The sequence below is a fragment of the Yoonia sp. SDW83-1 genome (genome assembly GCF_046762885.1).
Lineage (GTDB): Bacteria > Pseudomonadota > Alphaproteobacteria > Rhodobacterales > Rhodobacteraceae > Yoonia.
This window is the reverse complement of record NZ_JBKQXO010000004.1, coordinates 1-53,090: the sequence shown is the minus strand read 5'-3', so window position 1 is coordinate 53,090 and position 53,090 is coordinate 1. Positions and strand designations below refer to the sequence as shown.

The 53,090-nt window shown below is 59.6% G+C and carries 64 protein-coding genes and 2 pseudogenes (1 of these 66 running past the window's edge); 33 read left to right on the top strand and 33 right to left on the bottom strand.

Annotated elements, in window-relative coordinates; genetic code table 11:
- Positions 1–718, bottom strand: partial view of a DUF1013 domain-containing protein gene (locus ACFWW4_RS06250; protein WP_411890059.1) — the 5' portion only. Its footprint begins 38 nt before the window's first position; the window shows 718 of its 756 coding nt (coding positions 1–718); it begins with the start codon at positions 716–718; its stop codon lies beyond the left edge, outside the window.
- Between the two features lie 134 nt (positions 719–852).
- On the opposite strand from ACFWW4_RS06250, the gene ACFWW4_RS06245 reads away from it, so the two are divergent.
- Complete coding sequence (locus tag ACFWW4_RS06245; RefSeq protein ID WP_411890058.1) at positions 853–1,482, top strand: ribonuclease T2 family protein; 630 nt, start codon at positions 853–855, stop codon at positions 1,480–1,482.
- On the opposite strand, the gene ACFWW4_RS06240 is transcribed toward ACFWW4_RS06245, so the two are convergent.
- Complete coding sequence (locus ACFWW4_RS06240; RefSeq protein WP_411890057.1) at positions 1,479–2,243, bottom strand: NAD kinase; 765 nt, start codon at positions 2,241–2,243, stop codon at positions 1,479–1,481. The two genes, ACFWW4_RS06245 and ACFWW4_RS06240, sit on opposite strands and share 4 nt — an antisense overlap.
- Positions 2,244–2,420: 177 nt before the next feature.
- Between ACFWW4_RS06240 and glyA the strand changes: the two genes are divergently transcribed.
- Positions 2,421–3,716, top strand: a complete 1,296-nt coding sequence (glyA, locus tag ACFWW4_RS06235) for a serine hydroxymethyltransferase (RefSeq protein WP_411890056.1) — start codon at positions 2,421–2,423, stop codon at positions 3,714–3,716.
- A 54-nt stretch (positions 3,717–3,770) separates the two neighbouring features.
- Here glyA and ACFWW4_RS06230 read toward each other — a convergent pair whose 3' ends face one another.
- Positions 3,771–4,139, bottom strand: a complete 369-nt coding sequence (locus tag ACFWW4_RS06230; protein ID WP_411890055.1) for a hypothetical protein — start codon at positions 4,137–4,139, stop codon at positions 3,771–3,773.
- A 78-nt stretch (positions 4,140–4,217) separates the two neighbouring features.
- On the opposite strand from ACFWW4_RS06230, the gene ACFWW4_RS06225 reads away from it, so the two are divergent.
- Positions 4,218–4,961: an alpha/beta fold hydrolase gene (locus ACFWW4_RS06225; RefSeq protein ID WP_411890054.1), complete on the top strand. Its 744-nt coding sequence runs from the start codon at positions 4,218–4,220 to the stop codon at positions 4,959–4,961.
- 67 nt (positions 4,962–5,028) lie between these two features.
- Positions 5,029–5,142 (top strand): entericidin A/B family lipoprotein, encoded by a 114-nt coding sequence (locus ACFWW4_RS06220; protein WP_393930368.1) that lies wholly within the window; start codon positions 5,029–5,031, stop codon positions 5,140–5,142.
- An 87-nt stretch (positions 5,143–5,229) separates the two neighbouring features.
- Here the strand turns inward: ACFWW4_RS06220 and ACFWW4_RS06215 are convergent, their stop codons facing one another.
- Positions 5,230–5,544: a TraR/DksA family transcriptional regulator gene (locus ACFWW4_RS06215; RefSeq protein WP_411890053.1), complete on the bottom strand. Its 315-nt coding sequence runs from the start codon at positions 5,542–5,544 to the stop codon at positions 5,230–5,232.
- Positions 5,545–5,710: 166 nt separating this feature from the next.
- Between ACFWW4_RS06215 and ACFWW4_RS06210 the strand changes: the two genes are divergently transcribed.
- Both ACFWW4_RS06210 and ACFWW4_RS06205 read left to right on the top strand, forming a co-directional pair.
- Positions 5,711–5,845 (top strand): entericidin A/B family lipoprotein, encoded by a 135-nt coding sequence (locus ACFWW4_RS06210; protein ID WP_411890291.1) that lies wholly within the window; start codon positions 5,711–5,713, stop codon positions 5,843–5,845.
- Between the two features lie 283 nt (positions 5,846–6,128).
- Entirely contained in the window at positions 6,129–6,446 is a 318-nt protein-coding gene (locus ACFWW4_RS06205) for a hypothetical protein (protein WP_411890052.1), read from the top strand.
- Here the strand turns inward: ACFWW4_RS06205 and ACFWW4_RS06200 are convergent.
- Together ACFWW4_RS06200 and lepA are read right to left on the bottom strand one after the other, a co-directional pair.
- Complete coding sequence (locus tag ACFWW4_RS06200) at positions 6,425–7,012, bottom strand: hypothetical protein (RefSeq protein WP_411890051.1); 588 nt, start codon at positions 7,010–7,012, stop codon at positions 6,425–6,427. The genes ACFWW4_RS06205 and ACFWW4_RS06200 overlap by 22 nt on opposite strands.
- A gap of 171 nt (positions 7,013–7,183) precedes the next feature.
- The gene (gene lepA, locus ACFWW4_RS06195; RefSeq protein WP_411890050.1) at positions 7,184–8,983 is read right to left on the bottom strand and encodes a translation elongation factor 4; all 1,800 of its coding nucleotides are present in this window, start codon (positions 8,981–8,983) and stop codon (positions 7,184–7,186) included.
- Positions 8,984–9,017: 34 nt separating this feature from the next.
- Here lepA and ACFWW4_RS06190 point away from each other — a divergent pair, with 34 nt between their 5' ends.
- Together ACFWW4_RS06190 and ACFWW4_RS06185 are read left to right on the top strand one after the other, a co-directional pair.
- Positions 9,018–10,343, top strand: coding sequence for a hypothetical protein (locus ACFWW4_RS06190; protein ID WP_411890049.1), 1,326 nt, complete (start codon positions 9,018–9,020; stop codon positions 10,341–10,343).
- Positions 10,344–10,571: 228 nt separating this feature from the next.
- Positions 10,572–10,886: an arginine transporter gene (locus ACFWW4_RS06185; protein WP_393930354.1), complete on the top strand. Its 315-nt coding sequence runs from the start codon at positions 10,572–10,574 to the stop codon at positions 10,884–10,886.
- Here the strand turns inward: ACFWW4_RS06185 and ACFWW4_RS06180 are convergent.
- From ACFWW4_RS06180 to ACFWW4_RS06165, 4 genes are all read right to left on the bottom strand, one after another.
- The gene (locus ACFWW4_RS06180) at positions 10,846–11,274 is read right to left on the bottom strand and encodes a low molecular weight protein-tyrosine-phosphatase (RefSeq protein ID WP_411890048.1); all 429 of its coding nucleotides are present in this window, start codon (positions 11,272–11,274) and stop codon (positions 10,846–10,848) included. The two genes, ACFWW4_RS06185 and ACFWW4_RS06180, sit on opposite strands and share 41 nt — an antisense overlap.
- Positions 11,271–11,702, bottom strand: a complete 432-nt coding sequence (locus ACFWW4_RS06175) for a hypothetical protein (RefSeq protein ID WP_411890047.1) — start codon at positions 11,700–11,702, stop codon at positions 11,271–11,273. Before ACFWW4_RS06175 ends, ACFWW4_RS06180 begins: the two co-directional genes overlap by 4 nt.
- A gap of 46 nt (positions 11,703–11,748) precedes the next feature.
- The gene (locus ACFWW4_RS06170) at positions 11,749–12,429 is read right to left on the bottom strand and encodes a site-2 protease family protein (protein ID WP_393930348.1); all 681 of its coding nucleotides are present in this window, start codon (positions 12,427–12,429) and stop codon (positions 11,749–11,751) included.
- 85 nt (positions 12,430–12,514) lie between these two features.
- On the bottom strand, positions 12,515–12,766 hold the full coding sequence (locus ACFWW4_RS06165; protein ID WP_411890046.1) for a methionine synthase: 252 nt from the start codon (positions 12,764–12,766) through the stop codon (positions 12,515–12,517).
- Between the two features lie 103 nt (positions 12,767–12,869).
- On the opposite strand from ACFWW4_RS06165, the gene ACFWW4_RS06160 reads away from it, so the two are divergent.
- Positions 12,870–13,547 carry an NAD-dependent deacylase gene (locus tag ACFWW4_RS06160; RefSeq protein WP_411890045.1) on the top strand — a complete coding sequence of 226 codons (678 nt, stop codon included), beginning with the start codon at positions 12,870–12,872 and terminating at the stop codon, positions 13,545–13,547.
- Positions 13,548–13,819: 272 nt separating this feature from the next.
- On the opposite strand, the gene ACFWW4_RS06155 is transcribed toward ACFWW4_RS06160, so the two are convergent.
- Complete coding sequence (locus ACFWW4_RS06155) at positions 13,820–15,109, bottom strand: MFS transporter (protein WP_411890290.1); 1,290 nt, start codon at positions 15,107–15,109, stop codon at positions 13,820–13,822.
- Between the two features lie 230 nt (positions 15,110–15,339).
- On the opposite strand from ACFWW4_RS06155, the gene meaB reads away from it, so the two are divergent.
- The 8 genes from meaB to ACFWW4_RS06115 all read left to right on the top strand — a co-directional run bounded on the left by meaB (position 15,340) and on the right by ACFWW4_RS06115 (position 23,210).
- Complete coding sequence (gene meaB, locus ACFWW4_RS06150; RefSeq protein ID WP_411890044.1) at positions 15,340–16,332, top strand: methylmalonyl Co-A mutase-associated GTPase MeaB; 993 nt, start codon at positions 15,340–15,342, stop codon at positions 16,330–16,332.
- 177 nt (positions 16,333–16,509) lie between these two features.
- Entirely contained in the window at positions 16,510–16,863 is a 354-nt protein-coding gene (locus ACFWW4_RS06145; protein WP_411890043.1) for a hypothetical protein, read from the top strand.
- A gap of 12 nt (positions 16,864–16,875) precedes the next feature.
- The gene (locus tag ACFWW4_RS06140; RefSeq protein WP_411890042.1) at positions 16,876–17,565 is read left to right on the top strand and encodes a phytanoyl-CoA dioxygenase family protein; all 690 of its coding nucleotides are present in this window, start codon (positions 16,876–16,878) and stop codon (positions 17,563–17,565) included.
- 155 nt (positions 17,566–17,720) lie between these two features.
- Positions 17,721–18,005, top strand: coding sequence for a 50S ribosomal protein L28 (gene rpmB, locus ACFWW4_RS06135; protein WP_393930334.1), 285 nt, complete (start codon positions 17,721–17,723; stop codon positions 18,003–18,005).
- A 221-nt stretch (positions 18,006–18,226) separates the two neighbouring features.
- Complete coding sequence (locus ACFWW4_RS06130; RefSeq protein WP_393930332.1) at positions 18,227–18,622, top strand: hypothetical protein; 396 nt, start codon at positions 18,227–18,229, stop codon at positions 18,620–18,622.
- A gap of 101 nt (positions 18,623–18,723) precedes the next feature.
- Positions 18,724–21,129: an ATP-dependent helicase HrpB gene (gene hrpB, locus ACFWW4_RS06125; protein WP_411890041.1), complete on the top strand. Its 2,406-nt coding sequence runs from the start codon at positions 18,724–18,726 to the stop codon at positions 21,127–21,129.
- A gap of 70 nt (positions 21,130–21,199) precedes the next feature.
- Positions 21,200–21,664 (top strand): NUDIX hydrolase, encoded by a 465-nt coding sequence (locus ACFWW4_RS06120; protein WP_411890040.1) that lies wholly within the window; start codon positions 21,200–21,202, stop codon positions 21,662–21,664.
- Positions 21,665–21,725: 61 nt separating this feature from the next.
- Positions 21,726–23,210 carry an inorganic phosphate transporter gene (locus ACFWW4_RS06115; RefSeq protein ID WP_411890039.1) on the top strand — a complete coding sequence of 495 codons (1,485 nt, stop codon included), beginning with the start codon at positions 21,726–21,728 and terminating at the stop codon, positions 23,208–23,210.
- 66 nt (positions 23,211–23,276) lie between these two features.
- On the opposite strand, the gene ACFWW4_RS06110 is transcribed toward ACFWW4_RS06115, so the two are convergent.
- From ACFWW4_RS06110 to ACFWW4_RS06095, 4 genes are all read right to left on the bottom strand, one after another.
- Positions 23,277–23,573 (bottom strand): hypothetical protein, encoded by a 297-nt coding sequence (locus ACFWW4_RS06110; RefSeq protein ID WP_411890038.1) that lies wholly within the window; start codon positions 23,571–23,573, stop codon positions 23,277–23,279.
- A gap of 12 nt (positions 23,574–23,585) precedes the next feature.
- Positions 23,586–24,023, bottom strand: a complete 438-nt coding sequence (locus ACFWW4_RS06105; protein ID WP_411890037.1) for an SRPBCC family protein — start codon at positions 24,021–24,023, stop codon at positions 23,586–23,588.
- Positions 24,020–24,340: an ArsR/SmtB family transcription factor gene (locus tag ACFWW4_RS06100; protein ID WP_411890036.1), complete on the bottom strand. Its 321-nt coding sequence runs from the start codon at positions 24,338–24,340 to the stop codon at positions 24,020–24,022. The genes ACFWW4_RS06105 and ACFWW4_RS06100 overlap by 4 nt, the downstream gene beginning before the upstream one ends.
- A gap of 140 nt (positions 24,341–24,480) precedes the next feature.
- Positions 24,481–25,068, bottom strand: coding sequence for a GcrA family cell cycle regulator (locus ACFWW4_RS06095; RefSeq protein ID WP_411890035.1), 588 nt, complete (start codon positions 25,066–25,068; stop codon positions 24,481–24,483).
- 129 nt (positions 25,069–25,197) lie between these two features.
- On the opposite strand from ACFWW4_RS06095, the gene ACFWW4_RS06090 reads away from it, so the two are divergent.
- Positions 25,198–26,001, top strand: coding sequence for an ABC transporter permease (locus ACFWW4_RS06090; RefSeq protein ID WP_411890034.1), 804 nt, complete (start codon positions 25,198–25,200; stop codon positions 25,999–26,001).
- On the opposite strand, the gene ACFWW4_RS06085 is transcribed toward ACFWW4_RS06090, so the two are convergent.
- Both ACFWW4_RS06085 and ACFWW4_RS06080 read right to left on the bottom strand, forming a co-directional pair.
- Positions 25,998–26,411 carry a hypothetical protein gene (locus tag ACFWW4_RS06085; RefSeq protein WP_411890033.1) on the bottom strand — a complete coding sequence of 138 codons (414 nt, stop codon included), beginning with the start codon at positions 26,409–26,411 and terminating at the stop codon, positions 25,998–26,000. The genes ACFWW4_RS06090 and ACFWW4_RS06085 overlap by 4 nt on opposite strands.
- A 70-nt stretch (positions 26,412–26,481) precedes the next feature.
- Positions 26,482–27,360: a DMT family transporter gene (locus ACFWW4_RS06080; RefSeq protein ID WP_411890032.1), complete on the bottom strand. Its 879-nt coding sequence runs from the start codon at positions 27,358–27,360 to the stop codon at positions 26,482–26,484.
- Positions 27,361–27,503: 143 nt separating this feature from the next.
- On the opposite strand from ACFWW4_RS06080, the gene ACFWW4_RS06075 reads away from it, so the two are divergent.
- Positions 27,504–28,031, top strand: a complete 528-nt coding sequence (locus ACFWW4_RS06075) for a dihydrofolate reductase family protein (protein ID WP_411890031.1) — start codon at positions 27,504–27,506, stop codon at positions 28,029–28,031.
- Between the two features lie 301 nt (positions 28,032–28,332).
- On the opposite strand, the gene ACFWW4_RS06070 is transcribed toward ACFWW4_RS06075, so the two are convergent.
- A complete protein-coding gene (locus tag ACFWW4_RS06070; RefSeq protein ID WP_411890289.1) occupies positions 28,333–28,683 on the bottom strand; it encodes a YigZ family protein in 351 nt (116 codons plus the stop codon).
- 12 nt (positions 28,684–28,695) lie between these two features.
- Entirely contained in the window at positions 28,696–28,929 is a 234-nt protein-coding gene (locus tag ACFWW4_RS06065) for a hypothetical protein (protein WP_393930290.1), read from the bottom strand.
- A 150-nt stretch (positions 28,930–29,079) separates the two neighbouring features.
- Between ACFWW4_RS06065 and ppk2 the strand changes: the two genes are divergently transcribed.
- On the top strand, positions 29,080–29,952 hold the full coding sequence (gene ppk2, locus ACFWW4_RS06060; RefSeq protein ID WP_411890030.1) for a polyphosphate kinase 2: 873 nt from the start codon (positions 29,080–29,082) through the stop codon (positions 29,950–29,952).
- On the opposite strand, the gene ACFWW4_RS06055 is transcribed toward ppk2, so the two are convergent.
- Positions 29,946–30,476: a hypothetical protein gene (locus tag ACFWW4_RS06055; RefSeq protein WP_411890029.1), complete on the bottom strand. Its 531-nt coding sequence runs from the start codon at positions 30,474–30,476 to the stop codon at positions 29,946–29,948. The two genes, ppk2 and ACFWW4_RS06055, sit on opposite strands and share 7 nt — an antisense overlap.
- 94 nt (positions 30,477–30,570) lie before the next feature.
- Between ACFWW4_RS06055 and ACFWW4_RS06050 the strand changes: the two genes are divergently transcribed.
- Positions 30,571–31,410: a DUF1444 family protein gene (locus ACFWW4_RS06050; protein WP_411890028.1), complete on the top strand. Its 840-nt coding sequence runs from the start codon at positions 30,571–30,573 to the stop codon at positions 31,408–31,410.
- Here the strand turns inward: ACFWW4_RS06050 and ACFWW4_RS06045 are convergent.
- Positions 31,407–31,766: a diacylglycerol kinase gene (locus tag ACFWW4_RS06045; protein WP_411890027.1), complete on the bottom strand. Its 360-nt coding sequence runs from the start codon at positions 31,764–31,766 to the stop codon at positions 31,407–31,409. The genes ACFWW4_RS06050 and ACFWW4_RS06045 overlap by 4 nt on opposite strands.
- A gap of 146 nt (positions 31,767–31,912) precedes the next feature.
- Here ACFWW4_RS06045 and trhA point away from each other — a divergent pair, with 146 nt between their 5' ends.
- Positions 31,913–32,551: a PAQR family membrane homeostasis protein TrhA gene (trhA, locus tag ACFWW4_RS06040; protein WP_411890026.1), complete on the top strand. Its 639-nt coding sequence runs from the start codon at positions 31,913–31,915 to the stop codon at positions 32,549–32,551.
- Here trhA and ACFWW4_RS06035 read toward each other — a convergent pair.
- Entirely contained in the window at positions 32,548–32,904 is a 357-nt protein-coding gene (locus tag ACFWW4_RS06035) for a GFA family protein (RefSeq protein ID WP_411890025.1), read from the bottom strand. The two genes, trhA and ACFWW4_RS06035, sit on opposite strands and share 4 nt — an antisense overlap.
- A gap of 219 nt (positions 32,905–33,123) precedes the next feature.
- Here ACFWW4_RS06035 and ACFWW4_RS06030 point away from each other — a divergent pair.
- Positions 33,124–33,306: pseudogene (locus ACFWW4_RS06030) on the top strand (CBU_0592 family membrane protein); the annotation flags it as partial.
- 103 nt (positions 33,307–33,409) lie between these two features.
- Here the strand turns inward: ACFWW4_RS06030 and ACFWW4_RS06025 are convergent.
- Together ACFWW4_RS06025 and ACFWW4_RS06020 are read right to left on the bottom strand one after the other, a co-directional pair.
- Entirely contained in the window at positions 33,410–34,258 is an 849-nt protein-coding gene (locus ACFWW4_RS06025; protein WP_411890024.1) for a GyrI-like domain-containing protein, read from the bottom strand.
- Positions 34,259–34,316: 58 nt separating this feature from the next.
- Positions 34,317–35,024: a M48 family metallopeptidase gene (locus ACFWW4_RS06020; RefSeq protein WP_411890023.1), complete on the bottom strand. Its 708-nt coding sequence runs from the start codon at positions 35,022–35,024 to the stop codon at positions 34,317–34,319.
- A 107-nt stretch (positions 35,025–35,131) separates the two neighbouring features.
- On the opposite strand from ACFWW4_RS06020, the gene ACFWW4_RS06015 reads away from it, so the two are divergent.
- A complete protein-coding gene (locus ACFWW4_RS06015; RefSeq protein ID WP_411890022.1) occupies positions 35,132–35,365 on the top strand; it encodes a hypothetical protein in 234 nt (77 codons plus the stop codon).
- Positions 35,366–35,367: 2 nt separating this feature from the next.
- On the top strand, positions 35,368–36,210 hold the full coding sequence (locus ACFWW4_RS06010) for an alpha/beta fold hydrolase (RefSeq protein ID WP_411890021.1): 843 nt from the start codon (positions 35,368–35,370) through the stop codon (positions 36,208–36,210).
- On the opposite strand, the gene ACFWW4_RS06005 is transcribed toward ACFWW4_RS06010, so the two are convergent.
- A complete protein-coding gene (locus ACFWW4_RS06005; RefSeq protein ID WP_411890020.1) occupies positions 36,177–37,085 on the bottom strand; it encodes an endonuclease/exonuclease/phosphatase family protein in 909 nt (302 codons plus the stop codon). The two genes, ACFWW4_RS06010 and ACFWW4_RS06005, sit on opposite strands and share 34 nt — an antisense overlap.
- A gap of 144 nt (positions 37,086–37,229) precedes the next feature.
- Here ACFWW4_RS06005 and ACFWW4_RS06000 point away from each other — a divergent pair, with 144 nt between their 5' ends.
- The gene (locus ACFWW4_RS06000) at positions 37,230–38,327 is read left to right on the top strand and encodes a class II histone deacetylase (RefSeq protein WP_411890019.1); all 1,098 of its coding nucleotides are present in this window, start codon (positions 37,230–37,232) and stop codon (positions 38,325–38,327) included.
- Between the two features lie 6 nt (positions 38,328–38,333).
- Here ACFWW4_RS06000 and ACFWW4_RS05995 read toward each other — a convergent pair whose 3' ends face one another.
- On the bottom strand, positions 38,334–39,206 hold the full coding sequence (locus ACFWW4_RS05995; RefSeq protein ID WP_411890018.1) for a phosphotransferase enzyme family protein: 873 nt from the start codon (positions 39,204–39,206) through the stop codon (positions 38,334–38,336).
- A 292-nt stretch (positions 39,207–39,498) separates the two neighbouring features.
- Here ACFWW4_RS05995 and ACFWW4_RS05990 point away from each other — a divergent pair, with 292 nt between their 5' ends.
- Together ACFWW4_RS05990 and ACFWW4_RS05985 are read left to right on the top strand one after the other, a co-directional pair.
- Positions 39,499–40,077: a nitroreductase gene (locus ACFWW4_RS05990; RefSeq protein ID WP_411890017.1), complete on the top strand. Its 579-nt coding sequence runs from the start codon at positions 39,499–39,501 to the stop codon at positions 40,075–40,077.
- The gene (locus ACFWW4_RS05985; RefSeq protein WP_411890016.1) at positions 40,074–40,763 is read left to right on the top strand and encodes an EI24 domain-containing protein; all 690 of its coding nucleotides are present in this window, start codon (positions 40,074–40,076) and stop codon (positions 40,761–40,763) included. The genes ACFWW4_RS05990 and ACFWW4_RS05985 overlap by 4 nt, the downstream gene beginning before the upstream one ends.
- Here ACFWW4_RS05985 and ACFWW4_RS05980 read toward each other — a convergent pair.
- Entirely contained in the window at positions 40,750–41,037 is a 288-nt protein-coding gene (locus ACFWW4_RS05980; protein WP_393930252.1) for a DUF1467 family protein, read from the bottom strand. The genes ACFWW4_RS05985 and ACFWW4_RS05980 overlap by 14 nt on opposite strands.
- Positions 41,038–41,270: 233 nt before the next feature.
- On the opposite strand from ACFWW4_RS05980, the gene ACFWW4_RS05975 reads away from it, so the two are divergent.
- Entirely contained in the window at positions 41,271–42,149 is an 879-nt protein-coding gene (locus tag ACFWW4_RS05975; RefSeq protein ID WP_411890015.1) for a hypothetical protein, read from the top strand.
- A gap of 30 nt (positions 42,150–42,179) precedes the next feature.
- Here ACFWW4_RS05975 and mce read toward each other — a convergent pair whose 3' ends face one another.
- Entirely contained in the window at positions 42,180–42,584 is a 405-nt protein-coding gene (gene mce / locus ACFWW4_RS05970; RefSeq protein ID WP_393930248.1) for a methylmalonyl-CoA epimerase, read from the bottom strand.
- 126 nt (positions 42,585–42,710) lie between these two features.
- On the opposite strand from mce, the gene ACFWW4_RS05965 reads away from it, so the two are divergent.
- Entirely contained in the window at positions 42,711–43,427 is a 717-nt protein-coding gene (locus tag ACFWW4_RS05965; RefSeq protein ID WP_411890014.1) for a response regulator, read from the top strand.
- Here ACFWW4_RS05965 and ACFWW4_RS05960 read toward each other — a convergent pair.
- Positions 43,424–43,915 carry a DUF1993 family protein gene (locus ACFWW4_RS05960; RefSeq protein WP_411890013.1) on the bottom strand — a complete coding sequence of 164 codons (492 nt, stop codon included), beginning with the start codon at positions 43,913–43,915 and terminating at the stop codon, positions 43,424–43,426. The two genes, ACFWW4_RS05965 and ACFWW4_RS05960, sit on opposite strands and share 4 nt — an antisense overlap.
- Positions 43,915–45,708: an aspartate--tRNA ligase gene (aspS, locus tag ACFWW4_RS05955; protein WP_411890012.1), complete on the bottom strand. Its 1,794-nt coding sequence runs from the start codon at positions 45,706–45,708 to the stop codon at positions 43,915–43,917. Before aspS ends, ACFWW4_RS05960 begins: the two co-directional genes overlap by 1 nt.
- Before the next feature lie 192 nt (positions 45,709–45,900).
- Between aspS and carB the strand changes: the two genes are divergently transcribed.
- On the top strand, positions 45,901–49,230 hold the full coding sequence (carB, locus tag ACFWW4_RS05950; RefSeq protein ID WP_411890011.1) for a carbamoyl-phosphate synthase large subunit: 3,330 nt from the start codon (positions 45,901–45,903) through the stop codon (positions 49,228–49,230).
- 232 nt (positions 49,231–49,462) lie between these two features.
- Complete coding sequence (locus ACFWW4_RS05945; RefSeq protein WP_411890010.1) at positions 49,463–50,581, top strand: beta-ketoacyl-ACP synthase III; 1,119 nt, start codon at positions 49,463–49,465, stop codon at positions 50,579–50,581.
- A gap of 74 nt (positions 50,582–50,655) precedes the next feature.
- Here ACFWW4_RS05945 and arsH read toward each other — a convergent pair whose 3' ends face one another.
- Entirely contained in the window at positions 50,656–51,348 is a 693-nt protein-coding gene (gene arsH, locus ACFWW4_RS05940; protein ID WP_411890288.1) for an arsenical resistance protein ArsH, read from the bottom strand.
- A 22-nt stretch (positions 51,349–51,370) separates the two neighbouring features.
- Entirely contained in the window at positions 51,371–51,820 is a 450-nt protein-coding gene (locus tag ACFWW4_RS05935) for a hypothetical protein (RefSeq protein WP_411890287.1), read from the bottom strand.
- Positions 51,821–52,049: 229 nt separating this feature from the next.
- On the opposite strand from ACFWW4_RS05935, the gene ACFWW4_RS05930 reads away from it, so the two are divergent.
- Positions 52,050–52,652 carry a thymidine kinase gene (locus ACFWW4_RS05930; protein ID WP_393930232.1) on the top strand — a complete coding sequence of 201 codons (603 nt, stop codon included), beginning with the start codon at positions 52,050–52,052 and terminating at the stop codon, positions 52,650–52,652.
- Positions 52,653–52,844: 192 nt separating this feature from the next.
- On the opposite strand, the pseudogene ACFWW4_RS05925 reads toward ACFWW4_RS05930, so the two are convergent.
- Positions 52,845–53,090, bottom strand: a pseudogene (locus tag ACFWW4_RS05925) (DUF2235 domain-containing protein); the annotation flags it as partial.

Sequence of the window (53,090 nt, the reverse complement as noted above, 5' to 3'; positions counted from 1 at the left end):
AGAAGCTGTCGGCGTCAGACACGTCGCGGTTATCCTCTTCCTCGTCCTCATCGCCACGCGGATCAGACAGGCTGAAGGTTTCCAGCCCCTCGATGGCGCTTGGCATCTTGGGCTCTGGCGCCATACCCAGCGACTGTTCGGTGCTGACCAGCTTGCGCCGTTCATCATCCGACATCACAGTGCCTTCCTTGGCCTTCTTGGCATTGGCTTTTTGCACAGCGGCGTCCAGTTCGGACTGCTTGCAAAGCCCAAGGGCCACCGGATCAATAGGGTCGATATTGTTGATGTTCCAATGGGTCCGGTCGCGGATCGCCTGAATGGTCGGCTTGGTGGTACCCACCAGCTTTGAAATCTGACCGTCGGACAATTCAGGGTGGAATTTGACGAGCCAATAGATCGACGCGGGGCGATCCTGACGCTTGGACAGGGGTGTATAGCGCGGGCCGCGGCGCTTTTCCTCGCCCACAGCGGCGGGGTTATGCAGCAGCTTCAGCTTGTGCGTGGGGTTCGCTTCGGCCTTGTCGATCTCTTCCTGGGTCAACTGCTTGTTGGCAATCGGGTCGAAGCCCTTGACGCCCATGGCCACATCGCCATCAGCAATGCCCTGCACTTCCAGTTCGTGCAGGCCGCAGAAATCGGCAATCTGCTTGAAGGTGATCGTTGTATTGTCGCAAAGCCAGACGGCGGTTGCCTTGGCCATAATCGGTTTGTCAGACATCTGTCTTCTCCTCATCATCGGACAAAGCTATCCCGCACCCTTGAATTGGGCAGACCGCTGATTGGGCCGGGTTCGCATTGTCGGGGAACTTGAAGCCTATATAAGGGCGGCAATCCCGTTAGGAAAGATCAAAAATGCGCCGACTTCTCGCCCTTCTTACCCTACTTGCCCCACCTGCATGGGCCCAAGACGTGGCCGGAGAGTTCGATTATTACGTGCTGTCGCTGTCGTGGTCGGCCAATTGGTGCGCACTGGAAGGCGATGCGCGGCAATCGCCGCAATGTGACGCAGACCGCGACCATGGCTGGATCCTGCACGGGCTTTGGCCGCAATACCGCTCGGGCTATCCTGAATACTGCCGCAGCGGTTTCAGCCCACCGTCACGCAGCGACACGCGCGCGATGGCCGACATCATGGGCACATCCGGTCTGGCCTGGCATCAATGGCGCAAACATGGGGTCTGTTCCGGGCTGTCCCCTGACGATTACTACGACCTGTCGCGTCAGGCTTACGAGAAATTCACCCGGCCAGAGGTGTTTCGCCAGCTGGAAAACCCGGTCACCCTGCCCGCGAAAGTGGTGGAAGAGGCATTCTTGCGCGACAATCCCACCCTGATGCCCGACCACATCACCATCACCTGCAAACAAGGGTATATTCAGGAGGCGCGGATCTGCCTGGATCGCGACCTGAACCCCATGCTCTGCGGTGATGATGTGGTGCGGGATTGTACGCTGGACGATGCGCAATTCGACCCGATGCGTTAGGCGAATTGTTCCCGGATCAGGCGCTCTTCCAACCCATGACCGGGATCGAACAGGATGCGGTGGCGCACGGTGGGCTCTGACCGGATTTCCACACTGACCACGTTGCGCACCGACTTGCCGTCAGCCTCTGCCATCACCGGGCGCTTGTTCGGGTCAATGACGTCCAGCCGCACCACAGCGCCCTTGGGCAATAACGCCCCGCGCCAGCGGCGGGGGCGAAAAGCCGACACTGCCGTCAGGGCCAAAACATCAGACCCAATCGGCAGGATCGGGCCGTGGGCCGAGTAGTTATACGCGGTAGACCCCGCAGGCGTCGCCACCAGCGCCCCGTCACAGACCAGTTCATTCATGCGCAGCTTGCCATCGACCGTGATCCGCAGCTTGGCTGCCTGCGGGCCGGCGCGCAGCAGGCTGACCTCGTTGATCGCCAGCGCCTCGTGCATTTCCCCATCTGCGGTCAGGGCGGTCATGACCAGCGGGTTGATGATCTCTTCTTCGGCCGCATCCAGCCGGGCGCGCAGACCATCCGCACCAAATTCGTTCATCAGAAAACCAACGGTGCCGCGGTTCATCCCGTAAACCGGAACATCCAGACCTTGGGTCGCATGCAGGGTTTGCAGCATGAAACCATCACCACCCAGCGCCACTATGACATCCGCATCATGCGCCTCCACATCGCCATAAGCCGCGGCCAATTCACGCTGCGCGCTTTGCGCAATCGGCACCGGGCTGGCCGTAAAGGCGATCTTGGGGCGTGGCATGGACGAATTTCCCTTAAGTTCCGATAAGTTGTGCGGCGATCACACCCGAAACGCAAGTCGCCGATACGAAACGTGGATGACGGCCTCATAAACATCTTGGTCGTTTTGATGCTTTAGAACCCACAATGCTTGGGGTATGAGGGCGCAAATGTACCGCTTCCAAGGGGGGATGCACCCATGAACGTCACCGTGCGCGACGACGGCTTTTTCACCGAAACACTGGAAACCCGCGACCCGGAAATCCACGCAGCCATGCAGGCCGAGTTGAAACGCCAGCGCGAAGAGATTGAGCTGATCGCGTCGGAAAACATCGTCTCTGCCGCCGTGATGGAAGCACAGGGCGGCGTGATGACCAACAAATATGCCGAAGGTTATCCCGGGCGCCGTTACTACGGTGGCTGCCAGCATGTGGATGTGGCCGAAAACCTCGCCATTGATCGCGCCAAGCAGTTGTTCGGATGTGAGTTTGCCAATGTGCAGCCGAACTCTGGTAGCCAGGCCAACCAAGGTGTGTTTCAGGCCCTTCTGCAACCAGGTGATACGATCCTCGGCATGTCGCTGGATGCAGGCGGTCACCTGACCCACGGGGCGAAGCCAAACCAGTCGGGCAAGTGGTTCAATGCCGTCCAATACGGTGTGCGCCGTCAGGACAGCCTGCTGGACTATGATGAGGTCGCGCGCCTGACCGACGAACATAAGCCAAAGATGATCATAGCCGGCGGATCGGCTATCCCACGCATCATCGACTTTGCGAAAATGCGCGAAATTGCGGATAGCGTCGGTGCTTATCTGTTGGTGGACATGGCCCATTTCGCGGGGCTTGTCGCCGCCGGTCTCTACCCCTCCCCCTTCCCGCATGCACATGCGGCCACGACGACGACGCATAAAACCCTTCGTGGTCCGCGCGGTGGCATGATCCTGACCAATGACGAAGCGCTGGCGAAGAAATTCAACTCCGCCATCTTCCCCGGCATTCAGGGTGGTCCGCTGATGCATGTGATCGCCGGCAAGGCCGTGGCGTTTGGCGAGGCGCTGCGCCCGGAGTTCAAAACCTACCAACAGCAGGTGGTCAAGAATGCGCAGGCAATGGCCGATCAGTTGATGAAAGGCGGGCTCGATATCGTTTCTGGCGGAACCGACAGCCACCTGATGCTGGTCGATCTGCGGCCCAAGGGGGTGAAAGGGAACGCGACCGAAGTGTCATTGGGCCGCGCGCATATCACTTGCAACAAGAACGGCATTCCGTTTGACCCAGAAAAACCAACGGTGACCTCCGGTATCCGCCTCGGCTCACCCGCCGGAACGACGCGCGGTTTTGGTGAACCGGAATTCCAGCAAATCGCCGACTGGATTGTGGAAGTCACTGAAGGGCTGGCGGCCAACGGTGAAGACGGCAACAGTGCAGTCGAGGCCAAGGTGAAGGCCGAGGTTGAAGCGCTTTGTGACAAGTTCCCGATCTACCCCAACCTTTGAACACCGTAAGATGGGTTTAAACCCATCTTATCGGCGGCTCTGCTGCGGGACCGATCAGACAAAGCCCCGCTGCACGAGCACGTAGAGAACCACGACAAAGATCACGATCAGCGCCAGCGCCACAGAGGCCGCGATATTCAAGACCAGCGTCCAAAGCGCCGCACGCGGGTTCATCGCCTTCAGATGCGCCACGATATTGGCATGGGCGCGCGCGGCCCGTTTGTCATCCACCATCCGGCCCAGTTTGGGGTTGGCGTTGATCTTTTCCGCATCGATCAGGAACTTCAGATCACGGCGGATCCGGCGCGGCAACCGACGCCCGGCACGACGGGTCTGTGCGCGCAAATCGCGCCCCTTGACCCACATCTGCGTCTCCATCAGCGTGCGGATTTCTTCAATATATGTGGGCAGTTGCTGGGCCATATCAGCCCGATTAGTGCGCTTTGCAACAAGGCTCAATCGTTCTGGCAATCCGTGGCGTTCAAGGGTTAGAACAGATGCATGTTGAACACGGTTTCCTATGATGGGCCCGACGGGGTGCCGCTGCTGATTGTGCATGGGCTTTTTGGGTCGGCGCGCAATTGGGGGGTGATTGCGAAACGGCTGGCGGCGACGCGGCCGGTGATCGCCGTGGATATGCGCAATCATGGCGCAAGTCCTTGGTACGACACGCATTCTTATGGCGGTATGGCCGCAGACTTGGCGGCGGTGATGGACCAGCCGATGGATGTGTTGGGGCATTCGATGGGGGGGAAGGCCGCGATGGTGCTGGCGTTGGAAAACCCGAGCAAAGTCAACAGGTTGGTCGTTGCCGACATTGCCCCTGTCGCCTATTCTCATACGCAGATGGGGCCGATTGAGGCGATGCGGCGGGTTGATCTGGACGGGATCGAAAGCCGGGCGGATGCCCGCGCACAGCTGGGCGATCTGGAACCGGGGGTGCCGGAGTTTCTGCTACAAAGCCTTGATATGAAAGAGAAACGCTGGCGGCTCAACCTGGATGTGCTGGTGGCAGAGATGGACGCGATCATCGGATTTCCGGATGTTTCAGGCAGCTTTGACGGGCCCACATTGTTCCTGTCAGGGGGCAATTCCGACTATGTGAAAACCGACTATCGCACTGAAATAAAAAAGCTTTTCCCCAACGCCAAATTTGCGAAAATCCCCGGCGCGGGCCATTGGCTGCACGCGGAAAAGCCGCGCGAGTTCGAGGCGGCGGTGGCGGCGTTTCTGGCCATGACCTAAGCCGTCTTGCCCGATCACGCATCGCCCGCTAACCTGACCCAAGCCATTCAAATCTAAAGAGGTTCCCATGATCCGCGCTGCCCTTATCATTGCCGTCCTCGGCCTGTCCGCCTGCGAAACCGTCAAGGGCGTGGGGCGCGATATCTCGAACGCTGGCCAGGCGGTCGATAACGCGCTTTAGGGCCAAAAAACCCGGTCGGCATCGCGTCGGACTTGCGTCGGCAAAGCGTCGGACCCCAACGGGCCGGCAGTTAACACTTTGCTAAGGTCAGACGGCGCAATTCTTGCACAGGGCGGCGTCTGCCAGCAGGTCCAGCCGGGCATCCGAAATCGGATCGCCACACTGGGCGCAGATGCCATAGGTGCCCGCCTTGATCCGGGCCAGTGCGGCGTCGATGCGTTTGAGCTCGGTCAGTTCGGCCTGGCCCAGCGCCTCCAACACCTCATCCCCCTGCCGCTCGGCCGAGCGGTCCTCCCAATCCTGGGAGGGGGTTTCGTCAAGCTGATCCTCGATCTCCTGCAGGTCCCCCACAATCTCGGCGCGGCGGGCGAGCAGTTTCTGTTTTTGAGTTTGGATGTCCATTGCGGTGCCTCCTTTGGATCAGAGGATGGCGCAGCGCGGGGGGCGGTGCTTTGATATGGGTCAAGGCCATTTATCGCCGATTGAGCGGCAGGCACGGGAACCGGCAGGGGGCTGATGCGTTGAGATTGCAATCGCAACCAAAAGAAAGGCTCAACCCATGCGTATCATGTCTATCGTCGTTCTGGCCCTGTCCAGCTTTACCCTCGCCGCCTGTGAAACGGTGCAAGGGGCCGGTCAGGATATCTCAAACGCAGGTGACGCGATTGCGGAAGAGAGCCGCGAGGTCCAGTCGGACCTGTAAGCGCAGCGCGATTGACGCGTTGCGGAGCAGGCCCCCGGGCCTGCTTTTTTTGTTGCGGCTTGACCTTGCACTAATGAGCTGAGGGCAACGCCCGAACTTGGATGGGGCTGACCTATCCGGCAGCGCCGCGCCCGAACCGAGGGGTGGGCGAGAAGCGCCCGCCCCGTGGGGGCGGTTCGGGCGCTGCCAAATCGGAGATTTGGCAATATCTTGAGTTGTCGACAGATAAATTCTCTATACTCTAACGGGAGTATTTGGGATAGAATTGGTAGGAGGAAATTTGATGACATATACTGAAGCACAGATTCGGCGAGAAGCACTGGTTGAGCTGTCCAACTCACAGTCAGGAACGCTCACAACAACGCAGTTAATCGATTTGTTAGAAGATAGGATGCAACCCACGGGGAGAGATGCGGAGATAGCAGATGGCCGCAGCGATACTTACTTCTCGCAAAAAGTGAGAAATCTGGTCTCACATCGAGAGCAAGGTACGGGATTAGAAACTCGTGGACTGGCAACCTATGATGCTGACAACGAAAGTTGGACGATTACTGAAGCTGGCCGCTCAGAAGCTGCTGATCAGAGTGCGCCACTCTTATAACCTACCGGCAGCCACTTAAGTTGTGTGGGGCCAGAATACTCTTGGTCCCACACAAACCATGCATACGCGGTGGTGCCACTTCCCTTTCTGACTGCCCCCTTCGGATAAAAAGTGATCCTTTCACTAAATATCCAGACAGTGCTGGGCGGTGACTCAGAGAAGATAGTGCGTTGTCTTCCAGCACTCTCCAAAAACGCCAGCCTTAGCAGGAGTGCTAGCTTCTTCTTCGATTGACGAAGCCCCGCATGAACGAAATCTTCAGCGCTATGGAATGGAGGATTGGTTACAATATTATCGACCTGAACATCCTGCAGCAGAAAATCTGAACCACTCTGTCCATAGCCACGCTCGTACATGTCACTAGCGTGAACCTCATAGCCCTTTTCCAAAAAAACATCCGCCATAGCGCCATCGCCACACGCACATTCCCAAATCATACCTTCAAACTGCTCGTTCTCAACTAGCGCTCGAGTGGCCCAAGAAGGCGTAGGGTAGAAGTCAGGCCCGTCAAGATCGGCCACCCGTTTCATCGTCGGCTGCGGCGCCAACACAAAATGCTCTGTCATATCACTGCTCGCTGTTTTTTGTCAGTTTGCATCAATTGAGACACCAAGCAACAGAGCTGTGAATCTAAAAATATTTCAGTGACTTAAGCGCCGCAAGCCATATCTAACCGAGTGCGGCCGCAATTGGCTGCGCCAATCGCTTACCCGCACGCGCTCCAAAGATGGCAAGCTTTAGCTGTCCATCTTCAGCGCTGAAATAAACGCCTCCTGCGGGATGTCCACCTTCCCGAACTGCCGCATCTTCTTTTTCCCCGCCTTCTGCTTGTCCAGCAGTTTGCGTTTCCGCGTGGCGTCGCCGCCGTAGCATTTGGCCGTCACGTCCTTGCGCAGGGCGGATAGCGTTTCGCGGGCGATGACCTTGCCGCCGATGGCGGCCTGGATCGGGATCTTGAACATGTGGCGCGGGATCAGGTCCTTGAGCTTTTCGACCATGGCCCGCCCGCGCATCTCCGCCCGATCCCGGTGGACCATCATCGACAGCGCATCGACGGGTTCGTCATTCACCAGCACCGACATCTTGACGAGGTTATCGGTTTGGTAACCGGTCATCTGGTAATCGAATGACGCATAGCCCTTGGTCACCGATTTCAGCCGGTCGTAAAAATCGAACACCACTTCATTCAGCGGCAGGTCGTAGACAACCATCGCGCGGGAGCCGGCATAGGTCAGGTCCAGCTGCACGCCGCGCCGGTCCTGGCACAGTTTCAGCACGTCGCCCAGATAATCGTCGGGGACAAGGATGGTCGCCTTGATCCGCGGCTCCTCCAGATGGTCCACATGGGTCAGGTCGGGCATGTCGGCGGGGTTGTGCAGGTCGATCATCGTGCCGTCGCGCATGTAGATGTGGTAGACGACGGAGGGCGCGGTCGTGATCAGTTCGATGTCATATTCGCGTTCGATCCGGTCGCGGATGACTTCGAGGTGGAGAAGCCCCAGGAACCCGCAGCGGAAACCGAAGCCGAGGGCGGCGGATGTTTCCATCTCGTGACTGAAGGAGGCGTCGTTCAGGGCGAGTTTTTCGATGGCATCGCGCAGATCCTCGAATTCGGAGCTGTCCACGGGGAAGAGCCCGCAGAAGACGACCGGCTGGGACGGTTTGAAGCCGGGGAGCGGGGTTTCTGCCCCCTTCTTCTCGGACGTGATCGTGTCGCCGACCCGCGTGTCGCGCACCTGTTTGATCGACGCGGTGATGAAGCCGATTTCGCCCGGCCCCAACTCGCCCACATCCTGCATCTTGGGCCGGAACACCCCGATCTTGTCGATCTGGTGGACGGTCCCGTTGGACATGAATTTGACCCGGTCGTTTTTCTTCATCACCCCGTCGATGATGCGCACCAGAACGATGACGCCGAGGTAGCTGTCGTACCAGCTGTCGACCAGCATTGCCTTGAGCGGCGCATCGCGGTTGCCCTTGGGCGCGGGCAGCCGGTGCACGATCGCTTCAAGCGTGTCCTTGATCCCGACACCGGTCTTGGCAGAGACCCGGATCGCATCGGAGGCGTCGAGCCCGATCACATCCTCGATCTGGGCCGCGACCTGATCGCATTCGGACGCGGGCAGGTCGATCTTGTTCAGGACGGGCACGATTTCGTGGTCGGCGTCGAGCGCGTGGTAGACATTGGCGAGGGTCTGCGCCTCCACCCCCTGGGTGCTGTCGACGACGAGCAGGGACCCTTCGACGGCGCGCATGGACCGCGACACCTCGTAGGCGAAATCGACGTGGCCGGGCGTGTCGATCAGGTTGAGCACGTATTTCTCACCGTTATCAGCGAGATAGTCGATGCGGACCGTGTTGGCCTTGATGGTGATCCCGCGCTCGCGTTCGATATCCATGGAGTCCAAAAGCTGCGCCTTCATATCCCGGTCGGCCACCGTATTGGTGGACTGGATCAGGCGGTCAGCGAGCGTCGATTTCCCATGGTCGATATGGGCGACGATGGAGAAATTGCGGATGTGCGAAAGGTCTGTCATGACAGGGATATGTAGGGGATTTGGGGAGCGGTCAATGGTGGATAATCAGCTTGATGGTGACGGCATCATTCCAAAAAATGCCAACGGCACGTTGGAGCTCCACACATGGCGGCCAAAACTCTACCTGGATGGTAAACTCACCGAAACAGAACGCGTCTTAGCAAAACACGACGCCAAGATGGGCTTGATTTTTGAGATTTACCTAGAAACAACCAGTATTCAGGATGCCTTAAGGACTTCGTTGCAGCACTATGAATCGCAGGAATTCGAATTCGGGTCCTCGAAGCAGCGATATCCGTTCTTAACGGTGTCAAGACAAAGCTCATCAAAGAGCAAATCTACGAAAATGACTTGCGTGCTCACCCAGCAACCATTGCAGGTTGAGTTTTTCGAACCAATCCATGCCGTCAGTGGTAACATACTGAACATCAACCCGTCACTTCTCTTGGGTAACGTCGAACTCAAAACAAAGTCGGCAAAACTGATGCTCAGTCCGCTCAACGAGGCTGCGGGTGCCTACCAAAGCGCAACACAACTTAACCAAGATGTCGTCATTACTGGCGCTTTCAAAATCACACCAACATCTGCCAGCTACAACTTAAAAAAGACCGAGAGAGATATCTCTCAAGTGTGGCGATTTTTGCGTTTCGTTACAGGTGTCGATGTCGGCCTCGGGCCTTGGTTGGCTCGAACCAAAGATGGTAAACTATCTGCAATACAGCCGGAAGCCGGACGTCATGATCATCTACAGACAACTGACAATTGGGCAAATTTTCATTCAGCGCGAATACTTCCTGACTTGTTCGATAAGTATCAGTTCGCATGCAAAGATCCCGAAACCGAAGATGCGTTGAGACGGGCGGTCGACTTCTATCGCGCATCGACTTCGGCTAGAAACTCTGCCGGTATCGAGGCTGGAATTGTTCTTGCACAATCAGCACTAGAGCTGCTTTGCGAATTCATCCTTCAAAAACATGCGGGATGGACCCCAGAACTGACCAACCAAGCAAGGGGCTTTCACAGCAGACTTGCGGCTTCGACCCGATTCATTGGGTATCGAGCAGACGCTCTCGACCATGCGTTTTCAGTTCGACGTGCCTACAAAAAAAAGAATATCAGCAACGACTTCCTAATTCTGACAAAAGTACGCAACTCGATATCGCATGCAAAACCAGATGTTGTGCTCGACGGCCAGCAACTGTTGGACATCTGGAACGCAAGTATGTTCCTCGTAGAGCTGCACTTCTTCTTCCTTGTGGACTATCGCGGAGAAATGCGTGACAGGCGCAAGGTTGACGCTTGGTTCGGTGACACGATTAAAGTTCCGCTGGAATCAGTCCATAACAGTGGTACCGCGTAACATAGGTGCCTGATATTCAGCATACCCGCTCCCGCTTTGGCGGAACCTCACCACAGTCCACGACTTCGCCACCAGTGATTTGCTTGCATTACCGTCCGATACGCCTGTTCGCAAGTCCAACCCACAATCCCCAATTGCATCCGCGCACCTCCCCCGCCATACTGCGTCATGTGGGGCACGACACCATGGACCACCTGGAATAATCAGGGGCCGAGCAGAGGCATTGTGATGCGCAGTTTATTGATTTTGGGGGCTTTCGCCTCGGTTGCCGCATGTGGCGGCGGCGGGGTATCTGGCACGATTGGTGAGGCTTGCATTGATGCGGACCGCCGCAATGCGACGCCCGCGTTATGTTCCTGCGTGCAGCAGGTCGCAGACCGGAACCTGTCGGGTCGTGATCAGTCCCGCGCAGCTGCATTTTTCGAGAACCCGCAACTGGCGCAGGACACCCGCCAGTCGGACCGTCGCGGGGACGAGGCGTTCTGGGACCGCTACAAACTGTTTACGGAGCAGGCGCGGCAGATATGTCAGCCCGTAGCTTGACACAGGCTGCCTCAACGATATCCAGACACCCCTCGAAATCACTTGTGTAGTAGGGGTCTGGCACGTCGTTCGCATCCAGCATCCGCACCGGCGTGGGGTGACCGGCAGGCCGCAGGTCTTCGATATCCTGCCGGTTCTGGGCGTCCATAGCCACGATCAGGTCGAACGCGTCGAAATCCGCCGCGCTGAACTGCCGGGCGCGTAAACCGCTCAGGTCGATCCCCCGCCCCCGGGCGGCGGCCTGCATCGGCCCGTAAGGCGGATCGCCCACATGCCAGCCGCCCGTCCCTGCGCTGTCCAGCGTCAGGTCCGGTGCCAGTCCGCGCATGACCCCTTCGGCGGCAGGCGACCGGCAGATATTGCCCAGACAGACAAACAGCACCCTCACCGCAGCACGCCCCGTTTCGTCATCGCGCGGGCATAGACCCAGAGGAGGATCAAGACCACAGGAATGGCGATGCTAAAGATGATGGCGCCTATTCCGGCGACGGCCAGCATGCTGCCACCATCCGCGATCCCATAGGTGTAGATCGAAGAGCCGATCAGCCCCAACAGGGACAACGCAAAGGCCGACCCGGCATAACGCGACCGCAGCAACAGCAAAAGCGAGCCAAGCACCGAAAACCAGACCCCGATTGCCCAAGTGGCGTTGAACCAAAGGGGGGCATTGGTCAGCATCTCAAGCCGCTCTGCCGGGGCCTGCGCCAGATACTCCGCGTTTGCGGTTTGTGTCATGATGTAATCCATCGCGCCGCCGGCGTTCCACAGCAGGCTCAGTATCCCGACGATCCACAGATGCACTGGTGTTTTGGTCATAGGTCCCCCTCCTCTTCTTACAGAGAGGTTAACAAAGCGCGGCCGCTCAGGCCAGTTGCCCCCGCGCCATCCGGTAATGGGCCGGAATCGAGGGGATGAAGAACAGGATGAACCCGTAATGCACATAGACGACGATGGCGGCGGGGATCCACAGGATCGACAGCACCAGCCCGATCTGTCCGGTCACCCTGTGGGCCGCCGCCGGCGGCAGCACCCGCAGCAGCATCAGGTGCAGCAGTTTTCCCCCGTCGAGCGGCTGGACCGGGATCAACGCAAAGATGAAGAGCGCCAGATTGAGGAAGGCGAACATGCCCAGCAGGGTATAAATCTGCACCATCACCAGGGTCGGTGCGGCAATCAAGCTGTCCCACATCATCCATTGCACCAGCGATGCCACCGCCCACAATCCCAGATTGACGATGGGCCCCATGGCGACAATCAGTTCTTCCTCATGTGGGGTCCCCGACCGGGCCGGCTGGCAGAAACCGCCACCGCCATGCATCATAACCCTGCGAACCGGCACATCCTGCACCAGACATCCCCAAGCGTGGCCAATCTCGTGCAGGAAGATCGCGATCAGGAGCATAGCCGCAAATGTCAGGCCACTGGTCAGATCCCCGGCCAGAAACACAAGCAGCCCCAGAAGAAACAGCAGCGACTGCCCGACCTCCACCCGCACGCCCATCGGTCCGGTGAAACTGAAAATCACGTTATCGTCTTGTAGCATATAATAAATTTCCGCGTCTGACTTGCGATATACGGCCACAACATGACCCGCAGTTGCGGCACAAGTATGGCAATGGCCGGGCTGATTACCGCGGTCGGGTCAACAACCCAAGCCCGAGAAAAACCAGAAAGATCACCCCCGGCGTGACCACGAGGAAAATGAAATCCTCCCCCTGCAGCTCCCACGGCATCCGCGTCCGACAATTGCCATTGGGCGAGCCAAAGGCACAGGCCATCGCACTGACATAGCCGTAAAACAGAACCCAGCCGATGGCTGACAGGCCTGCCAGAATGAAAAAGATGATCGAGAGGATCTTTGATCCGCGTTTTTCCGTCATGCTCCGCCCTCGTTTTTCCGTCCAATGCACCGGCCCGCGCCCGATTGCAACTTGCACTTCGCCACGGCCCCGCCAATCATCCGCCACGGGCAAGGAGGCGGCCATGAAGATTGTTGTTTTGACCGGCGCAGGCATTTCAGCGGAAAGCGGGCTGGGCACCTTTCGCGATCAGGATGGGCTCTGGACCAAATATGATCTGGAGGAGGTTGCAACACCCGAAGGCTTTGCCCGCAACCCTGCGCTGGTGCATGAATTCTATAACGCGCGCCGCGCCAACTGCCTGGAATCCCTGCCGAATGCCGCGCATGAGGCGCTGGCGAAACTGGAACGCAGCACGCAACATGAGCTGACCATCGTGACCCAGAACGTCGATAACCTGCATGAACGGGCGGGCGCTGCGCAGGTGATCCACATGCATGGCGAGCTGATGCGCGGCCTGTGTGCCGCCTGCGATGCCCGCTGGGATGCGCCCGCCACGATGCAGCCTGACGATCCCTGCCCGTCCTGTGCGGCCCCTGCCACGCGGCCCGATGTGGTCTGGTTCGGCGAAATCCCTTATCACATGGACCGGATCGCCGCCGTGGTGTCCGCCGCCGATCTCTTCGTCGCCATCGGCACCAGCGCAGAGGTCTACCCGGCGGCCGGACTGGTCGAACTGGCGCAGGGCGAGACACTGGAACTGAACCTTGAACCTTCAGCACGGACGAACGCATTCGACGCCCGCCGGTTCGGCCCTGCCACTGAAATCGTGCCCGCTTGGGTGGCCGAACTGACCGGGTGACGCTACGCGCGTTGGGTCTGACGGGGCGGCGCAACACCCTCATTGGGGTGAACGAGCGAATCATCAGTTAACACAGGGGTTTTGACCAAAGTCACCGGTCGGCATCGCGTCGGCAAAACGTCGGACTTGCGTCGGACCCTTTTGCGGCAAATAGCTGCGTCAACGGACCGCGCGGTGCAAGTGTAAACAAGACGGTAAGGTTTGAGCGACGTTGGATCAAATGTCTGGAGCGAGCCCAAAATGACAGATGCTTCACGGCGCACGAAAGTCAGCTATTCAGCTTCTAAGTCCAGTCGTCTGACCAACAACAAGATCAGTATCACTGCAATGAACAGAAACACCGCACCGACAATCCATGCAATGGGTGTAGAGTATATTTCAGCGACGGCTCCGGCCAAAACCAGACCCAATGCGCCCCCCAACTGTTGTATCAGCGATCTCAGAGATAGCATGGTCGACCGCTGACGGTCTTTTACACAGCGATGCAGAATGCTGCTGGCCGGCGTTTCGCTGACACCAAGGATCACAGAATACAGAACGAATACCGTCACAAAGCCGATGATACTCCCTTGCAACGCCAATGCGATCTGAACGCATGCCAAGCAAGCAAAGGCCGCCGCCAGCGTCATGGCGTGCCGCCGCTTGAAGATCCGGCTGATGTGCGCAGACAGAAAAGCACCGAAAGCGATGGAGAAGAAATAGGTCGCAGTGACGACACCGATGACGGTGTTTGCGTAACCCTCGTCCAACATGGGTTTTGCATGGGTCGGCCAGATCACCTCGACAGGGTTGGTTGCCATCAAAAAGAACGCTAACGCTGCCAGAAGTATCGACAGTGTGGGATGTTTCAGAGCCAAAACGCTCGCGTCCTTTATCACCGTTGGGACATTCGCGAAGCCGTGCATGAGAGCAGTGACGTCTCTCGGACGCGGTTTTTCGACAATGGCCAACATCGTGAAAACAAACACGCCCAACATCACACCGAAGCTTGCCACGTAGGACACATCATAGATGCTGAACCCAAGGCTTTTCGCGGCCTCGCCTAAAACATCGGGCAGTAGACCTCCCAAGACGGCGCCAATGGCCAACCCCACGGCATTGGCCCATTGCGCTTTGGCCAGTGCGGGCTGGACATCCACATTGGGTGCTGCGGCCTTGAAAGTTTCGACAAACCACGCATCAAGCGTGCCTGACCTGAGCGCGCGTCCAAAACCGATGAATGCAAATGAAAGCGCCAGAACTTCGAAATCACGCGTCGAGAGAAAGAGCGCCAGCGAAATCAAGCTGGCGACAACCGCCGTCAAGAAGACTGGCTTGCGGCCAATGCTGTCGGCGAGGCCACCAAACGGCAGCTCCATCGCCATCGTCGTGAGCGAGTAGACCCCGAAGAGAAGCGAGATTTGAAGGAGGTCCATGCCACGGTCAGTCAATGCCAGAGCAACAACGGCGACTGTCAGTCCCATCGCAAAACGGTCAAGGAACTGGTGTATCTGAAACACGCGAATGTGCCGTCGCGCTGTTGGGTTCAGTGCCGCGAAAGAGAACTCGATTTCGGTGACCATCCTTGCAGCATCGTCGTTGGTGTCGACGTGCACAATACCTCGGGTGAGCCGTGACGTTTTTCGCAAATAATAGCCGCCGTTCGAACCAGCGCAGCAAATGGTCGCAAAGTCCGCATCGCGCTCCTGAACATGGTCCAGCGACCAGCAACAGTTTGACGGCTGGTTACCCTGAGCGGAGTGAATGCCTTCTCTGACTGGACCTTTCCGGTGTGCCCTATAAGAAAGGGCGCATGAAGACGCTTGATATCGCAGCTTTGGCCGAACGGGTCCGTGCCGGTGACCGCCGTGCGCTGGCGCGTGCGATTACGCTGGTGGAAAGCGGGCGGGCGGATCATCGGGCGGATGCGCTGGCGCTGCTAGAGGCGTTGGGGACGGACCGGCAGGCGCTGCGGATTGGTCTGTCGGGAACGCCCGGTGTGGGCAAATCGACTTTTATTGAACGCTTTGGTCTGATGCTGACCGGCCAGGGGCTGCGCGTTGCAGTGCTGGCGGTTGATCCGTCCTCGGCCCGGTCGGGCGGGTCCATTCTGGGTGACAAGACCCGGATGGAACAGCTGGCCCGCGATCCGAATGCGTTCATCCGCCCCTCCCCCAGTCAGACGCAGTTGGGCGGTGTTGCCCGCCGGTCGCGCGAGGCTGTGGCCCTGTGCGAAGCGGCGGGGTTTGACGTGGTTCTGATTGAAACCGTGGGTGTGGGCCAGTCGGAAACGGTGGTCGCCCAGATGGCAGACCTGTTCGTGCTGCTGCTGGCGCCTGCGGGCGGTGATGAGTTGCAGGGGGTCAAGCGCGGTATCATGGAGATGGCCGATCTGATCCTTGTGAACAAGGCCGATGGCGCGCTGAAGGAACAGGCCCTGCGCACCTGTGCCGACTATGCCGGTGCCCTGCGCCTGTTGCGCAAGCGTGAACAGGACCCTGACGGGTTTCCCAAGGCGCTGACCGTGTCCGCGCTGGAGGATACCGGGTTGGAGGCCGCCTGGGCCGATATGCAGGCGCTAGCGGATTGGCGCAAGGATCAGGGGATCTGGGCGGCGACACGCAAAGCGCAGGCAAGCTATTGGTTTGCCGAAGATGTGCGCCAAGGCCTTCTGCGCTGGCTGCAGGATGATGCCGACACGAAAGCGCGGATGCAGGCGGCCGAGGCGCAGGTGCGCGACGGCACGCTGTCCCCGGCGGCGGCGGCGGCAGCGGTGCTGGCCCCCTTGCGCGGGGCGAAGGGGTAGATGGGTGAAATCACTCAACCCAACCGCCCGGCGATGGCGGCGGTTATGCCGGCCTTTCCCGGTGAGTAAGGCGATTGTCACGCAGCTGTCACAATCTCAGTCTAGGCTTGGAAGTAGGATGAGACAGCGATCTTATTTATCGTCATGATTTGGTACCTGCAGGTAGCGGCACTTTCATTGCTTGGTATAGGCTTGCTGGCCGTCGCGTTTGCCCAGGTCATACGACACATCCGTTTCAGACATGGTGGCAGACGCGTCATTGCGGTGGTCGAGAGTGTGACCCGCGAGGACTGGGGCGACAGCGAACGATACCTTACAACTGTCAGGTATACCGACGCCGATTGCATATTGCGCAGCAAGCAGGTGGAAGATTCCAATGGTCCCTTTGAAGTCGGCTCGACCCTGATGGTTTATTCCAAGGATGATGACGCCAAATATGTCCTTGTTGGGTATCCCGGTCTGACTGGTCTGCTCTTTTTGGGATGTGGCGGGTTCGGGATCGCCTTCATCTATGCAGCGGCGACCTGGTGAAGGGCTTTGGTCATGCGCCGGTTGACGGCGCAATCCCTCGCTGGGATGGGTCAGATGGATGAGGCCAGTCATCCTACGCGCGTGATCTGGGACCGGAGTGCGCTGGATAAGGCGGCGCTTGCCCCGCTCGACGCGGTGTTCGCGACGGGCGGCAAACCCGGCGCGCGGCTGGCATTGAGCGATGATCTGCGCGCAGCCCTTCGGCCTGTTGACGCGGTTATTCGGCGGGCGCGTCCGGGCATGGTTGCCGTGCGCGCCGTGGCTTTTGACAAGACCGCCGCTGCGAACTGGGCGCTCCCGTGGCATCAGGACCGGGTGATTGCGGTGCAGGATCAGCATGACGTGCCCGGATTTGCCAACTGGTCACGTAAACACGGGGTCTGGCATTGCGAACCGCCGGAGGCGCTGCTGACGCAGATGCTGTTCGTGCGTGTGCATCTTGATGACGCAGGGGCAGATGAAGGGGCCATGGAAATTGCGCTAGGCAGCGATGCGACCGGGCTGGTTGCCGCTGATCAGGCGGAGAGCGTGGCGAAAGCCTATCCGGCGGAGGTCTGCGTGGCCCACAGGGGCGATGTTCTGGTCCTGCCCATGTTGACGCTGCATCGGTCGCTGGCCGCTACCAGAACGGCGGCCAGGCGGGTGCTGCGGATTGATTACGCTGCGTTTGATTTGCCCGCGCCGCTTGCCTGGGCCGATTGATCGCTGCAGAGGCGGCAAACCGGGTTGACGGGCGGGCGGAATCCTCCTATCTGGCGCTGATCTTATTCATGGCCTTGCTGTCGCAGGGCCCAACCCGTTTGAAAGGATGTCCGGCCATAGGGGCTGGTGACGTCCGCAGGACAAGGAAAACGCCCATGTCGCGCCGTTGCGAACTGACCGGAAAAGGCCCGATGTCTGGCAACAATGTCAGCCACGCCAACAACAAAACCAAGCGCCGGTTCCTGCCGAACCTGCAGGATGTGACGCTGCAGTCTGACGTGCTGGGCCGGTCGTTCCGCTTCCGCATCTCCAACGCGGCCCTGCGCACGGTCGATCACCGCGGCGGTCTGGATGCGTTCATGGCCAAAGCCAAGGATGCCGAACTGTCTGCAGACGCGTTGAAAGTGAAGAAAGAAATCGCCAAGGCCACCGCTGCCTGATCTTTCATCACATCGTCAATTTCCTGAACCCGGTTGCCGCGTGCTGCCGGGTTTTTCATTGCATCCCGGTGGGGTTTTACTTACTTGGTGACCATGACGGAATCTGTTAACTTTCCGTTCATCGTCACGCTGTTGTGTTTTGAAAGATCAATATTCGTTCATAGCTAAGATTTAGGAAATATCGCACGGCGGCCCGCTGCCATTCTTCGAAAGGGTCCATCATGAGTAATCCATTTACACGCGGTTTTGTTGCAACCGCATTTGCACTGTCACTGCTCGCCCCGGTTGCCACGCAGGCCGACCAGACGGATGCCGGTCGCTGGTCAGAACAGATCAACTATATTGCCGAGCACGGGGTTTCGGTGATCAATACCGGCAATGGTCCGGCGCTGATCGTGCTGGAAACCGCCCTTGGCCCGGACGTCGATGCCGATCTGCGCCTGCATCTGGGCAAGGATGGTGTCGCCAATCCTGCGGCCAATCTGGGCCGTCTGGCCAAGATCAGAGGCTTGCAGGTGTTCGAGGCCCCGGCATCCATCGATATCTCTGACTTCAATGAACTGCATATCTGGAACGCGGATGTGGGTGCGCCGATCGGGTTTGCCCCCCTTCGCTAAAGGGACGATGGGTTGAAACCCATCTTACGGTGACGCTCTGCCGCGACAGACCCGCACCGTAAGGTGGTGTCTTGACCCGCCTTGTGCCAAAGATCGCAGCGATGACTGCGCTGCCTATTGATCCTGTCCTGCCAGACCTTGTTGCCGCCTTGCGCAGCCATGGCCGCGCGGTGCTGCAGGCCCCGCCCGGCGCTGGGAAAACCACCCGCGTTCCGCTTGCCATGCTTGACGCCGGGGTGACCCCTGGCAGGATCATCATGCTGGAACCCCGCCGCCTAGCCACCCGTGCTGCCGCCGAGCGTCTGGCCGAAGGGTTGGGCGAGGCCCCGGGCAAGACAGTCGGTTACCGCATGCGCGGTGACAGCAAGCCCGGCACCCGGATCGAGGTTGTGACCGAGGGTATTCTGACCCGCATGATCCAGTCCGATCCGGACCTGACGGGCATTGGCGCCATCATCTTTGACGAGTTTCACGAACGATCCCTGAATGCCGATCTGGGGCTGGCGCTGGCCTGGGAAATCCGCGCTGTGCTGCGCCCCGATCTGCAGATCCTTGTGATGTCCGCCACGCTGGATGCCGATCCGGTTGCCGCGCTGCTGGATGACGCGCCGGTCATCACATCCGAAGGCCGGTCATTTCCGGTCACCACCCATCATCTGGACCGCGCCTTGCCCAAGGGCACCCGGCTGGAGGTCGCGACCGCTGATCTGGTGGCAGAGGCCGCTGCCCGGACCACGGGCGGTGTGCTGGTGTTCCTGCCCGGCGAAGGTGAGATCCGGCGTACCGCTGCCGCATTGCAGGGCCGGTTGCCTGATGATTGCCAGATCAGGCCGCTTTATGGGGCGATGCCGTTCAAGGATCAGCGGGCCGCCATCGCTCCGGTTCTGTCGGGTCGCAAGATTGTCCTGTCCACATCCATTGCGGAAACTTCCCTGACGATCGAGGATATTCGCGTGGTCGTTGATGCCGGTCGCGCCCGGCGCGCCCGGTTTGATCCCGGATCGGGGATGTCGCGCCTTGTCACCGAACGGGTCAGCCGGGCGGAGGCAACGCAACGCGCTGGTCGTGCAGGTCGGGTTGCGCCCGGCGATGCCTATTGTCTGTGGACCAAGGGCGAACAGGGCGCCCTGCCCGCCTTTGCCCCGGCAGAGATCGAGGTGGCGGATCTGGCCAATCTCGCCCTTGAGATGGCGGTTTGGGGCAGTGATGATCTGGCGTTCCTCACCCCACCGCCCCCCGGTGCCTTGGCCGAGGCGCGTGCGCTGCTGCAGGGGTTGGGCGCACTGGACCGCGATATGCGGATCACGGATCACGGCCGCGCGCTGGCCACCCTGCCCTTGCATCCGCGGTTGGGTCATATGTTGCAGATTGCAGGCGCGCAGGCCGCCCCGCTGGCCGCGCTGTTGGCGGGCCGTGACCCGCTGCAAGGTGCGCCTGCCGATCTGGGTCTGCGCATCGCTGCCTTGAAAGGCCGCTATGACGGGCCGGGTCAGCCGCATCATGCGGCCCTTGCCCAGATCAAGGCCGAAATCCCCCGCCTGTCCAAGGGCCTGCCGAAACGCCCGCCCATGCCGCTGGCCCAGCAACTGGCGCTGGCCTATCCCGACAGGGTCGGGCTGCGCCGGAAGGGTGATGCGCCCCGCTATGTATTGTCGGGGGGCAAGGGCGCGTTGCTGGCCGATGACGATCCGCTTGCTGGGCAGCGCCTGATTATCGCCAGCGATCTGGATGGGGACACGCGCGAGGCGCGGATCAGACAGGCCCTGCCGATCAGCGAAAAGGATCTGCGCGCGGTCTTTGGTGATCAGATCGCCTGGGTCGATGTCTGCGCGTGGTCGCGGCGCGATGCGCAGGTTCTGACCCGCAAACAGGAACGGTTTGGCGCGCTGGTGCTGGATGACCGGGTCTGGCCGGATGCCCCGGATGAGGCCGTGGCGCGCGCGATGCTGGAAGGGGTGCGCCAGTTGGGGCTGCGCCCGTCGCCCGCTGCTGACCGGTTCCGGGCGCGGGTCGCGCTGGTGGACGGGTTGCCCGCGATGGATGATGCAACGCTGATGGAGACGCTGGAGGATTGGTTGCTGCCGCATCTGCAGGGGGTGCGGAGTGCGGCGGACTGGAAACGGTTTGATATCCTGCCTGCGTTGCGGGCGATGCTGGACTGGGACCAGATGCAAAGGCTGGACAAGGCGGCCCCGGCCCATTTCGAAACGCCGCTGGGGCGCCGGATACCGATTGATTATGAGGGCGAGGCGCCGGGGATCACCTTGCGCCTGCAGGAAATGTTCGGGGTAACGCGGCATCCGACCGTGGGGCGCACGCCGCTGCGGGTCACGCTGCTGTCGCCGGGGCAGAAGCCGGTGCAGGTAACGCAGGATATCGTGGGGTTCTGGGCCACGTCCTATGCCGATGTGCGGCGCGACATGCGCGGACGTTATCCGCGCCATCCCTGGCCCGAGGATCCTACCCAAGCTGACCCGACGTTACGCGCAAAACCGCGCGGCACGTGAGCGTGATTTGCCAAATGAGCCGGGTCGTGTTAACAAAAGTGTAATAAAATAAACCTATTGGCAGGTTAACATGAACTCGATGATCCAGTCCCTTTGGACGGGTGCCTTACGCCCGTTGCTGAAACGCCCCCCTGCGCTGCAGGTGGCGGCACTTTGCCATCGTGACGGTGACGAGGGTGTTGAGGTGTTGCTGGTGACCAGCTCCAGTGGTCGCTGGATCCTGCCAAAAGGCTGGCCGATTGACGGGCTGTCCGCAGCCGAGGCCGCGAAACAGGAAGCCTGGGAAGAAGGCGGCGTGAAAAAGGGCAAGACAGCCGATACCGCCCTTGGCAGTTTTCTGACGGAAAAACGGTTCGACAACGGGTCGGTCATCCCTTGTGAAATTCGGGTCTATTCCGTGACTGCCAAATCCGTCGTTGATGACTTCCCGGAAGCTCATAAGCGCGACCGCAAATGGGTGCCCGTCGCGGAAGCGGCCAATCTAGTGGATGAACCGGGCCTGCGCGATATGCTCGAAAACTTCGCCGCCGCGTAAACGGTTGCCAGCGCGCCACGCTGACGTTACCCCTTCCGCCTAGCCGGGGGGAGGGACAGAAGTGGCCAATTCAGGACCCACAAATCAGTGGAAAACGCTCGACCGTGATCTGGGACGGATCGGGGCGGTTGAATTTGCGACCCAATATGTCGCCCAGCCCCTTGTGGGCCTTGGCATTGCGATGACATTCATCGTGGTCGCCGCACTGGCCAGCACCCTGTTTTTCGGTGGCGATTCACGGTCCTATGTGGTGATCGCCGCTGCCGCGTTCGGCGCTTACATGGCCGTCAATATCGGGGCCAATGATGTAGCCAACAACATGGGCCCGGCGGTTGGGGCGAACGCCCTGACGATGGGCGGCGCTATCGTGATTGCCGCCTTGTGCGAAAGTGCCGGTGCCCTGCTGGCCGGGGGCGATGTGGTTTCAACCATCTCGAAGGGAATCATCGATCCGGAAAGTGTCGCCAGCAGCACGGTTTTCATCTGGGCGATGATGGCGGCACTGATCTCATCCGCCTTGTGGGTGAACCTGGCCACCTGGGTGGGCGCACCGGTATCAACCACCCATTCGGTTGTGGGCGGGGTCATGGGGGCGGGCATTGCCGCGGCAGGTTTCGCCGCCGTCAACTGGCCCACGATGAGCGCGATTGCCGCAAGCTGGGTGATCTCGCCCGTGCTGGGTGGGGTGATTGCGGCGCTGTTTCTGGCCTTCATCAAGACCGCCATCATCTATCAGGATGATAAAATCGCTGCCGCCCGTCGCTGGGTGCCCGTGCTGATCGGGATCATGGGTGGTGTCTTTGCGATGTATCTGGCGATGAAAGGGCTGAAGAAAATCGTCACGGTCGATCTGATCACAGCCTGCTTGATCGGTCTGGCCATCGGGGCTGCGATCTATGCGGTATCCGCGCCGATGATCCGCCGCCAGTCCGAAGGGCTGGAAAACCGCAACCGGTCGCTGAAAGTGCTGTTCAACATCCCGCTGATCCTGTCAGCGGCACTGCTGTCATTCGCCCACGGGGCCAATGATGTGGCCAACGCGGTCGGACCGCTCGCGGCAATTGTGCATGCCGAGGAATTCGGCACATTCGCAGGCAAGGTCAGCATCCCAACCTGGGTCATGGTGATCGGGGCGTTTGGGATATCGTTCGGGCTGATCCTGTTTGGGCCCAAACTGATCCGCATGGTGGGCAGCCAGATCACGAAGCTGAACCCGATGCGCGCCTATTGCGTGGCCTTATCAGCGGCGATCACCGTGATCGTGGCCAGTTGGCTGGGTCTACCGGTGTCATCGACCCATATCGCCGTAGGCGGCGTCTTCGGCGTCGGATTTTTCCGCGAATGGGATGCGGAGCGGCGCGCACGCCTGTCATCGGCGCAACGACCCGCTGCAAAGCGGATCGCGCCCGAAGAACGGCGCCGCCGCAAACTGGTGCGCCGGTCGCATTTCATGACCATCATCGCGGCTTGGGTGGTGACCGTGCCAGCAGCGGCAATCATGTCGGGCCTGATATTCCTGGGGCTACAGGCGGCGTTTGTCGGTTAAGAATTTTCGTACCCGGAAAATCTGCGGGGCAGGTATTCGGCGTTTCGCCAGGAAGAACGATGCCCCCTAACCCGGCATCTGTGCCAATTCGCTCAGTTGCATCGCACTGTTATCCATCTCAAGAAACGGACAGGACTGGGCAATCGCGCGGGCCGCATCCATATCGGCGGCGTTGATGATCGTATAGCCCATCATCGTCGTGATCTCCTTGTCGCCCAGCACCTCGGTTCCTTTGAGCGGTTGTTGCGGCACAACGGCGTCAAGCCCGCCGATCCATTGCATGTATTTTTCCATATGGGCCTTGCCGTCTTCGGGTGTCTTGGGCTGGCTGCCGCCGTGATAGGTCATGATGAATTGAGGCATAGGGTGTCCTTTCTAGGCTGCCGTGACGAGGGTTTCGAGCCGGGCCAGAGCAGAAGCCCAGCCCTTGTCGCGCATATCGGCGATGTGTTCGGGGTTCAGTCCCGACTGGGTAAGCTGCAGTTTGGTATCGCCACCGGGCGTGGTGGACAGGGTGAAGCGGATCACTGATTCCGGGCCGCGCGTGTCATCTTCCAGCGCAAAGCTCAGGGTCAGTTCAACCATATCGGGCGGTTCAACGACCCGGACCTCACCGCCGACGGTGGCCCCGTGCCCTTGTGGGCCGACCATGGTGGCAGACCAGGGACCGGGGGCAGCAAAGCTGAGATTATGATCGGCGATCCGGGTTCCTTCGGGGCCCCACCAATTCAGCAGAAACGCGGTTTCGGTCAGGTGCCGGAACACCTTGTCCTGCGGGGCGTTAAAGATGCGGGTCATTTCCAGGGTACTCATGAACGGTCTTCCTTCAGGGTCGCATCCAGGCGGTCAAGGCTCTTGGCCCAGAATTTGGGATAGCTCATCGCCCAATCGTTGATGGCCTGCATGGCGGCCGGATCGATGGAGTAAAGGCGGCGCTGCTTGTCGACACGCTGGCGGACCACACCTGCGCTGCGCAACACCTTCAGATGGCGCGACATGGCCGGGGCAGATAGGTCGGCCACATTATGCAGCGTGCCTGCTGGCAGTTCGCCATCCTGCAGCAGCCGTTCGACAATGGCAAAGCGGGTCGGGTCACCGAGGGCTGCAAATGTATTGGACAGGGTGGTCATTAATCTTTAATTCCACTTTTCGTTAATTAATGCAAGGGCGAATTTCCGGATCAGATTGCACAAATGAAAAAGGCCGCCCGTGAAGGGCAGCCTTGCAAACAGTAAGATGGGTTTAAACCCATCTTACGTTGTCGTGTCTGTTATCGTCTGCGATCCCGCCGCGATGACATGGGCTGGAACGCCACGCCGACATGCGCCTCGCAATAGGGTTTGCCCTGCTGCACGGCCAAGCCGCAGAACCAGAAATCATCCGTCGCCGGATCACCCACGGGCCATTTGCAGGTCTTTTCGGTCAGTTCCATCAGGCTGATCTTCTTGGCGGTCTTTTCCACCTCATTGACCTTGGCCAGCGCCTCTGGGCTGATTTCATTGGCCGATGGCTGTGGCGGCAAGGGTTGACCGGCAGGGATGATGGCCCGGCGCGCGGCCGAGATCGGGATCCCGTTCTCGTCCAGTTCCGGCTCTTCCTTTGGCGGGGTCGAGGCCGGCTTGGCCTTGGTTGCAGGTTTGGGCGCCGGTTTCGCCGCCGCTGCAGGCTTTTCCTTGGGGGCCGCCTTGGTCGCCGCTGCGCCACCGGACCCGGCCCGGTTCGACAGGCCCAGCCGGTGCACCTTGCCAATCACGGCATTGCGGGTCACACCGCCCAGTTCCTTGGCGATCTGGCTGGCCGACTGGCCTTCGCCCCACATCTTTTTGAGCGTCTCGACGCGCTCGTCTGTCCAGGACATATGTATTCCTTTGGTTCGGGAAGGCGTGATGGATCACATCAGGCCTTGTCTATTCCAACAATCCCCTATTCTAAGCATGGCTGAGGCGGATGTGAAGGACCAGCGCCGCAATTAGGCAGAGGTGTCGCGATGAAAGAACAGGCTATGATGGGCGTGCGCCGGTTTGGCCGGGTGAACTGGCTGGGCACATGGACATTGATGCGCCGCGAAGTGCGCCGGTTCATGAATGTCTGGTCGCAAACTGTCATGGCGCCGCTGATCAATGCAGGCCTGTTTCTGATGATCTTCACCATCGCTATCGGTCCGCAGCGGGGCGATGTGATGGGCGTGCCCTTCATGACGTTCCTGGCCCCCGGCATCCTGACCATGACCGTGATCCAGAACGCCTTTGCCAATACATCCTCCAGCCTCGCCTCGGCCAAGGTGCAGGGCAATATCGTGGATACGCTGATGCCCCCCTTGTCCGCGGCGGAGCTTGTCACAGGCTATATTGGCGGGGCGGTGGCACGGGGTGCGCTGGTGGCCATCGTGATTGCGGCAGGATCGGCACTGTTTCTGGGTGTCGGTCTGCAATACCCGGTCTGGGTCATGGTGTTTGTCTTGCTGGGATCCATCCTGATGGGGGGGCTGGGCCTGATTGCAGGGATTTTTGCCAATAAGTTCGATCAGCTTTCGGCGATTTCCAACTTTCTGATCACCCCGCTCGCGTTTTTGTCGGGGACCTTCTATTCCATCGACGCCTTGCCGCCCTTCATGCAGACGCTGAGCCATGCAAACCCGTTTTTCTACATCATTGACGGGGTGCGTTACGGGATGATCGGGGTCAGCGACAGCAGCCCGTGGATCGGGCTGGGCGTTGTGGGGCTGGCCTGTGTCGTCGTGCTGAGCATCTGCTGGCGCTGGATGCACACCGGGTATCGGCTGAAATCCTAGAAAATGTCGCGCAGCGGAATGCCCCGCTCGGCCAGCACCTCTGACAGGGTCTCGATCTCGGGCAGGTCACCGGCGAATGTGCCTTCCTCGCGCCCGTCCTTGTAGACAATCGTCACAGAGGTTTCGGCGCTGACCTCGGTCACCCGCAGATAGGAGATATCGTCCAAAGGGATGGCACGCGGTTTGCGCCACGCCCCCAGCACAAGATTTTCCCGGTCGATCCGGATGCCCAGCACAGGCTTGGGCATCATCATCCAGCAATATGTGGTCGCCGCCAACCCCCAGACCACCACCATCAGATGGCCCGCCTCGGTGATAATCACGAATGTCGTCAGCAGTATCAGGGCCATCGCTGACAGCCTAATCACCCATGGATTGGGTGCCCTGCGATACTCGTAAACATCGTTCATGGCGGAGCACCTAGCCCAACATCATGGCTGCATTTTGACAGAACGCCTATGCTCTATGGCTGAAAAGGGTTCAAGCACGCATCCGGTTTTCCCGCCAGGCCAGCAAAGTTGCGCCGGTCAGAATGATGGCGGCCCCCAGCATGCTGACAGCGTCTGGTATCACATCGAAAATAAGCAAATCGTAAAGCGTCGCAAAGATCAGGGTGACATAGGCGAATGGCGTGACAAAACTGGCATCCGCCCGCGCCATCGCGTTCACAAAACAGGCCTGTGCAGTGGCCATCAGCACGCCAAGCGCGGCCAGCGCGGCCCATTGTGCCCCACTTGGCGGCACCCAGACCGGCAGCACCGCCAGCGTGGCAATGACCAGCCCCAGCGCATTATTGACCAGCAGGATCTGAAAGGACGGTTCCCGGTCAGCCAGCTTCTTGATGAAAATCAACTCCATCCCCATCAGCGCCGCCGCCCCCAGCGCCAGCAGGGCCGCTACCTGAAACGTCTCCGGCCCCGGACGCAGCAGCACCAGCGCACCGCATAGCGCCATCAGCGCCGCGAACCAGCGCCACCGCCCGACACGTTCCCCCAAGAGCGGGATCGCCAGTAACATGCCGAAAACCGGGTTCAGAAAACTGATCGCGGTGGCATCCGACAGCGGGATAAACGCAACCGCCGCAAACATGCATGTCACGCCACCCCAGCCGAAAACCGTCCGCCCGACATGCAGACGCAGATCAGGCCGCGTCAGGCGGGGCCTCATCACTGCCGCCGCCGCCCCAATCGCCAGAAACGCAAACAAGAACCGCCCATGGCTGATCTGCAGGGGATGCAAAGGATCGCCCAGCAAATCGGACCCCAGCGTCTTGGCCATCAGCATCGTCCCTGCAATGAACGCCGTGGCCGTCAGCATGAACGCGATGGCAAGGGGCGGGTTGGAGGCACGTAGTGTCATTTGCGCTGTCTGACCTCGACCGGCTGCCTTGGCAACGGCTGATCTGTCATGGTATCTTTGTCCAAGCAAAGAAGGAGCGCCCTGCCAGTGATCAAGTAACGGACCACCATCCATCATTTGATCCACTTTTGCAGGAGCATGCCATGCAACCCCTTATCTATGACGTTGCCGTCTCGGCTGACGGTTTTATCGCAGGCGCGTCTGGTGACGTGTCACTTTTCCCCCATGATGGCCCGGTCGTGGCCGACTATCAGGCCCGGCTGCAGACATATGCCGCGGTGGTGATGGGCCGGACCACCTATGAATTTGGTTATGATTTCGGGCTGGTGCCAGGGCAGAATCCTTACCCTTGGGCGCAGACGCTGGTTGTTTCCAAGACCATTGATCTGCCCGCTGATGCGGCGGTCGAAAAAGTTTTCCATGATCCGCTGACCCGTATCGACCAGTTGCGCGAAATGGCCGCCGGTCCTGTCTATCTGTGCGGCGGCGGCCTGCTGGCGGGCTGGCTGTTCCACCAGCGCCGGATCACCCACCTGCGCCTGAAACGCGCGCCGATCCTGCTAGGGCAAGGTGTGACGCTTTTCGACGGGCACGGGATGGCGCAGACCATGACGTTAACCGATCACAAAGTTTACGACAGCGGGGTAATCTATTGCGAATACACACTTTAAACGGTGGCACGGCCCTGGTCTGCCTTGGAATGCCCGGACGGCATGCCGGTTTCGCCCACTCTCCATGAACACTAGCATTTGAACATCAGGTCCCGGACCCGACCAGGGACCGCATTTCAGACTTCGTTAACGCATGACCACCGTCCGCTCCCTTAACCACGGTCCGGGCCGCAAAACTGCCATACGCAAGTCCGACGCTTTGCCGACGCGATGCCGACCGGCCAAATCGCAGCAAAACCTCGCATTAACTGACGATTCGCACATCTGCCGTTGCGCGGCCCAGCAACCACCGCCCGACGCGTTAATCCATCGCCTCCAGATAGGCCCGCACAGCATCTTGCACCCGACGAAATCGGTCTCCGCCCAGCTTGACCCCGCCAAACCAGCGGGTCACGACGATAATATGGTTCGTAAGACCCTCACGCTCCAGCATCCGCAGGATCACCAGACCTGCGCCGCTTTCGCCGTCATCATTTTTCAGGGGGCCGTCGGGCAGCAAAACCGCCCATATGTTATGGGTCGCCTTAGCGAATTTCTTGCGACGGCAGAGTGTCTTTACAAATGCCCGCGCCTCGTTAGCCGAGGCCACCGGACCACCCGCAACCGCGTATTTCGATCCGCGGTCGCTCAGCACATTTTCGATAACTTTCAGGCGCTTGGACCTTTAGGAGGTCACCTCGCGCGCGGCACCATAGTTGCAGCCGCTTCCGCCGGACAGACCCTTCATGGGTGACGCGGTCTCGGCCACTTCAACGCAAGCCTGCGCGGCCGCGTCCCATGACATGCCGGTGGCACAGCTTTGACTTTGGGCGATGGGTTCTGTTGGGGCGGGCAAAGTGGCCTCCTGGCCAATCGCCGCCATCGGGAACAAGGCAACGGCAAGTATCGTAAGACGCATGATGGTCCTCCTGCTGAGTGCGTGTGACGTAAGGGTAGCGCGACATCGCCGAAAATCAAAGGACCCTGCTGTCGCACCCTTTGATGCACATCAAGGCGCAAAAGGCGTTGCCCTGATATGCAGCCCGACATCCAGAAGAAGGAGAGGGACATGAAAGACGCCGCCACCACCGCCCCCGTCAAACCCAAACCCCGTCGCCGTGCGCCGGCGCGCCCGCCGAAAATGGCCCGCCGTCCTTATGAGGCTGAGAAGGCGCAATTGCAGGCCGAACTGCTGAAGGTGCAGCTTTGGGGTCAAGAGACGGGGCAGCGGTTTGTGCTCTTGTTTGAAGGGCGCGATGCGGCTGGCAAGGGCGGTACGATCAAACGGTTCACCGAACACCTCAATCCGCGCGCGGCTCGTGTGGTTGCCCTTAACAAGCCCACCGATGAGGAACGCGGCCAATGGTATTTCCAGCGCTATATCGATCATCTGCCGACATCGGGCGAGATGGTCCTGTATGACCGCAGCTGGTATAACCGGGCTGGGGTCGAACGGGTCATGGGGTTTTGTGAACCTGAGGAGTACCTCGAATTCATGCGCCAGACGCCCGAGCTGGAACGGATGCTGACCCGCTCTGGCATCCGCCTTTACAAATACTGGTTCTCGGTCACGCAGGGCGAACAAAAGCAGCGCTTTGACAGCCGCGAAACCGACCCGCTGAAACAGTGGAAACTGTCACCCATCGACAAGGCCAGCCTGGACAAATGGGATGACTATACCGAAGCGAAAGAGGCGATGTTTTTCTACACCGACACCGCAGACGCGCCGTGGACCGTGGTCAAATCCAACGACAAGAAACGCGCGCGGCTGAATTGCATGCGCCATTTCCTGTCAACGCTGGACTACCCCGGCAAAGACCCAGAGGTTGCCCGCGCACCTGACCCGGAAATCGTCGGTAGCGCCAAAAAAGTGATCCACAAGGCCGACCATATCCTCGGCACCGCCCTGCACCCGGACACGCGGATCAAACGCGGTCAGTAATTTGTGCCCGCGCCGGTCGCGATGGCCTGGGCGAGCGATTTCTCGGCCCAGGTGTCGCGTCCGCCGCGCATACGGATTTCGGTCAGTTGCGCCTGCGCCAGGACCATCTGGCCGGATGCCACATGCCCCTGCCCGGCATAGGACCGTGCCAGCAGGTTGTCGGGGTCAGCGGCCAGTGCAGCATCGTAATAGGCCATGCCCAGATCGACCCGACCTGCCTTGCGATGGGCAAAACCGTAATAGGTCAACGCCAGTGGCGCATCGGGATTGTCCAGCGTGTCAAGCACGTCGAGCGCCGCCTGATACAGGCCTGCATAGGCCAGTTCGCGCACATCGTTCAGGCGGGCACTGTCATCATTGGTGCTGTCTTCGGGCGCCATGCAGCTTTGGGTCGCAAGATCCCAGATCAGCCCTTCGGCGCAAACCTCTGTCGTTTCTGTCGGCTTTGGCGGGGCCGGGTCATCGCTGCCGGCGGCAAAGGCCGCAATGGGGCAAAGGGCAAGGGCGTAAACGGTCAGGCGCATCAGGTCTCTCCATCCGGTGTTGGAAGGCAACATAGACCAACAGGTTTGCAAAAACAGTCTTCTCCCCAAGAATGCCCCATGAAATGATAGCAGTATGCGTTTTTTCATTCTCTCCGCCGCCTTGTGCCTTGCCACCCCTGCCCTTGCCGATGTGCCGCGGCCCGATATCGTATCGGACACGCTGGAGATCCTGCTGGATGCCGTCAGGGGCGCCGGTTTTCCCAATGCGGTGATTGATCTGGAACAACAGGCGGTGGTCAGCGATAGCAACTCAGAAGACAGCACCATCACCTACCCCGACAATCTGCACCGCAATCTGCGCAATGCAGCCGATGACGCCGAGCGCCAGCAGATTCTCGATGATTTTGTCGCTGTTCTGACCGTCACCTCTGCCGATGACAGTGACGGCTTTGCCCCCGAACAAGTGATGCCGGTCCTGCGCCCCGTGGACTATCTGGACGGTCTTGGCGATGACGGAGAAATCGAAACCCGGCCTTTTGCGGGTGATCTGATGATTGCCTATGTGGCTGATTTCCCGACCCATACAACCAGTATTTCACCCGATAGCATGGCCGCCGCCGGATATGACGCCGAGAGCCTTCATCAGCTTGCCCTGCAGAACCTCCAGACCAGATCCGCCGACCTCAGCATCGAAAGCAGCGAGGTCGGCGTCTATTTCCTGACCCTCGATGGTTATTACGAAAATGCAATGATGCTGAATGCGGGGCTTTGGGACAGTGTCACAGACCAGATCGGGCCGGTCGTTGTGTCCATCCCTGCCCGCGATCTGGTGCTGATCGCCGCCGCAGACAACGCAGAGGCCATCGAAATCATGCGCGACATCCGCGACGATGTGCTGCGCGACGGGGCCTATACCCTGACGGGCGTGCTGTTCAGCTGGGGCGACGGGCGCTGGTCGGTGGTGCCCGACTAGGCCGCAAGCCCGATCAGCACGCAGACCCAGGCCACCCCGACCCCGATGGCCGTGACCGCGACAGCGGCCGACCCGCAATCCTTGGCTTGTTTGGCCGCATCGCGCCGTTCGGTCCCGATATCGTCCACCACCCGTTCAATCGCGGTGTTCATGCACTCTACACCGAGGATGATAATCCCGCCCATCAGCAACATCCCCCGTTCCCCTGCTGACAGAGGCAGCACAAAGGCGAGGATACCAAAGACCACATTGGCCACGATCCATTGCGCCAGCGATCCTTCGGTGCGCCAGACATGCGCGAACCCCTCCCATGACCAGATCGCCCGCTGCCGTACCCGCATCATTTGCTGCCACATGTCACCATTTCCTTCGATCTATACGCAATCGTCATCAAACTGTGCGATCCTATCTGTAATGCCAAGGCCGTGAAGTGACCTAACGGAACAATTGACCGATAGGGCATGGTGCATACCCTTAAAGAAGGTTGTTGAAGGAGTGGCCGATGTACCCCACCTATGCCCGGTCAGAACGGATTGCCGATGGCACCATGCATGCGATCGGTGTGATTGGGGCCATTAGTGGTGCAGTCGTGTTGATTGTCTGGGCAGCGGGGATGTCCACGCCCGGTCAAATCGCCGCGATCTCGGTCTATGGGGCCACACTGATCGCCACGTTCGTCGCTTCGGCCATGTATCACATGACCCCGTGGGAAAGTATCCGCCCGGCCCTGCGCCGGTTCGATCACGCGGCGATCTATCTGAAGATTGCTGGCACCTACACGCCGCTTGTCGTCATGATCGGCAGTGCGTTTGCCTATGTTGTGCTTGGGATCGTCTGGGGGTTGGCGGTGATCGGCATGGTGCTGAAGCTGTTTTTCTGGCGCACACCGGGGCGGTTCGGGCCCGCGCTTTACCTGATTATGGGCTGGCTGAGCGTTGCATTGATCTGGTCGCTGTGGCCGATTGTGCCGGGGTCCACAATGGTGCTGATCGCCATCGGTGGTCTGCTTTATACAACCGGCGTGATTTTCTATGCGGCCGAACAGATGAAGTTTTCCAATGCGATCTGGCATGGCTTTGTCGTTGCCGCATCTGCCTGTTTTTTCGCGGCCATCGCGATTGGGGTCACCCACCTCGCCTAATCCAGAAATTCCCACGTATCCGCCCCATCGAAGTGACGGACAGGCACCGATGCGATCACAGTCGGATCGGCCAGGCGCAGGTTGACGGCCATGTACGGGTTGTCCCCATCCATCTTCAGGTTTTCCCAATGGGTGGTGCAGCCGCAGACAGCACAGGTATGAAACGCCAGCGATTTTTCCCCATGGGCATAGCTGCGTGTCGGGCCGGTCACCGTGATCTGTGGAATTGGCGCATAGATCCACAAGGCCGCCAATCGGCGGCACATCGAGCAGTTACAAGATGTCGTCCGGCGCGGGGTATGGCGAAATTCATACGTGACCGCCCCGCAATGGCATACGCCCGTGATCGACATGGCATTCCCCTTTATTTGCTGGTCTTTCGTCACGATACGCCGCGCGCAACAAACGGGCAACAGGCCACATATCTCAAGAAAATGACGTCAGGTAAGGAATGCCTGACCTGACATTGTGTCCCTCGACACATACGATCAGCCCATCACTGTTTACAAGTGACGTTAGGGCAACTGTATTTCGCCCATGACGATTTTAAAAAGTACCAAGTGTTGTTTTTGATGAGTACGTTTTTTCAAATGTTTCCGCCTGGCGTTCTGGACGCTGTGGGGGTGGGGGGTTTCGGGCTTTATGTCCTGAACTATACGCTCCTGACGTTTCAGCGGGTTCGGTCGGAATCCGTCGCATATTTCGCGACAAATGGTGCCGCTGCATCAATGGTGCTGGTTGGATTGTTGTCCTCCTTCAACCTCGCCGCTGCAATGATCCAGATTTTCTGGATTGGCATTTCGGCTATAGCCATCTTCATCCGCCTGCGTCGTCCCGCGCAGGCGGATGATCCTTTTTCTACGAAACCGGTATCCAGATCTCGACCAGACCACGCCCGGTCTGCGGGTCGAACCGGGCGTCATAGCGTTCCAGATCCGGTGCCTGGCGCAATGTCAGCCCGCTGTCAGGCAAGGCCTTATTCCAGATGGAATAGACCGTCTTTGGTAGGTCGCTGATATGCCCCTCATGGGTGAAGATCGCATAGCGGCCTGCGGGAATCGTCACATCATCCATGCCCTTGGGCACTGAAACACTGCTATCGGCGGCCATCCCGGCCACATAGCGAAAGTTCCCTGCCTCATCGGCATCGCAACAGACGCCATAGGCCGGACCGGGCGCATCGGCCACTTCATCCTCGCGCGCATTAAACTGCTGCCACAGACCGGGGATCGCGGCGTTGTTTTCAAATGTGCATTGAGCACTGACGCCCATGATGCGCATGGCCTTGTGGTCCGCAATACGCGGTGCGGCCACATCGACGAGTTTTTCCTTATCCATCTTGAAAGGCTCCATCAGGGTCAGCGATTGCGTTGACCGGGTCGTGCGGATTGTGCTGGGACTGACCCCGAAATATCCCATAAACGCCCGGGTGAACGCAGGATGAGACCCGTATTGCGCATCCAGCGCTATCTTCAGGATATCAGCATCGCCCTGCGCCAGCGCCGCAGCTGCACACGACAAACGCCGCGCCCGCAGATAGCTCATCGGGCCAAGCCCTGTCGCCGCACGGAACACCCGCGCCATGTGATAGGGGCTCACAGCACAAAGATCGGCCAGAGCGTCCAGCGACAGCGGCTCCTGCATCCGCATTTCCACCTGCCAGATGATTTTCGCGACCAGTGCCATGGGTTCTTTCTCAACATTCACCCAGGCACCCTGCCTGATCCTGCTGAGCCGGGCTTGACCGTCCTTGCTGTATTGCGTGTTACAGCCGTGCGGCCACCTCCTGCACCGTGCGCAACCGGTCCGCATTGGCCGGGTGGGTGCCAAGAAACCGGTTGCCCGGATCAGGAATACGGAAAAAGAACTGGGCGCCCTTGAGCGGGTCATATCCTGCAGCGGCGGTGATTTCGGTGCCCAACGCGTCCGCCTCAAGCTCAAAATTCTTGGAATAGGTGCGTGCGCCGACCGTCGCCCCCAGCTGCTGTGCGGTGTCAACCGAATTTGATGCCCCAAGCGCACCGGCCAATTGACCAAAGACCAACGCACCCACGGTCGCGTTTTGCTGCTGACGCGCAATATGGCCGCGGATGTGGTGTGCGGCCTCATGCGCCATCACAAAGGCCAGTTCATCCCGGTTCCGCGCCTCGGCAATCAGGGGCACGGTAAAGGCGATGATCGGCCGGCCATTGCGGTCAAGCGTCTGATAGGCATTGGCCGGCTGACCCGGACGGTCATCAACCACAATGCGGAAATCGCAGTTCAAATTCGGCGACCGCTGTCGGCAGTACCGTTCGGCCACAGGCTCCACCGTGGCAACAACGCTTGAAAAGTTCCGCAAGGCTGCCCGTTGCGACAGGCGCGGCCCCGCCGGGGCCTGTTGCAGCACAGGCGTCTCTGCTGTGGGGGCCGTCACGTCCACAGGTTCGCACGCCGCCAGCGCGGCAATCAGAACAATCGGCAAAAATCGCATCATCATCTCCCAATCTCAAGTTGCTGGCAGATTAGTCAGGTCCGCCCTCGTCTTCCAGACCCCAATAAGCCCTTGCATCACCGATAGGTCAGACTACGCTCAACCCCATGTTTACGATCGAACACGACTATGACGCGACCGTCATCACCCTGGTGGATGAAGGCAAGGCCCCCCTGACCGAGGATGTCACCATCAACGCGTTTGATGATTGCGTGACCCTGCAACAACTCGACCCGCGCAATGATGAGGTGATGCATATCACCCTGTCGATCAACCAGCTCAACGATCTGCGCGCGGCACTCGACCTGCCCGAAGGGGTGTATCAGTTGAAAAAGACCTGAACTTGGGCTGGCATCTGAGCGATCGGATCGAAACCAGCGCCGGGACAGTGGCGGCGGGTCATGCTGGCACTGGCCCAGCTCTGGTCCTTGCCCATGGCTGGCCCTGGTCGTCCTATTCTTGGCACCGGATCATCCCCGCACTCGCCCAGGACCATACCGTCTATTGGTACGACATGCCCGGTTACGGCCAGTCGGACAAATCGCCGGAACAGCCGACTGGTCTGGATGTGCAGGGGACGATTTTCGCCGAAATGCTTGGTCACTGGGGCCTGACACAACCGACGATCATCGCACATGACTTTGGGGGTGCGACCACCCTGCGCGCCCATTTGCTTCATGACCGCGATTACGCGCGCTATATCCTGATGAATGTGGTCGCGATGCGGCCTTGGGGATCGGCGTTCTTCGATCATGTCGGGCGCCACATCGACGCGTTCAGCGGACTGCCCCCGCATATCCACGCCCCCATTGTAGAGGCTTACATCAAGGGCGCCTTGGCCCGCGATATCGACGCCGATGACCTTCAAGCGCTCGTTAACCCATGGCTCACGGATGATGGCAGCGCCAGCTTCTACCGCCAGTTCGCGCAGGCTGATGAACGGTTCACGGCAGAGGTCGAGCCGCTCTACCCCACGATCCGCTGTCCGACACATATCCTCTGGGGCGCGGATGATCCGTGGATCCCTCTCGACCGAGGCAAGGCCCTGCATCATGCCATTGGTCACGCGACCTTTGACACGCTATCCGACGCAGGCCACTTGCCGCAGTTGGAGGTCCCCGATACGGTTCTGAGAGCACTGCAGACCCTTCTTCACGGCAAGGCCACGTCCACAACAACCGGATAGTGATCGGTGGGCCATTCACCATCAAACTTCTGGCGCAACACAACCGGATCGGTGACGGGGCGCACATCCGCCGTCGCCCCGATATGGTCAATCGCCCCAAACAGATGCAGCCCCTGATTGAAATGATAGGTGGTGCCCTGCACAGGCATGAAACTGACCCCGGCATCCTCAATATTGCGCATTGTCGGCGCACCCATCCGCGCATTCAGATCGCCGACGACAAACACCGTCTCACCCCCATTGATCCACGGGGCGATCCGGTCACGGACCAGCGCGGCAGACAGCAACCGGTTGGACCGGCTGCTATATTCGAAATGCACATTCACCACGCGGAACGCATCGCCGCCCGGTGTCTCGAACTGCGCCCATGATGCAAATGCGGGAAAGGAGTCGTTGAAGGTCCGCGAATAGATCACATCAGGCGTGTCGGAAAAGAAAAACCAGCCCTGATCGCGCAGTGTCAGCCTGTCGGCCCGATACAGGATCGGCTGGGTGGACGGGAAGCTGCGCCAATCGCCGCTGGCCGCCGCCAGGTAGCCGGGATTACGCTCCAGCAGCCAGTCGCGCGCCAGATTGACGCTGCCATCGCTGCCCCGCTGGAAACTCTCCATCTCCTGAAACGCCACCAAGTCAGCGTCCAACGCCTTGAAGGCCTGATCAAGTGGTCCCTTGCGCCGTTCCCAATCACCGACCGACCATGGGCCGATTTCACGGCCCAAGATGATGTAATGCACATTGTAGGTGGCCAGCCGCAACACCCCGTTATCGCGCGGCGGCAAGGCTTGCTGACCCGAATTGCGATAGATCTGCACGCAGGCTGTCAGCGCCGCGATCAGCAGCACGCCCACAAACGCTTTCATGATCGTCCACAACATTCCGCGCCCTCGATTTCGCCCAATTTGGTTAGACTGAGACTAGCGCCATTTTTCGCGACGCCCAATGCAGATGAAGGGGGCTGTCCGCTTGCACCTGCGCCCCGTCTGCGCAACTCTGCCGTACAGGCAGGCGGGGATCATGCAATGACCACAGGGTTTTTCTGGGATGAACGGTGCTTTTGGCATGGCGGCGGCAACTACGCAGGTATGTTGCCCGTCGGTGGTCTGGTGCAGCCACTGGATGGCGGACTGCCCGAAAACCCCGAAACCAAACGCCGCCTGAAAAACCTGATCGAAGTCACCGGCCTGGCCCGTGCGCTTGACATGCGCGGGGCAGAGGCCGCAACGCGCGATGATCTTTTGCGCATCCATCCGGCCAGCTATCTGGATGAATTCAAACGGCTTTCCGATGCAGGCGGGGGTGAGCTGGGTCGCCGCACGCCTTTTGGTCCCGGGGGTTATGAGCTGGCCGCCCTGTCCGCCGGCTTGACCAAGGCAGCCCTTGCCGCAGTGCTTCAGGGTAACGTGCATAACGCCTATTCCCTGTCGCGCCCGCCCGGCCATCACTGCCTGCCGGACTATCCCAACGGCTTCTGCCTGCTCAACAATATCGGCATCGCGATCGAGGCCGCGCGCGCCGCCGGGCTCGCCCAGCGTTTTGCCGTGCTCGACTGGGATGTGCATCACGGCAACGGAACCGAAGCCGTGTTCTACGACCGATCCGACGTACTGACCATCTCACTGCATCAGGACCGCAACTATCCAATGGATACAGGGGCGTTTGCTGACCGGGGGGTGGGCGATGGCACCGGCTTCAACCTCAACATTCCGCTGCCTCCAGGCACCGGCCACACAGGCTATCTGACCGCAATGGAGCGGCTGGCTCTGCCTGCCATCCGATCTTTCAGACCCGATGTACTGATCATCGCCTGTGGTTTTGATGCGGCCGCGAACGACCCGCTGGGGCGGATGCTGGCGACGGCTGAAACCTTTGGCGCCATGACGCGGCAGGTCATGGACCTTGCCGCTGAGATTTGCGACGGAAAACTGCTGATGGTGCATGAGGGCGGCTATTCCGAAACGTATGTCCCCTTCTGCGGACACCGCGTGCTTGAAGTGATGTCAGGCAGCGCCATCACCGCCCCCGACCCCTTTGCTGAGGTATTCCCGCTGCGCCAACCCGATGCCCGTTTCGATGCCTATCTGGACGGCGTGATCGGGGATATGGTCACCGCACTTTAGACAGCGCTAAACCCCGTAACGGTCAAACACCCGTTCGGCGCGGGCAAGCTGGCGTTCCATATCCGAAGGCCGATCAAGGATCGCCGCAGACATGGATTGCAGAACAAGCAGCGCCAGATAGGCTCGGATCACCCGTGGACTAAGACCGGCGGCATCAACGATCTCCCATACCGGCTGGTCATGCCCATCAAGGTCAAATGCGAATTGCACGAGGTCATAGAGGTGGTCACCGGTACAGGCCCCTTCCCAGTCGATGATGCCAGTCACTCTGTCACCCTCGATCAGGATATTGTCGGTATGTAGGTCCAGATGCACAAGCCCGTCATCCAGGAACCAGTCTGGGTCGGCGGCGGCACCCAGAGCTTCAATGCGGCGCAGAAAGGCAGCACTCGCTGGCCCCCAATCCCGCAGTGGTGCATGCGCACACCACACATCCTGCCCTTTGCGCAAGGCCTGCAAGACAAAGGCACCCCAGTTATGTGCATCCGCCGGGCCAGGGCCGCCGATCCCGGCTTTTGCTCCGACAAATTCGACCATCGCCGCGACCACCGCAGGTGGCAGGCGATCTTGTGACCGGCCAGGCAAGAATTGCTGCACCGACAGCGTGCCACCTTCAAACGGGACCACATCAAGATAACGGGCCACCGGAACGCCGCGCCCGCGCAACGTATCCAGACCGGGACAAAGCTTGGCATAATCGGCCACCATACCCGGATTGGCAGACCATTTCAGCACGACTTGCCCGCCATGGGGTGCAGTTGCGCGCCACGCCCCTTCCGTCGCCCCGCCCAGGTGATCACCCAGCAAAAACCCAAGTGCCAGCAATCGGTCAGAGCCAAGTTTCTCAGCGGCCAGAGAGGATTGTCGGCCGTCCGTCACGTCGGATATCCAGTCATGTCCCCTGATATGTCGCACCTGAAAAATGGTGTAAACACATCGTAGCTATTTTGAATTGGCAGAGCCGATCCGAGAGCGTCGCCCCAGACAGACTTTCACCGAAAGTCTGATCACAAATCCTCCTCGAGGATTTGTCGCCCACCGCCGTCGCTAGTGACTGAACGGGTCGTCCGGCGCCACTGCGCGCAGCCGCACAGTGACTTCACAGGGCTTAGTGGTTGCAGCGACCTGACCCACTGCATATCTCTGCACCAATCGCAGACAGGAGCTTTTTGTGCCCGCCCCCAACCCAGCCGCCCTCGACTTCCTACTGACCCGCCGGTCGCGCCCGGCCAAAACGCTGACAGCTCCGGTGCCCGACCGCCCCACGGTCGAAACCCTGCTGACCGCCGCCGCGCGCACGCCGGATCACGGCAAGCTGGAGCCGTGGCGCTTTATCGTGCTGGCGAAACCGGCACTGGCGCGGCTGGCCGCGATGGTGCCCGACCGGGGTGCAGCCTTGGGTATCGACCCGGACAAGATCGCTAAGGCACAGGCGCAATATGCCGATGCAGATCTTGCCGTGGCCGTGATCAGCGCACCAAAACCCTCCGAAAAGATCCCGCAGATCGAACAGGTCTACTCCGCCGGGGCCGTTTGTCTGGCCTTGTTGAACGCGGCGCTCGCCGCGGGCTGGGGCGCGAATTGGCTGTCCGGCTGGGCCAGCCACGACCGCGATTTCATCCGCGATGGGCTGGGATTGGCCGATCATGAAACGGTTGCGGGGTTCATCCATCTGGGCACCGAAACCAACGCCCCGCCCGAACGCCCCCGCCCTGATCTGGCACAGATCACCACCTGGATAGACGCATGATTTTCAGTGATTTTTTCAAAGCGATCGGGCAATTGCCGGATGGCCGGTTTCAAAGCGTGCTGTGGCGGGGGATCGGGATCACCATCGCCCTGCTGATCGCGCTTTATGCAATCCTGTTGCAGCTGGTTCAGTGGCTGACGGCCGAACCAATCAGCCTGCCCGGCGTGGGCGAGGTGACATGGGTCGGTGACCTGCTGGGTTGGGGGTCGCTGGGGCTGGTGCTGGTGCTGTCGGTCTTTCTGATGGTGCCGGTGGCGTCAGCGATCACGTCGCTGTTTCTGGATGAGGTCGCGCAGGCGGTCGAGGAGAAACACTACCCCGCATTGCCCCCTGCCACCAAAGTGACCTTTGCCGAAGGCATGCGCGACACGGTGAATTTTCTAGGCGTGCTGGTCGCCGCCAACCTATTTGCGATCATCCTTTACGTGATCTTCCCCTTCGCCGCGTTCTTCATCTTCTACGCGCTCAACGGGTTTCTGCTGGGCCGCGAGTATTTCCAACTGGCCGCCATGCGCAGGGTTGGACGGGCTGGCGCAAAGGAGTTACGCAGCAAGCATCTCGGCGCAATCTGGCTGGCCGGTTGTCTGATGGCCGTACCGCTGACCATCCCGCTGATCAATCTTTTCATCCCGATCCTCGGGGCGGCCACATTCACCCATCTCTATCACAGGCTCAGTCCCGGCTGACCTCCGGCGTCGACATCCGGTCAAACCAGTCGATATCCCGGACCGAGATCACACCCGACAGGATCGTTCCCGCGATCACCGCCCAGATTGGCAGCGCCCATAGGGTCGTGATCTTCGCCTTGCGGCCAATCTGGGCGTCCGCCGGGGCAGAGGCATGGGTGCCGGGCACAATTTCTCCCGCCTCACCCTGCGTTTGCAGGCGCAGGGGCAGCACGATGAAGAATACCATGGCCCAGACCACAGCAAACAGGACGATGGCGGATACAGGGCCCACGGCGTTTCCTTCTTTATCGACACCTTTGATTTAATATTCTAGTGCGACACCGATGCAATACAACATAAACCAGGAACGGGAACGCAGATGAACAACCACTCAAGTATGCTATTCCGATTGAGCAACTGCAAAAGGACCGCAGGTTTAGTGCAGAGTTTTCATGGTCTCCCCCAAGACCTCAGCCTCGGACAATGATGAGTATTCCGTCTGCGAAAAGGAGAACTCAAGCCAAAATGTCCGATCGTCACTTGCGATATATTGTTTACGCACCGTCATATGACGAAAATAGCGGGGGCAATATTTTCTTACATCAACTGGTAAGTATCCTGCGCAGTCTAGGCGAGGAGGCGGTATTTTGGCCGATGGGCGAAAGCAATCATACCGACGTTCGGCGTCTATTTAGGCGGAAACGATCATTTAGAACCCTGCCGCACATTCAAGATGCCCAGGCGAAACCATGGCACCTCAAGGAAAAGAGGTCAGTCGTGGTCTATCCGGAAGTCACGTTCGGGAACCCTTTGGGCGTAGAAAACGTCATCCGCTGGTTCCTCTACCAGCCGGGAAAATTACATCCTTTTGAATTCGGACCAAACGATATGTTTTTCCGCGTTGATGAAATGTCAGATATTCTGGAGATTACAGGTGGCGCCCCCGATCTTTTTGTATGGAAAGCAAACCCCGTCTACCAAAACCAAAATCGTCCTGATCGCAAAGGCTTATGCTTCATCGTGCGCAAACACGGGGACAAACCACGCATCCCAGAAACACAAACGCAGTCGGCGGTCCAGATCGACGGCATGGACCATGCCGAAATCAATGAAGTCTTCAATCGCTGCCAAACTTTTGTATCATACGATGACGCGACCATGTATTCCCAATATGCCGCTATTTGCGGATGCGACAGTGTCGTTGTACCTGACGCTTATCCATCTAGGGCAGCTTGGACGGCGAGTCATGCGGTCGCACGTTATGGGATAGCCTATGGATTTGCAGATCTCGATCATGCGCGTGCAACGCGTCACAAGACAAAGGAGCTGTTACTGGAATTGGAGCGCAAGGGAATCGAGTCGGTGAAGAGTTTCATCACTTTGACGCGCGCACGTTTTAAATAAGAAACTACAGCATCTTTCCGAATATGAGGGCTAGACCTCTTCCAATTCCACCAGACACCCGTTGAAATCCTTGGGATGCAGGAACAGGACCGGCTTGCCATGCGCCCCGATCTTGGGTTCGCCCCCGCCAAGGACGCGGGCCCCTTCGGCCAGCAAATGGTCGCGGGCGGCCAGGATATCATCGACCTCGTAACAGACGTGATGGATGCCGCCTGACGGGTTCTTGTCCAGAAATCCCTGAATGGGTGAGGCATCACCAAGGGGGTAAAGCAGTTCGATCTTTGTGTTCGGCAAGTTGATGAAAACGACCGTCACGCCATGATCCGGTTCATCCTGCGGGGCGCCCACATCGGCCCCCAGCATGGTACGATACTGGGCACTTGCGGCCTCCAGATCAGGGACGGCAATGGCGACGTGGTTGAGGCGACCGATCATGTGAATTCTCCGTTTTCGGCATTATGCCGCAGCGCAGAATGTTTCGCAACGCGCGATGCGATTAAGAAACTGTTCACCTTGTCCTGCTTTGAATAAGGCCTGCCACAACCGAAGGGAAGAATCGCTATGGATGGCCCGACTGACATGATGCTGACACGCGCGCCGACAGCCCGGCGGCCCCTGCTGGGACTGACGGTGCTGGTCGTCGAAGACAGCCGATACGCCAGTGAGGCCGTGCGCCTGCTATGTCTACGATCCGGGGCCAGGATCAGACGGGCCGATAGTCTGGAAAACGCGCGACGGCATCTGGCGGTCTACCGGCCTTCGGTGCTTATCGTGGATGTGGGCCTGCCAGATGGATCAGGGATTGCGCTGATCCAGTCACTGGCAGAGGCGACACCACGGATCGACGTGATCCTTGGCGTCAGCGGCGATAGTGTGGCGCGCGCCGCCGTGCTGGCCGCCGGGGCCGACGGGTTCATCGAAAAACCGATCGCCAATCTGGCCGCCTTTCAATCAGCCATTCTGGAACACCTGCCCGCCGACCGACAACCGCCCAGCCCGCGAGAGTTGAGTAATGAGGTCGTCAATCCCGATCCGGTCGCCTATCAGGACGACCTCAGCCATATCGCACAGGTCCTTAAATCCGCGGATGAGGATGCGCATATCGACTATGTCACCCAGTTTCTGGGCGGCGTGGCCCGCAGTGCGAAGGACCATGACCTTGACCGCGCGGTGCGCGACCTTGCCTCGCTCCGCTCATCGGGGGGCAATCTGGACAAGGGCGTGCAGGAATTGTCGCAACTGGTGCAATCGCGACTTGCGGCCAGCGGCCCGATCTAGTCGTCGAACGAGAAACCTGCGGGATAGGCATGCAGCCCGTCGAAATCGGCCTTGCCGACTGGTGCGCCCTGCTGGCGCAGGATCGCGTAGGCCATGGACAGGTGGAACCACAGGTTTGGCAAGGCGAAATGCTGCAGATAGTCCGGGGCGGATTGCGTCAGGTCGGCAAATCCGGCCTGATGCGTGATCTGCCTTTGGGCAGAACCATCAAAATCCGCTGCGGTCAATGCGCCGACCAGTGACTGCGCCGCACTCAATGCCGCGCGCAGCCCCTCCATATCGGCGGGGTAATCCAGTTCCGGCACATCTTTGCCCGCCAGCGGATAGGTCGCGCGCAGCGCAAAACCTGCCACGGTCTGAAACTGTTCGGCACAAGTGAACATGCCCGGTGCGAGCCGCGCTGCCAGCATCGCAGGCGTCGCCTTGTCCAGCAGGACCAGCGCCTGATCCAAGGCCTGCGAGGCAACCGGAACCGACGCGCCAAACATCAGCTTTCCGGCGGCAGCACCCGCAGGCGCAATTCGCGCAATTGCTCATTTTGCGGCTCGGACGGGGCGTCCATCATCAGATCCTCGGCGCGTTGGTTCATCGGGAACATGATGACCTCGCGGATATTGGCCTCATCCGCCAGCAGCATCACGATCCGGTCGATGCCAGCCGCACAGCCACCATGGGGCGGCGCGCCGTACTGGAACGCATTGACCATGCCGCCAAAACGCTTTTTCACCTCGTCCTCACCATAACCGGCAATCTCGAACGCCTTGAACATGATCTCAGGCTTGTGGTTCCGGATCGCGCCAGACACCAGTTCGTACCCGTTGCAGGCCAGGTCATACTGATAGCCCAGCACGTCCAGCGGATCACCGTTCAGCGCGTCCATACCGCCTTGCGGCATGGAAAACGGGTTGTGTTCAAAATCGATGCGGCCGGTTTCATCGTCCTTTTCATAAATCGGGAAATCGACAACCCAGGCAAAGGCAAAGCGGTTCAGATCGGTCAGGCCCAGCTCTTCCCCGATCACATTGCGCGCCTTGCCCGCGACCGCCTCAAACGCATGCGGCTTGCCGCCCAGGAAAAACGCCGCATCACCAAGGCCCAAACCCAGCTGAGTGCGAATGGCCTCGGTCCGTTCCGGCCCGATATTCTTGGCAAGCGGCCCTGCAGCCTCCATGCCATTCTCGCCCTCCCGCCAGAAGATATAGCCCATCCCGGGCAACCCTTCCTTCTGCGCAAAGGCATTCATCCGGTCGCAGAACTTGCGGCCCACAGGCTCCCCACCCTTCTTGCGGGGCGCGGGAATTGCGCGGACCACGGTGCCCTCCTGCTCCAACAGCTTGGCAAAAATCGCAAAGCCGGACCCGCGGAAATGGTCGGATACATCCTGCATCTTGATTGGGTTGCGCAGGTCGGGCTTGTCGGTGCCGTACCAAAGCGCCGCATCACGATAGGAAATCTGCGGCCAGACCTTGTCCACCTTCCGCCCATTGCCGAATTCTTCGAAAATCCCGATCAGCACCGGCTGGATCGTGTCGAACACATCCTGTTGCTCGACAAAGGACATTTCCATGTCCAGCTGGTAAAAATCGGTCGGCGACCGGTCGGCGCGCGGGTCTTCATCGCGGAAACACGGGGCGATCTGAAAATACTTGTCGTAGCCAGACACCATGATCAGCTGCTTGAACTGCTGTGGCGCCTGCGGCAGGGCGTAGAATTTGCCCGGATGCAAACGGGACGGCACCAGAAAATCGCGCGCGCCCTCAGGTGATGAGGCCGTGATGATCGGCGTCTGATATTCGCGGAACCCGGTGTCCCACATCCGCTTGCGCATGGATGCAACAACATCAGACCGCAGCTTCATGTTCTCCTGCATCGCCTCGCGGCGCAGATCCAGATAGCGGTATTTCAGGCGCGTTTCCTCAGGATATTCCTGATCGCCGAACACCATCAGGGGCAGTTCCTTGGCCGCACCCAGCACCTCGATCTCGCGCACGAACACCTCGACCTCGCCGGTCGGCAGCTTGGGGTTGACCAGTTCGGGGTCGCGCGCCTTCACTTCCCCATCGACGCGGATACACCATTCACTGCGCACCTTCTCCACATCAGAAAACGCCGCCGAATCCGGATCGCACAGAACCTGCGTGATCCCGTAATGGTCGCGCAAATCGATAAACAGGATACCGCCATGATCGCGCACCCGATTGACCCAGCCCGACAAGCGGACGGTCTGGCCCACATGGGCGGCAGTCAATTCGGCGCAGTTATGCGAACGGTAGGCGTGCATGATTTCATCCTCAAGGGCTCATATTGTCGGCCCGATACACCCCTTTGCCCCGGCGAAGTCAACCATCCCCATCATTTTGCCCAAAATACGCCCGCCCGCTGTATCAAAATTCCAGAATTTTGATCCCCCCCTTGCACCTGCCCGCACCATCCCTATAACCCGCAACAATTTGCATCATTCAGGGGCAGGCCCATGCCAAAGCGCACCGACATCCAGTCGATCATGATCATTGGCGCGGGTCCCATTATTATTGGTCAGGCCTGCGAATTCGACTATTCCGGGGCCCAGGCCTGCAAGGCGTTGAAAGAGGAAGGCTACCGCGTCATCCTCGTCAACTCCAACCCGGCAACAATCATGACCGATCCAGGGTTGGCCGACGCCACCTATATCGAACCGATCACGCCAGAAATCGTGGCCAAGATCATCGAAAAGGAACGACCAGACGCGTTGTTGCCCACTATGGGCGGCCAGACCGGGCTGAACACATCGCTGGCGCTGGCCGATATGGGCGTGCTGGACAAGTTCGGGGTCGAGATGATCGGCGCCAAGCGCGAGGCCATCGAAATGGCCGAAGACCGCAAGCTGTTTCGCGAGGCGATGGACCGGCTGGGCATCGAAAACCCGAAGGCCACGATCATCACGGCCCCCAAAACCGACGGCAAGTTCGACATCAAGGCGGGCCTGCAACTGGCCATCGACGCCATCGAATATGTCGGCCTGCCCGCGATCATCCGCCCGGCATTCACCCTTGGCGGTACCGGCGGCGGCGTCGCGTATAACCGGCAAGAATATGAATACTACTGCCGGTCCGGGATGGAGGCATCGCCTGTCGGTCAGATCCTTGTCGACGAATCCCTGCTCGGCTGGAAAGAGTTTGAGATGGAGGTCGTCCGCGACAAGGCCGACAACGCCATCATCGTCTGCGCCATCGAAAACGTGGACCCGATGGGCGTGCATACCGGCGACAGCATCACCGTCGCCCCGGCCCTGACCCTGACCGACAAGGAATACCAGATCATGCGCACGCACAGCATCAACGTGCTGCGCGAAATCGGGGTCGAAACCGGCGGGTCCAACGTGCAATGGGCGGTCAACCCCGATGACGGGCGCATGGTGGTCATTGAAATGAACCCGCGCGTGTCGCGGTCATCGGCGCTGGCGTCCAAAGCGACCGGCTTCCCCATCGCCAAGATCGCGGCAAAGCTGGCGGTCGGCTACACGCTCGACGAACTCGACAATGACATCACCGGCGTCACCCCGGCCTCGTTCGAGCCCACAATCGACTACGTCGTCACAAAAATCCCCCGCTTCGCCTTCGAGAAATTCGCCGGCTCAGAACCCTACCTGACCACCGCCATGAAATCAGTGGGCGAGGCGATGGCCATCGGGCGCACCATCCACGAATCCTTGCAAAAGGCGCTGGCGTCGATGGAAACCGGGCTGACGGGTTTTGACGATATCGATATCCCCGGCGCACCCGACAGTGCGGCCATCACCAAGGCACTGGCGAAACAAACCCCCGACCGGCTCCGCGTCATCGCGCAGGCCATGCGGCACGGGCTGTCAGACGAAGACATCCACGCCGTTACCAAATTCGACCCCTGGTTCCTCGCCCGCATCCGCGAGATCATCGCGGCCGAGGCCGATATCCGCAAAAACGGCCTCCCCGTTGACGAAACGGGCCTGCGGGCCATCAAGATGCTCGGCTTCACCGACACCCGCCTTGCCAAACTCACCGGCCGGGACGAGGATCAGATCCGCCGCGCCCGCCACAACCTTGGCGTCACCGCCGTGTTCAAACGGATCGACACCTGCGCGGCGGAATTCGAGGCGCAAACGCCCTACATGTATTCCACCTACGAAACACCTGTGATGGGCGAGGCGGAGTGCGAGGCGCGACCATCGGACCGCAAAAAGGTCGTCATATTGGGCGGCGGCCCCAACCGGATCGGCCAAGGGATCGAGTTCGATTATTGCTGCTGCCACGCCTGTTTCGCCCTGACCGATCAGGGCTACGAGACGATCATGATCAACTGCAACCCGGAAACGGTCAGCACCGATTATGACACCTCCGACCGGCTTTATTTCGAACCGCTCACCTTCGAACACGTCATGGAAATCCTGCGGGTCGAACAGGAAAACGGCACCCTGCATGGCGTCATCGTGCAGTTCGGCGGGCAGACCCCGCTGAAACTCGCCAACGCGCTGCATGACGCAGGCATCCCGATCCTCGGCACCTCGCCCGACAGCATCGATCTGGCCGAAGATCGCGAGCGTTTCCAGCAGCTTGTCCAGAAACTCGGCCTGAAACAGCCCCATAACGGCATCGCGTCAACCGACGCCGAAGCACTCGACATCGCCGAAGGCATCGGCTTCCCTCTCGTCATCCGCCCCTCTTTCGTACTGGGCGGACGTGCCATGGAAATCGTCCGCGATATGGACCAGCTGCGCCGCTATATCTCCGACGCTGTGGTGGTGTCGGGTGACAGCCCCGTCCTGCTCGACAGCTATCTATCGGGCGCGGTTGAGGTTGACGTGGATTGCCTGTCAGACGGTCAAAACACCCATGTCGCCGGCATCATGCAGCATATCGAAGAGGCGGGCGTGCATTCCGGTGACAGCGCCTGCTCGCTCCCGCCGCATTCGCTGTCGGACGCGGTGATCACCGAAATCCGCGCGCAGACCGAAAAACTTGCCAAGGCACTCAACGTCGTCGGCCTGATGAACATCCAATTCGCCGTCAAGAACGAAGAGGTCTACCTGATCGAGGTGAACCCCCGCGCCTCGCGCACCGTGCCTTTCGTGGCCAAGGCGACGGATAGCGCCATCGCCTCCATCGCCGCGCGGCTGATGGCGGGCGAACCGCTGTCAAACTTTCCGCTGCGCGAACCCTATCCGCCAGCCGAGGACCCGATGACCGTCCTGCCTTTGGGCGATGCCTTCACCCTCGCCGACCCGAAAACCCCGTGGTTTTCCGTGAAAGAGGCCGTTCTGCCCTTCGCCCGTTTCCCCGGCGTCGACACGATCCTCGGCCCCGAAATGCGGTCAACGGGTGAGGTCATGGGCTGGGACCGGTCCTTCCCCCGCGCCTTCCTCAAGGCGCAGATGGGCGCAGGCACGGACCTGCCCAGATCCGGCACCGTCTTCATTTCGATCAAGGATGCCGACAAAACGGCTGACATGATTGATGCGTCCAGAACCCTCCTGCAACTTGGTTTCGATATCGTGGCCACACGCGGCACCGCCGCCTGGCTTACTGAAAACGAAATTGCCTGCGAAACGGTAAACAAGGTCTATGAAGGCGGGCTGACCATCGTTGACCGGCTCAAAGACGGGCACATCGCCCTGGTCTTCAACACGACCGAAGGCGCGCAGGCAGTCGAAGACAGCCGCGACATCCGCGCCGTCGCCCTCTACGACAAAATCCCCTACTTCACGACCGCCGCGGCAGCGCACGCAGCCGTGCTGGCCATGCAGGCACGGGAAGAGGGAGATGTCGGGGTGCGGGCGTTGCAGGGTTGATTTCAGCCTTGGTCAACCCGCTCGGTCTGTGAAGGAAGCGGCTCGAGTGTAAGTCTGCATGCCGAAATCAAGTGGCAAAGGTAAAACGAGCGGCACGACTGGCTTACATAGATTGTATTTACAACAAATGCCCGCAATCCCCACAGGTTGCCCTCGGGTCAAGCTTGCCTGCACGTCTGGGCTGTGGACATTCGTTTTCCACGCGCCATAGTAAACCCCGGGGGGATCAGACATGCACGACGTTGCCATCACCGGAACAGGGGTTTTCACACCCAGCCAGATCATCACCAATGATGAGCTTGTGGCCGCATTCAACAAATATGCCGATCTGTGGAACGCCGAAAACGCCGCCGCGATCGAGGCAGGGGTGGCCGAACCCAAAGAGCATTCGTCAAGCGAATTCATCATCGCCGCCTCTGGCATCGAAAACCGCTATGTACTTGATAAAGAAGGGGTATTGGACCCGTCCCGCATGTTTCCCAGCCTGCCCTCCCGCGCCGATGATGAGCCGGGATATATGGCCGAGATCGGCTGCGACGCTGCGCAAAAGGCGCTGTCGGCAGCAGGCTGTTCTGCCGCAGATGTCGATCTGGTGATCTGTGCGGCCTCCAATATGGAGCGCGCCTATCCGGCGATTGGTGTGGAAATTCAACAGCTTCTGGGTGCGGGCGGATTCGCCTTTGACATGAACGTCGCCTGTTCCAGTGCGACCTTCGGCATTCAGACGGCCGCTGACATGATCCGCTCGGGCTCGATTCAAAGCGCTTTGGTCGTGAACCCCGAGATCTGTTCGGCCCATCTGGAATGGCGCGACCGCGATTGTCATTTCATCTTTGGCGATGTGGCCACGGCCACATTCTTGCAGCGGGATCAGGCGGTGAAGGGCGATCACTTCAAAGTCCTGTCCACCCGGTGTGCGACCCAGTTCAGCAACAATATCCGCAACAATAACGGCTATCTGCGCCGCACCCATGACCAGATGGAAGACCGGCGCGACATGCAGTTCATGCAAAACGGGCGCAAGGTGTTCAAAGAGGTGCTGCCGCTGGTCAGCCAACATATCGCCGATCATCTGGCCGATGCCGGCGTTGCGGCGGGCGACCTGCGCCGTCTCTGGCTGCATCAGGCCAACAAAACCATGAACGATTACATCGGCAAGAAGGTCCTGGGGCGCACGCCTGAACCCGGCGAACAGCCCAATATCCTGCAGGACTATGCCAATACATCCTCCGCCGGGTCGATCATCGCATTCTCCAAACACTCCAGCGATCTGGAAAATGGCGACAAGGGCCTCATCTGCTCATTCGGCGCGGGTTATTCGGTTGGGTCCGTCATTGTGGAAAAGGGTTAGACCATGCAAAAACTCCTGTCTCTGATGATAGTGCTTTCTCTCGCAGCCTGCGACGTGCCGCTCGTTCCGCTGATCTAACCGCTGACCCGTTTATGGACATCCTCCAGCGTCTCAACCCGCTCTGAATACCGGTCGGCCAGCATTGTCGCCCGCCCCCGGGTCATCAGGGTGAAACGCGCCAACTCCTCCATCACGTCAACAATCCGGTTGTAAAGCGGCGAGGGTTTCATCCGACCGTCTTCAAACTGTTTCCAGGCCATTGGCACCGATGACTGATTGGGGATGGTGATCAGCCGCATCCAGCGGCCCAGGATGCGCAGCTGATTGACCGCATTGAAGGACTGCGACCCGCCAGAGACCTGCATGACCGCCAGGGTTTTGCCCTGTGTCGGGCGGATACCGCCGATGGGCAACAGCGGAATCCAGTCGATCTGGGTCTTCATGATCCCTGTCATTGCGCCATGCCGTTCAGGGCTGGACCAAACCATGCCTTCCGACCACATCACCAGATCGCGCAATTCAGCCACCTTGGGATGTGTTTCGGGTGCATCATCGGGCAGTGGCAGGCCTGTGGGATCAAAGAACCGGGTCTCACAGCCCAGCGCCCGCAACACCCGCGCCCCCTCTTCCGCGCAGAGGCGTGAATAGCTCACCTCGCGCAATGAACCGTAAAGCAGCAGAATGCGCGGTGGATGGCCCGGATCATCCGCTCCGGCCAGCGCTGCGACATCCAAAGGTTGCAACACGCCGTCGACAATGTGCGGCATGTCTTCGGTGGCAGGATTGACGTTAGTCACTGGCTTCAAGGTGCATCTTCATATCAATCAATACCTTCTGCAGGGCCGTCGTCTCTTGCAAAAGGCGCTTCGCCTCATTCACCGAAATCACACCATCCTCCATGGATCGGTTGTATTCGGCCATCAGCAGGGCAAATCTCTGGCTCAGCTTGATCACATCGGAATTGACGCCGCCTTCCCGGTTCGCCCGTTGCGGGTCGAAGGACAGTGTGATGCCCAGCATTTCAGCCAATGCGCCGGTCACATGGGGGTAGGATGATTGCGCTTCCAGCGCGCTGACCGCGTCGACGGGGATAAACCGGTCGGCATGCTCCTCTGACATTGAATAGTAGCGCCCCAGCGTTGCCTTGGACCGCCCGGTCAGCGTGCAGGCATTTTCGATGCCGACGTCCTTGACCAAGGCTTCGGTGTGCTTTTTGAGGTAACTGCCCCGTTCTTCCATCATCACTCTCCACCAATTTGGCGACACCGCGTCGATACGGGGCCGGCCCCCTGATCAGCAGGCTAGCGATCAAGTACCTGTTTGTCATTGATAAATCCATCCGGGCAGATCACCTGATCGGGGGCTTGCGTCATGGGATTTTCGCCCTATTCTCGGGCCGCGACGATGACCGGGACGCTGGTTCTGATTGATTTGCAACGACTGAACGCAGGGACGATAATTATTCCCCATGGCAAAGCTTTACTTCCATTATTCGACAATGAATGCGGGCAAATCGACCGTTCTGTTGCAGGCCTCACATAACTACATCGAACGCGGCATGAAGACCTATTTGATGATTGCCCAGCTTGATAATCGTGCGGGTGAAGGCCGGGTCGGCAGTCGCATCGGCATCGGGGCGGATGCCGATACATTTGCACCCGGCGAAGACCTGTTCGCGAAAATCAAGGAACGGCTCAGGGAAGGTCCCTGTGCCTGTGTTTTTGTGGACGAGGCCCAGTTTCTGGAACGTCAACAGGTCTGGCAACTCGCCCGGGCGGTCGATGATCTGAATGTGCCGGTCATGGCCTATGGTTTGCGGGTCGATTTTCTGGGCAAGCTGTTCCCCGGCTCCGCCGCCCTGCTTGCGCTCTCGGATGAAATGCGCGAGGTGCGCACAATCTGCCATTGCGGTCGCAAGGCGACCATGGTCGTGCGCAAGGATGAATATGGTCAGGTCCTGACCAAGGGCGATCAGATCGCCATCGGCGGCAATGACCGCTATGTCTCGCTCTGCCGCAGGCACTGGCGCGAGGAGATGGGCGAAAATGTCGGGCCGGCCGCGCCGTCTTAAGCAGCCACTGTATTTGCCGCGCGCCATTCGCTTTGGGCCAGATCTATCAGATCCCGGACAAGCGATTGCACGGCAATCCGCCCAAAGAAAGAACCGCATCAAATGCTGCTTCAACCTGCGGGACATTCTCTCCTTTTTAAGTCGAGCGAGCGCCTGCTCACCCAAATCCACCGATACTGCTGATAGCTCAGATTATCCCGCTCTGGGTGCGCTGGCTTGCTCGGGCAGTTCATCCGCTTGCTCAAGTTCCGGTATCTCACCCCTCACGCTTTCATGAATACCCTCCGACATGTCACGTCCGATGATCCGGCGGCGCCGTGAGAGAAATATCTTCGACCACCCCCGCCAGTTGCCCATAGACCGCGCCTCCACATCCTGTTCGAACCGGTCGCGCCATCCGTCTGGCAAGGGCACATTGCACGCCTCGAGCTTTTCCAG

Excerpts from the sequence above, each read along its gene's own strand:
- ACFWW4_RS06245 (WP_411890058.1), top strand. The coding sequence starts at position 853 with ATGCGCCGACTTCTCGCCCTTCTTACCCTACTTGCCCCACCTGCATGG.
- ACFWW4_RS06240 (WP_411890057.1), bottom strand. The coding sequence starts at position 2,243 with ATGCCACGCCCCAAGATCGCCTTTACGGCCAGCCCGGTGCCGATTGCG.
- glyA (WP_411890056.1), top strand. The coding sequence starts at position 2,421 with ATGAACGTCACCGTGCGCGACGACGGCTTTTTCACCGAAACACTGGAA.
- ACFWW4_RS06230 (WP_411890055.1), bottom strand. The coding sequence starts at position 4,139 with ATGGCCCAGCAACTGCCCACATATATTGAAGAAATCCGCACGCTGATG.
- ACFWW4_RS06225 (WP_411890054.1), top strand. The coding sequence starts at position 4,218 with ATGTTGAACACGGTTTCCTATGATGGGCCCGACGGGGTGCCGCTGCTG.
- ACFWW4_RS06220 (WP_393930368.1), top strand. The coding sequence starts at position 5,029 with ATGATCCGCGCTGCCCTTATCATTGCCGTCCTCGGCCTGTCCGCCTGC.
- ACFWW4_RS06215 (WP_411890053.1), bottom strand. The coding sequence starts at position 5,544 with ATGGACATCCAAACTCAAAAACAGAAACTGCTCGCCCGCCGCGCCGAG.
- ACFWW4_RS06210 (WP_411890291.1), top strand. The coding sequence starts at position 5,711 with ATGTCTATCGTCGTTCTGGCCCTGTCCAGCTTTACCCTCGCCGCCTGT.
- ACFWW4_RS06205 (WP_411890052.1), top strand. The coding sequence starts at position 6,129 with ATGACATATACTGAAGCACAGATTCGGCGAGAAGCACTGGTTGAGCTG.
- ACFWW4_RS06200 (WP_411890051.1), bottom strand. The coding sequence starts at position 7,012 with ATGACAGAGCATTTTGTGTTGGCGCCGCAGCCGACGATGAAACGGGTG.
- lepA (WP_411890050.1), bottom strand. The coding sequence starts at position 8,983 with ATGACAGACCTTTCGCACATCCGCAATTTCTCCATCGTCGCCCATATC.
- ACFWW4_RS06190 (WP_411890049.1), top strand. The coding sequence starts at position 9,018 with ATGGTGGATAATCAGCTTGATGGTGACGGCATCATTCCAAAAAATGCC.
- ACFWW4_RS06185 (WP_393930354.1), top strand. The coding sequence starts at position 10,572 with ATGCGCAGTTTATTGATTTTGGGGGCTTTCGCCTCGGTTGCCGCATGT.
- ACFWW4_RS06175 (WP_411890047.1), bottom strand. The coding sequence starts at position 11,702 with ATGACCAAAACACCAGTGCATCTGTGGATCGTCGGGATACTGAGCCTG.
- ACFWW4_RS06170 (WP_393930348.1), bottom strand. The coding sequence starts at position 12,429 with ATGCTACAAGACGATAACGTGATTTTCAGTTTCACCGGACCGATGGGC.
- ACFWW4_RS06165 (WP_411890046.1), bottom strand. The coding sequence starts at position 12,766 with ATGACGGAAAAACGCGGATCAAAGATCCTCTCGATCATCTTTTTCATT.
- ACFWW4_RS06160 (WP_411890045.1), top strand. The coding sequence starts at position 12,870 with ATGAAGATTGTTGTTTTGACCGGCGCAGGCATTTCAGCGGAAAGCGGG.
- ACFWW4_RS06155 (WP_411890290.1), bottom strand. The coding sequence starts at position 15,109 with ATGGTCACCGAAATCGAGTTCTCTTTCGCGGCACTGAACCCAACAGCG.
- meaB (WP_411890044.1), top strand. The coding sequence starts at position 15,340 with ATGAAGACGCTTGATATCGCAGCTTTGGCCGAACGGGTCCGTGCCGGT.
- ACFWW4_RS06140 (WP_411890042.1), top strand. The coding sequence starts at position 16,876 with ATGCGCCGGTTGACGGCGCAATCCCTCGCTGGGATGGGTCAGATGGAT.
- rpmB (WP_393930334.1), top strand. The coding sequence starts at position 17,721 with ATGTCGCGCCGTTGCGAACTGACCGGAAAAGGCCCGATGTCTGGCAAC.
- ACFWW4_RS06130 (WP_393930332.1), top strand. The coding sequence starts at position 18,227 with ATGAGTAATCCATTTACACGCGGTTTTGTTGCAACCGCATTTGCACTG.
- hrpB (WP_411890041.1), top strand. The coding sequence starts at position 18,724 with ATGACTGCGCTGCCTATTGATCCTGTCCTGCCAGACCTTGTTGCCGCC.
- ACFWW4_RS06120 (WP_411890040.1), top strand. The coding sequence starts at position 21,200 with ATGAACTCGATGATCCAGTCCCTTTGGACGGGTGCCTTACGCCCGTTG.
- ACFWW4_RS06110 (WP_411890038.1), bottom strand. The coding sequence starts at position 23,573 with ATGCCTCAATTCATCATGACCTATCACGGCGGCAGCCAGCCCAAGACA.
- ACFWW4_RS06105 (WP_411890037.1), bottom strand. The coding sequence starts at position 24,023 with ATGAGTACCCTGGAAATGACCCGCATCTTTAACGCCCCGCAGGACAAG.
- ACFWW4_RS06100 (WP_411890036.1), bottom strand. The coding sequence starts at position 24,340 with ATGACCACCCTGTCCAATACATTTGCAGCCCTCGGTGACCCGACCCGC.
- ACFWW4_RS06095 (WP_411890035.1), bottom strand. The coding sequence starts at position 25,068 with ATGTCCTGGACAGACGAGCGCGTCGAGACGCTCAAAAAGATGTGGGGC.
- ACFWW4_RS06090 (WP_411890034.1), top strand. The coding sequence starts at position 25,198 with ATGAAAGAACAGGCTATGATGGGCGTGCGCCGGTTTGGCCGGGTGAAC.
- ACFWW4_RS06085 (WP_411890033.1), bottom strand. The coding sequence starts at position 26,411 with ATGAACGATGTTTACGAGTATCGCAGGGCACCCAATCCATGGGTGATT.
- ACFWW4_RS06080 (WP_411890032.1), bottom strand. The coding sequence starts at position 27,360 with ATGACACTACGTGCCTCCAACCCGCCCCTTGCCATCGCGTTCATGCTG.
- ACFWW4_RS06075 (WP_411890031.1), top strand. The coding sequence starts at position 27,504 with ATGCAACCCCTTATCTATGACGTTGCCGTCTCGGCTGACGGTTTTATC.
- ACFWW4_RS06065 (WP_393930290.1), bottom strand. The coding sequence starts at position 28,929 with ATGCGTCTTACGATACTTGCCGTTGCCTTGTTCCCGATGGCGGCGATT.
- ppk2 (WP_411890030.1), top strand. The coding sequence starts at position 29,080 with ATGAAAGACGCCGCCACCACCGCCCCCGTCAAACCCAAACCCCGTCGC.
- ACFWW4_RS06055 (WP_411890029.1), bottom strand. The coding sequence starts at position 30,476 with ATGCGCCTGACCGTTTACGCCCTTGCCCTTTGCCCCATTGCGGCCTTT.
- ACFWW4_RS06050 (WP_411890028.1), top strand. The coding sequence starts at position 30,571 with ATGCGTTTTTTCATTCTCTCCGCCGCCTTGTGCCTTGCCACCCCTGCC.
- ACFWW4_RS06045 (WP_411890027.1), bottom strand. The coding sequence starts at position 31,766 with ATGTGGCAGCAAATGATGCGGGTACGGCAGCGGGCGATCTGGTCATGG.
- trhA (WP_411890026.1), top strand. The coding sequence starts at position 31,913 with ATGTACCCCACCTATGCCCGGTCAGAACGGATTGCCGATGGCACCATG.
- ACFWW4_RS06035 (WP_411890025.1), bottom strand. The coding sequence starts at position 32,904 with ATGTCGATCACGGGCGTATGCCATTGCGGGGCGGTCACGTATGAATTT.
- ACFWW4_RS06020 (WP_411890023.1), bottom strand. The coding sequence starts at position 35,024 with ATGCGATTTTTGCCGATTGTTCTGATTGCCGCGCTGGCGGCGTGCGAA.
- ACFWW4_RS06015 (WP_411890022.1), top strand. The coding sequence starts at position 35,132 with ATGTTTACGATCGAACACGACTATGACGCGACCGTCATCACCCTGGTG.
- ACFWW4_RS06005 (WP_411890020.1), bottom strand. The coding sequence starts at position 37,085 with ATGTTGTGGACGATCATGAAAGCGTTTGTGGGCGTGCTGCTGATCGCG.
- ACFWW4_RS06000 (WP_411890019.1), top strand. The coding sequence starts at position 37,230 with ATGACCACAGGGTTTTTCTGGGATGAACGGTGCTTTTGGCATGGCGGC.
- ACFWW4_RS05985 (WP_411890016.1), top strand. The coding sequence starts at position 40,074 with ATGATTTTCAGTGATTTTTTCAAAGCGATCGGGCAATTGCCGGATGGC.
- ACFWW4_RS05975 (WP_411890015.1), top strand. The coding sequence starts at position 41,271 with ATGTCCGATCGTCACTTGCGATATATTGTTTACGCACCGTCATATGAC.
- mce (WP_393930248.1), bottom strand. The coding sequence starts at position 42,584 with ATGATCGGTCGCCTCAACCACGTCGCCATTGCCGTCCCTGATCTGGAG.
- ACFWW4_RS05965 (WP_411890014.1), top strand. The coding sequence starts at position 42,711 with ATGGATGGCCCGACTGACATGATGCTGACACGCGCGCCGACAGCCCGG.
- ACFWW4_RS05960 (WP_411890013.1), bottom strand. The coding sequence starts at position 43,915 with ATGTTTGGCGCGTCGGTTCCGGTTGCCTCGCAGGCCTTGGATCAGGCG.
- aspS (WP_411890012.1), bottom strand. The coding sequence starts at position 45,708 with ATGCACGCCTACCGTTCGCATAACTGCGCCGAATTGACTGCCGCCCAT.
- carB (WP_411890011.1), top strand. The coding sequence starts at position 45,901 with ATGCCAAAGCGCACCGACATCCAGTCGATCATGATCATTGGCGCGGGT.
- ACFWW4_RS05945 (WP_411890010.1), top strand. The coding sequence starts at position 49,463 with ATGCACGACGTTGCCATCACCGGAACAGGGGTTTTCACACCCAGCCAG.
- arsH (WP_411890288.1), bottom strand. The coding sequence starts at position 51,348 with ATGCCGCACATTGTCGACGGCGTGTTGCAACCTTTGGATGTCGCAGCG.
- ACFWW4_RS05935 (WP_411890287.1), bottom strand. The coding sequence starts at position 51,820 with ATGGAAGAACGGGGCAGTTACCTCAAAAAGCACACCGAAGCCTTGGTC.
- ACFWW4_RS05930 (WP_393930232.1), top strand. The coding sequence starts at position 52,050 with ATGGCAAAGCTTTACTTCCATTATTCGACAATGAATGCGGGCAAATCG.